Source organism: Verrucomicrobiia bacterium, from assembly GCA_019634625.1.
In the GTDB taxonomy this organism is placed as follows: Bacteria; Verrucomicrobiota; Verrucomicrobiia; order Limisphaerales; family CAIMTB01; genus CAIMTB01.
The window spans coordinates 1-57,166 of sequence record JAHCBA010000042.1; the positions used below are offsets into that span (position 1 = coordinate 1).

At 66.5% G+C, this 57,166-nt stretch carries 46 protein-coding genes, 1 tRNA gene, 1 other RNA gene and 2 pseudogenes; 28 read left to right on the top strand and 22 right to left on the bottom strand.

Features of this window, described 5'->3' with window-relative positions; genetic code table 11:
- The first annotated feature begins 291 nt into the window (after positions 1-291).
- Positions 292-912 carry a hypothetical protein gene (locus KF833_19665; GenBank protein MBX3747534.1) on the top strand — a complete coding sequence of 207 codons (621 nt, stop codon included), beginning with the start codon at positions 292-294 and terminating at the stop codon, positions 910-912.
- 45 nt (positions 913-957) lie between these two features.
- On the opposite strand, the gene KF833_19670 is transcribed toward KF833_19665, so the two are convergent.
- Entirely contained in the window at positions 958-2,610 is a 1,653-nt protein-coding gene (locus KF833_19670) for an aminotransferase class III-fold pyridoxal phosphate-dependent enzyme (protein ID MBX3747535.1), read from the bottom strand.
- A gap of 16 nt (positions 2,611-2,626) precedes the next feature.
- Here KF833_19670 and psd point away from each other — a divergent pair, with 16 nt between their 5' ends.
- Entirely contained in the window at positions 2,627-3,541 is a 915-nt protein-coding gene (gene psd / locus KF833_19675; protein ID MBX3747536.1) for a phosphatidylserine decarboxylase, read from the top strand.
- A 114-nt stretch (positions 3,542-3,655) separates the two neighbouring features.
- On the opposite strand, the gene KF833_19680 is transcribed toward psd, so the two are convergent.
- Entirely contained in the window at positions 3,656-4,300 is a 645-nt protein-coding gene (locus KF833_19680) for a methyltransferase (GenBank protein ID MBX3747537.1), read from the bottom strand.
- 1,408 nt (positions 4,301-5,708) lie between these two features.
- Positions 5,709-6,050 (bottom strand): hypothetical protein, encoded by a 342-nt coding sequence (locus KF833_19685; protein ID MBX3747538.1) that lies wholly within the window; start codon positions 6,048-6,050, stop codon positions 5,709-5,711.
- Positions 6,051-6,364: 314 nt separating this feature from the next.
- Between KF833_19685 and KF833_19690 the strand changes: the two genes are divergently transcribed.
- The 4 genes from KF833_19690 (at position 6,365) to KF833_19705 (ending at position 13,745) form a co-directional block, all read left to right on the top strand.
- The gene (locus KF833_19690; protein ID MBX3747539.1) at positions 6,365-7,987 is read left to right on the top strand and encodes an ABC transporter permease; all 1,623 of its coding nucleotides are present in this window, start codon (positions 6,365-6,367) and stop codon (positions 7,985-7,987) included.
- Positions 7,988-8,119: 132 nt separating this feature from the next.
- Complete coding sequence (locus KF833_19695) at positions 8,120-9,412, top strand: ankyrin repeat domain-containing protein (protein ID MBX3747540.1); 1,293 nt, start codon at positions 8,120-8,122, stop codon at positions 9,410-9,412.
- Entirely contained in the window at positions 9,409-12,081 is a 2,673-nt protein-coding gene (locus KF833_19700) for an ABC transporter permease (protein ID MBX3747541.1), read from the top strand. Before KF833_19695 ends, KF833_19700 begins: the two co-directional genes overlap by 4 nt.
- Positions 12,082-12,098: 17 nt before the next feature.
- Positions 12,099-13,745: an ankyrin repeat domain-containing protein gene (locus tag KF833_19705; GenBank protein ID MBX3747542.1), complete on the top strand. Its 1,647-nt coding sequence runs from the start codon at positions 12,099-12,101 to the stop codon at positions 13,743-13,745.
- Between the two features lie 48 nt (positions 13,746-13,793).
- Here KF833_19705 and KF833_19710 read toward each other — a convergent pair whose 3' ends face one another.
- Positions 13,794-13,982: a hypothetical protein gene (locus KF833_19710; protein ID MBX3747543.1), complete on the bottom strand. Its 189-nt coding sequence runs from the start codon at positions 13,980-13,982 to the stop codon at positions 13,794-13,796.
- A gap of 23 nt (positions 13,983-14,005) precedes the next feature.
- Here KF833_19710 and KF833_19715 point away from each other — a divergent pair, with 23 nt between their 5' ends.
- From KF833_19715 to KF833_19735, 5 genes are read left to right on the top strand one after another with little or no spacing between them, the layout of a single operon-like run.
- The gene (locus KF833_19715; protein ID MBX3747544.1) at positions 14,006-14,542 is read left to right on the top strand and encodes a hypothetical protein; all 537 of its coding nucleotides are present in this window, start codon (positions 14,006-14,008) and stop codon (positions 14,540-14,542) included.
- Positions 14,533-15,195 (top strand): class I SAM-dependent methyltransferase, encoded by a 663-nt coding sequence (locus tag KF833_19720; GenBank protein MBX3747545.1) that lies wholly within the window; start codon positions 14,533-14,535, stop codon positions 15,193-15,195. Before KF833_19715 ends, KF833_19720 begins: the two co-directional genes overlap by 10 nt.
- Positions 15,192-17,720: an ABC transporter permease gene (locus tag KF833_19725; protein ID MBX3747546.1), complete on the top strand. Its 2,529-nt coding sequence runs from the start codon at positions 15,192-15,194 to the stop codon at positions 17,718-17,720. The genes KF833_19720 and KF833_19725 overlap by 4 nt, the downstream gene beginning before the upstream one ends.
- 1 nt (position 17,721) lies before the next feature.
- Entirely contained in the window at positions 17,722-18,054 is a 333-nt protein-coding gene (locus tag KF833_19730; protein ID MBX3747547.1) for a hypothetical protein, read from the top strand.
- Positions 18,055-18,094: 40 nt separating this feature from the next.
- Entirely contained in the window at positions 18,095-22,060 is a 3,966-nt protein-coding gene (locus KF833_19735) for a hypothetical protein (protein MBX3747548.1), read from the top strand.
- 287 nt (positions 22,061-22,347) lie between these two features.
- Here the strand turns inward: KF833_19735 and KF833_19740 are convergent, their stop codons facing one another.
- From KF833_19740 to KF833_19770, 7 genes and pseudogenes are all read right to left on the bottom strand, one after another.
- Positions 22,348-23,634 carry an amino acid permease gene (locus KF833_19740; GenBank protein ID MBX3747549.1) on the bottom strand — a complete coding sequence of 429 codons (1,287 nt, stop codon included), beginning with the start codon at positions 23,632-23,634 and terminating at the stop codon, positions 22,348-22,350.
- A gap of 32 nt (positions 23,635-23,666) precedes the next feature.
- Positions 23,667-23,980: pseudogene (locus KF833_19745) on the bottom strand (DoxX family protein).
- Positions 23,977-24,519 carry a cytochrome c gene (locus tag KF833_19750; GenBank protein MBX3747550.1) on the bottom strand — a complete coding sequence of 181 codons (543 nt, stop codon included), beginning with the start codon at positions 24,517-24,519 and terminating at the stop codon, positions 23,977-23,979. The pseudogene KF833_19745 and the gene KF833_19750 overlap by 4 nt, the downstream one beginning before the upstream one ends.
- Before the next feature lie 532 nt (positions 24,520-25,051).
- The gene (locus KF833_19755) at positions 25,052-25,249 is read right to left on the bottom strand and encodes a hypothetical protein (protein ID MBX3747551.1); all 198 of its coding nucleotides are present in this window, start codon (positions 25,247-25,249) and stop codon (positions 25,052-25,054) included.
- A gap of 24 nt (positions 25,250-25,273) precedes the next feature.
- Positions 25,274-25,687 (bottom strand): hypothetical protein, encoded by a 414-nt coding sequence (locus KF833_19760; GenBank protein ID MBX3747552.1) that lies wholly within the window; start codon positions 25,685-25,687, stop codon positions 25,274-25,276.
- Positions 25,688-25,698: 11 nt separating this feature from the next.
- Entirely contained in the window at positions 25,699-27,573 is a 1,875-nt protein-coding gene (locus tag KF833_19765) for a carbamoyltransferase (protein MBX3747553.1), read from the bottom strand.
- A 15-nt stretch (positions 27,574-27,588) separates the two neighbouring features.
- On the bottom strand, positions 27,589-28,146 hold the full coding sequence (locus tag KF833_19770; GenBank protein MBX3747554.1) for an HAD-IIIA family hydrolase: 558 nt from the start codon (positions 28,144-28,146) through the stop codon (positions 27,589-27,591).
- A gap of 92 nt (positions 28,147-28,238) precedes the next feature.
- On the opposite strand from KF833_19770, the gene KF833_19775 reads away from it, so the two are divergent.
- Positions 28,239-28,853: a phytanoyl-CoA dioxygenase family protein gene (locus KF833_19775; protein ID MBX3747555.1), complete on the top strand. Its 615-nt coding sequence runs from the start codon at positions 28,239-28,241 to the stop codon at positions 28,851-28,853.
- Positions 28,854-28,922: 69 nt separating this feature from the next.
- On the opposite strand, the gene KF833_19780 is transcribed toward KF833_19775, so the two are convergent.
- Entirely contained in the window at positions 28,923-29,849 is a 927-nt protein-coding gene (locus tag KF833_19780) for a polyprenyl synthetase family protein (protein MBX3747556.1), read from the bottom strand.
- 129 nt (positions 29,850-29,978) lie between these two features.
- Here KF833_19780 and KF833_19785 point away from each other — a divergent pair, with 129 nt between their 5' ends.
- From KF833_19785 to KF833_19810, 6 genes are all read left to right on the top strand, one after another.
- Positions 29,979-30,263, top strand: a complete 285-nt coding sequence (locus KF833_19785; protein ID MBX3747557.1) for a DNA-directed RNA polymerase subunit omega — start codon at positions 29,979-29,981, stop codon at positions 30,261-30,263.
- Between the two features lie 125 nt (positions 30,264-30,388).
- Complete coding sequence (smpB, locus tag KF833_19790) at positions 30,389-30,844, top strand: SsrA-binding protein SmpB (GenBank protein ID MBX3747558.1); 456 nt, start codon at positions 30,389-30,391, stop codon at positions 30,842-30,844.
- Between the two features lie 129 nt (positions 30,845-30,973).
- Positions 30,974-31,534, top strand: coding sequence for a DUF4252 domain-containing protein (locus tag KF833_19795; GenBank protein ID MBX3747559.1), 561 nt, complete (start codon positions 30,974-30,976; stop codon positions 31,532-31,534).
- A gap of 70 nt (positions 31,535-31,604) precedes the next feature.
- A complete protein-coding gene (locus KF833_19800; GenBank protein MBX3747560.1) occupies positions 31,605-32,216 on the top strand; it encodes a hypothetical protein in 612 nt (203 codons plus the stop codon).
- A gap of 87 nt (positions 32,217-32,303) precedes the next feature.
- Positions 32,304-33,284, top strand: coding sequence for a sodium-dependent bicarbonate transport family permease (locus KF833_19805; protein ID MBX3747561.1), 981 nt, complete (start codon positions 32,304-32,306; stop codon positions 33,282-33,284).
- A 7-nt stretch (positions 33,285-33,291) separates the two neighbouring features.
- Complete coding sequence (locus tag KF833_19810) at positions 33,292-33,594, top strand: transcriptional regulator (GenBank protein MBX3747562.1); 303 nt, start codon at positions 33,292-33,294, stop codon at positions 33,592-33,594.
- 49 nt (positions 33,595-33,643) lie between these two features.
- Here the strand turns inward: KF833_19810 and ssrA are convergent.
- Positions 33,644-33,997: a transfer-messenger RNA gene (ssrA, locus tag KF833_19815) on the bottom strand.
- A 130-nt stretch (positions 33,998-34,127) separates the two neighbouring features.
- Between ssrA and KF833_19820 the strand changes: the two genes are divergently transcribed.
- From KF833_19820 to KF833_19835, 4 genes are all read left to right on the top strand, one after another.
- Positions 34,128-35,288 (top strand): tetratricopeptide repeat protein, encoded by a 1,161-nt coding sequence (locus KF833_19820; protein MBX3747563.1) that lies wholly within the window; start codon positions 34,128-34,130, stop codon positions 35,286-35,288.
- 73 nt (positions 35,289-35,361) lie between these two features.
- A complete protein-coding gene (locus KF833_19825; GenBank protein MBX3747564.1) occupies positions 35,362-36,642 on the top strand; it encodes a glycosyltransferase family 4 protein in 1,281 nt (426 codons plus the stop codon).
- A 78-nt stretch (positions 36,643-36,720) separates the two neighbouring features.
- Positions 36,721-37,167 carry a DUF5069 domain-containing protein gene (locus KF833_19830; GenBank protein ID MBX3747565.1) on the top strand — a complete coding sequence of 149 codons (447 nt, stop codon included), beginning with the start codon at positions 36,721-36,723 and terminating at the stop codon, positions 37,165-37,167.
- A 625-nt stretch (positions 37,168-37,792) separates the two neighbouring features.
- A complete protein-coding gene (locus tag KF833_19835) occupies positions 37,793-38,644 on the top strand; it encodes an MBL fold metallo-hydrolase (protein ID MBX3747566.1) in 852 nt (283 codons plus the stop codon).
- 364 nt (positions 38,645-39,008) lie between these two features.
- Here KF833_19835 and KF833_19840 read toward each other — a convergent pair whose 3' ends face one another.
- Positions 39,009-39,353 carry a hypothetical protein gene (locus KF833_19840; GenBank protein ID MBX3747567.1) on the bottom strand — a complete coding sequence of 115 codons (345 nt, stop codon included), beginning with the start codon at positions 39,351-39,353 and terminating at the stop codon, positions 39,009-39,011.
- Positions 39,354-39,525: 172 nt separating this feature from the next.
- On the opposite strand from KF833_19840, the gene KF833_19845 reads away from it, so the two are divergent.
- Complete coding sequence (locus tag KF833_19845) at positions 39,526-40,293, top strand: Rieske (2Fe-2S) protein (protein ID MBX3747568.1); 768 nt, start codon at positions 39,526-39,528, stop codon at positions 40,291-40,293.
- Positions 40,294-40,299: 6 nt separating this feature from the next.
- Here KF833_19845 and KF833_19850 read toward each other — a convergent pair whose 3' ends face one another.
- Positions 40,300-41,106, bottom strand: coding sequence for a GTP cyclohydrolase I FolE2 (locus KF833_19850; protein ID MBX3747569.1), 807 nt, complete (start codon positions 41,104-41,106; stop codon positions 40,300-40,302).
- A gap of 314 nt (positions 41,107-41,420) precedes the next feature.
- Between KF833_19850 and KF833_19855 the strand changes: the two genes are divergently transcribed.
- Complete coding sequence (locus tag KF833_19855; GenBank protein ID MBX3747570.1) at positions 41,421-42,344, top strand: endonuclease/exonuclease/phosphatase family protein; 924 nt, start codon at positions 41,421-41,423, stop codon at positions 42,342-42,344.
- Between the two features lie 91 nt (positions 42,345-42,435).
- On the opposite strand, the gene KF833_19860 is transcribed toward KF833_19855, so the two are convergent.
- The gene (locus KF833_19860) at positions 42,436-43,107 is read right to left on the bottom strand and encodes a MazG family protein (protein MBX3747571.1); all 672 of its coding nucleotides are present in this window, start codon (positions 43,105-43,107) and stop codon (positions 42,436-42,438) included.
- Between the two features lie 22 nt (positions 43,108-43,129).
- On the bottom strand, positions 43,130-44,203 hold the full coding sequence (gene proB / locus KF833_19865; GenBank protein MBX3747572.1) for a glutamate 5-kinase: 1,074 nt from the start codon (positions 44,201-44,203) through the stop codon (positions 43,130-43,132).
- Positions 44,204-44,292: 89 nt separating this feature from the next.
- Here proB and carB point away from each other — a divergent pair, with 89 nt between their 5' ends.
- Positions 44,293-45,843, top strand: coding sequence for a carbamoyl-phosphate synthase large subunit (carB, locus tag KF833_19870; protein ID MBX3747573.1), 1,551 nt, complete (start codon positions 44,293-44,295; stop codon positions 45,841-45,843).
- On the top strand, positions 45,831-46,976 hold the full coding sequence (locus KF833_19875) for a glycerate kinase (protein ID MBX3747574.1): 1,146 nt from the start codon (positions 45,831-45,833) through the stop codon (positions 46,974-46,976). Before carB ends, KF833_19875 begins: the two co-directional genes overlap by 13 nt.
- 55 nt (positions 46,977-47,031) lie before the next feature.
- On the opposite strand, the gene KF833_19880 is transcribed toward KF833_19875, so the two are convergent.
- The 5 genes and pseudogenes from KF833_19880 to KF833_19900 form a co-directional block, all read right to left on the bottom strand.
- On the bottom strand, positions 47,032-48,213 hold the full coding sequence (locus KF833_19880) for a hypothetical protein (GenBank protein MBX3747575.1): 1,182 nt from the start codon (positions 48,211-48,213) through the stop codon (positions 47,032-47,034).
- Positions 48,214-48,354: 141 nt separating this feature from the next.
- Positions 48,355-48,431, bottom strand: a tRNA-Pro gene (locus KF833_19885).
- Positions 48,432-48,663: 232 nt separating this feature from the next.
- On the bottom strand, positions 48,664-49,413 hold the full coding sequence (gene rsmI / locus KF833_19890) for a 16S rRNA (cytidine(1402)-2'-O)-methyltransferase (protein ID MBX3747576.1): 750 nt from the start codon (positions 49,411-49,413) through the stop codon (positions 48,664-48,666).
- Positions 49,397-50,741: pseudogene (locus KF833_19895) on the bottom strand (TCR/Tet family MFS transporter). Before KF833_19895 ends, rsmI begins: the two are co-directional and overlap by 17 nt.
- A gap of 433 nt (positions 50,742-51,174) precedes the next feature.
- Positions 51,175-54,501, bottom strand: coding sequence for a sigma-70 family RNA polymerase sigma factor (locus KF833_19900; protein MBX3747577.1), 3,327 nt, complete (start codon positions 54,499-54,501; stop codon positions 51,175-51,177).
- A 323-nt stretch (positions 54,502-54,824) separates the two neighbouring features.
- Here KF833_19900 and KF833_19905 point away from each other — a divergent pair, with 323 nt between their 5' ends.
- Positions 54,825-56,153: a cytochrome ubiquinol oxidase subunit I gene (locus tag KF833_19905; GenBank protein ID MBX3747578.1), complete on the top strand. Its 1,329-nt coding sequence runs from the start codon at positions 54,825-54,827 to the stop codon at positions 56,151-56,153.
- Complete coding sequence (gene cydB / locus KF833_19910; GenBank protein MBX3747579.1) at positions 56,150-57,160, top strand: cytochrome d ubiquinol oxidase subunit II; 1,011 nt, start codon at positions 56,150-56,152, stop codon at positions 57,158-57,160. The genes KF833_19905 and cydB overlap by 4 nt, the downstream gene beginning before the upstream one ends.
- Positions 57,161-57,166 lie beyond the last annotated feature (6 nt).

Below are 57,166 nucleotides of genomic sequence, written 5' to 3' on the forward strand. Positions count from 1 at the left end.
CGCATGTCCGAACCATCTTCTCGGGCCAGCGGGCACGCAGCGAAACGGGGGAGGCGCAGCTGCACGCCGGCTGCCAGCGGCGTCTGCGCCGCTGGCGGTCGCGCGTGCGCGCCGGTTGACCGGAACCGCTCTCTACCCACGAATTTTTCTACAGACCCGATTTTTCTGTATCGATGCAATTCCGTCACACGATTCGCGCAGGGCTTTGCATACGCTGCTGACGCATCCGGGGGAGACGTCGGTTCCCCCGGATTGAGAGCTGTCAATCCGCCACGAAACACCCTGACACCCGTGAAACACTATCTTGAGGCCCTCCGGATCCAGCGTTGGGATGACCATCGGTTTTATCATCATTCGCGGATCAACCAGTCCCTTCACCTGCTTAGCGCGGTGTGCTTTGTGATTGCCTACGTGTTGTTGTTCATCGATCCGGCAACGGCCGCCCTGGTTGCCTGGGGCATATCGATGACGACGCGTCAGGCGGGGCACTTCTTTTTCGAGCCCCACGACTATGACAAGGTCAATCAAGTCACCCACGACCACAAGGAGGAGATCAAGGTGGGTTACAATCTTCGTCGCAAGGTGGTCCTGATGGGCCTGTGGGCGGTGGCGCCGGTGGTCCTGCTTCTGAGCCCGTCCTGTTTTGGAATGATTCAGCCTGGCGAAGGGTGGTCCGGCTACCTGCATTCGCTGGGGCTGGTCTGGCTGGCCATCGGTGTGGGGGGACTCCTGTTTCGTGCGGTGCAGCTGATTTTCCTGAAGGACGTGATGACAAGCGTGGTTTGGGTGGGAAAGATTCTCACCGATCCCTTTCATGACATCATGATGTACTGGCGGTCGCCGCTTGCGCTGATGCGGGGCGAGTGGATGGACCCGATGCTGCACGTGCGCAGGGAGCATGGGTCTTCGTGACCGGGGCGAGGGTGCGGTGGCCTGGCGGGGGGGTGACCGGCGCGGCTAGCGGGCGAAACGGGCCAGGGCTTCGCGGAGGAGGCGACGTCGGATGCGCTGGTTGGTCAAACCTGGGGGTGTCCACCACCATCCATCGGCCTGCATGGCGCGGGCGGCCCGGAGGAATCGCGCCCCGAACTCATGAAAGTCGGCCTCGCTGAAATTGAGAGTGAAGATGAGGCGTCCCGTGCCCACCCAGCTGAGAGCGAGGCCTTCGGCCCTCAGGTAGAATTGGAGCATCCAATTGTAGCGGGAGGGTTTGGTGTACAGCACGGTCCAGACGGAGCTCAGGTTGGCGACCCGCACGGGCAGTTCAGCGCTCTGCAGTTCGGTGTTCAAGGATTGCGCACGGCGATTCCAGAGTGTGTCGAGGTCATGATAGAGGTGCTGGATTTCGGGGGTCTCCAGGCGTTCCAGGAATACCTGCATGGCTGCCATCACGTAGGGATGGGAATTGAAGGTGCCACGGGCAAAGCAGATGTCGCCCGGCCGCTCCTCCCGATAGCGGCGCATCCATTCCCTGCGCCCGCAGACCACTCCCACGGGGTAGCCTCCGCCCAGGGTTTTGCCGTAGGTCACGAGGTCCGCACGCACGTTGAAGTATTCCTGCGCGCCCCCCGGGGCGAGACGGAATCCGAGGAAGACCTCGTCGAGGATCAGGGCGATGCCGCGGGCGCTGCAGACGTCGCGCAAATCCTGCAGCCAGGCCGCGTACGCTTCCCGGTCAAAGCCTGCCCGGCGGCTGCTGTCGACGAGGGTCGAATCCCCCGGGGCACCGGCGTTGGGATGGAGCGCCTGGAGCGGGTTGACCAGCACACAGGCGATGTCCCGCCGGGCACGCAGGAGGCGCAGGGTGGCGGCGTCCATCTCCTTCAGGGTAAAGACTTTTCCCGGTGGCATCGGATTGCCTGGTCCGGGCTGCACATCGTCCCACCAGCCATGATAGGCTCCGCAGAACCGGACAAGGTATGTGCGGCGGGTATGGTAGCGAGCGAGTCGCACGGCCTGCATGACGGCCTCGGTGCCGGACATGTGGAAGGAGACCTCGTCCATGCCGGATCGCTGGCAGAGCCGCTGGGCATTCCAGGCGGCGGAGGGATGAAGGTTTCCCAGCACCGGACCCAGGGAGCTCACACGTTTCTGGGCCTCGTCCATGCATGCCTTGTAGAAGTCGTAGCCAAAGACATTGACGCCGTACGAACCTGTCAGGTCGAGGAACCGAACGCCATCGAGATCCTGGATCCAGGCGCCCTGGCTGGCCTCGACGAAGCCGGCCAGCTTGAGATGTTCCTGGAGATACGGGCTGAAGGGAAAGGGTACGCGGTAGGCTTTGGTGAACTGGAGGTCGGACAGCCGCTCGGCGGCCCGCACCGATTGGTCGATGGATCGGGGATGACGGGAGCGGAACCCATCGGCCAGCCGTCGAAATCCCTCGCGACGCCGTTTGGAAACATCGACGGGCGCCTGGTCGGCAGCGAAGAATTCGTCCTCGGTATAGGAGTACCCGGGCAGGAGCCGGGCGGCCTGTCTTGCCAACCGGGAGTGACCGGCAAGGGACCGATGCTTGGCCAACGACAATTGGAGGCGCCGCCTTCCGAGGTGGAGGAGCAGGGCTGCCGGAACCAACGCCATGGCCGGGTGGGTGAACAGGTCAAACATGAGTGATCGCAAGACAATGGAGACCAACCCGGAATCCCATGGAATCCAACCGACCCGGGGATGGAACCGGGTGCGCGGGTTGCGAGACCGCCTGCTGCTGCAGGAGGACCTGAATTTCCTGGTTACCAACCGTATTCCCCGGCGGTACGCAACGCTCTTCATGGGCTGGTTCAGCCGGATCGAAAGCCCCTGGCTCACCCGGATCAGTCTCGCCCTCTGGCGTGGGTTCACCGACCTGGATCTCTCGGAGGCGAGGGAGACCCGGTTCAACAGTCTTCACGCCTGTTTCACCCGCGAACTCAAGCCTGGAGCGCGTCCCATCGACCCCGACCCGACCATGGGGGTAAGCCCCTGCGATGGGATTGTCGGGGAATGCGGAACGGTGGAAGGGGACGGGGTGTTCCAGGCCAAGGGGTTTCCCTACCGGCTGGCCGAACTTTTCGGAAGCGAAGCGGCCGCCGCCCCCTTTCACGATGGAGGGTATGTCACCCTGCGCCTGACCTCGAGCATGTATCATCGCTTCCACGCTCCGGCGCAGGGCCGCATCACCCGGGTCACCTACCTCAGCGGCGACACCTGGAACGTGAACCCCATCGCGTTGAAACGGGTGGAGCGACTCTTCTGCCGGAATGAACGCGCCGCGCTTCACCTCGAACTGGCCGGCGGCCAGCCGATCGCCATGGTGGCCGTCGCTGCCATCCTTGTGGCCTCGATCCGCCTGCATTTCCTGAATGTCCGCCTTCACCTGCGTTGGAAGGGCCCCCACGACATCCCGTGCGACGCCGAGGTTGAACGCGGGGAGGAACTGGGTTGGTTTGAACACGGCTCGACCATCATTCTGATCGTCCCTCCCGGTTTCGCCCTCCATCCCTCGATCCATCGAGGTGGGCGTGTCCGCATGGGCCAGGCCATGGTGCAACTCCCCGATTGAGCCGGGGCCCGATGCCCCTCCGGGAACCCGGTTCCATTCTGGAGGGCAGCCCGGGAACCACAGGGTTGCGCGTGTTGGGTCGGACATTGGATCGTTGGTTCCGGGCAACTCGCTTCAGGCCGGAGTAGCCGTCCCACCGTCGTCCACCCCGATCCTCATACGGTCGGCGGCGCCTGACCGAAGCCGGGGTCGTTCGGCCACATGCACGTAGGCGGGAGGGAAGTTCCTCCAGACCGGAGATCCGTGGTACACCCTGTCAAAGTGCCTCTCCAGGACACGTCGTGTCGTTTGCACCCAGCCGATCCATCGGCTGGGCAGGTAATGAACGGTCACCAGGCGGGCCTCGGGAGACAGGAAGGGGATCAAGGTCGCCACCACGGCTGCCTGGCGTTGTTCGTCCCACAGCGCCCATGGCAATCCGCTGACCACCCGGTCGATCCGGGTCAAGCCCAGCGATGGCGCCCGGCGAGGCAGGTGTTCCGCGGCGTCAATGACCACCCGGACGGAGGGGAACCGACGTGCCAGGTCCGCCCCGAGTCGGGGGCACAGCTCGAAGGCCAGCAGGGGCAGGTCCGGATGACGTTCCACCAGCTCGCGGGTGAAGGATCCGTTCCCGGCACCCAGTTCCACCACCTGGTGGCCTTCGCCAATGTCGGCCAGATCCACCATCGCGCGCGCCAACGAACGGCTCGACGGCAGCATCGAGCCCATCTGCCAGGGCTTGCGAATGGCGGATTGAAGAAAAAGCCAGTTGGACATCCAGGATCTGTCTGGCAACGGCGGTTCCCGGTGAACCGGCTCCGCCTCCAAGACAGGGCGGCAGCATGCCACGGTCCTTCCATCCACGGTCAAGCGACAGCCTGGTGACGCTCGTATCCCCTGGAGGGCCCGCATTCGGAGGCATGCAGGGCGATGGACAAAGCCCTAAGAGCCTGTCTGAGGTCTTGGACAGCCTCTACGATCCCGCCGGGGACACCGTGCGGCCCCTAGCAGAGCGATTCACACAGTCGGCGTGGATCTACAACCGCGACAGCGGGGGGGCCATCCTGTTGAAGCGGACCCGTACATATCGTCTGGTCTATGGCTTGTCGGACACGGCTGCATGGTCATCAAGGCTGACCCTTGTGAAGCATCCATGGCCCAATGAGACCGATCCGGAAGGCGGCCTGCTGGTTCGCGACGAGCTGCGGTCCGGCACGCTATCTGCGGGAGACATGGACAGCTACTTCTTCGAGGCGACCGAGGGGGATACAGTCGGGCTGAGTCTGACTCGGGCCTCGGGTTCCGTCCGTCCAGCCTTTTATGTGCTCGACCCTCGGGGGCAGGCTTTATCCTCTGTCAGTGGCGACACCCAGGCGTTGATCGAGAATCGTCGGATTTCCGCCACGGGGCTTTACTTAGTCAGTTGCTTTCTCAACCCAGGTCTGTTTGGAGGTCCTACATCCGGCAACTACACGCTGCTTCTGACCGGATCGATCCGGTCCCCGGCGAGCACGCGCCTTTACCTTCGCCGGTTGCAGGAGAGGCACTGGGTCTTCTGGGTTGACCCTGCGGCGGAGGGGATTCTGGAGGCATCTCACGACCTCAATCCGAATGGCTGGTTTCGTGCTGAGGGCCCAACCACAACGGTGGGGGGCATGCGATCGGCCGTGCTCCCAAACGACGCGCCTGCGCGGCTATACCGATTGGCAAGACCCCGACTGTAAGGTCCGGCGACTCTGTTGGCCCTTCCATGAACTACGGCAGCACCAGGTGGCGCTGCGAATCAGAGTCACCGAAGTGTCGGATCGTTTCAGGGATGTGTCGCAACAAGGCGGAGATCGTCGCCGTGCTTCAATTGCCGACTCGCAGGCAAATACACACCGGCTCATGAGGAGGACGGCGACTTTGCCGGTTGCCGTGCCCCTGCCCTGGCGTGCATCCCGGAGTTGTGCGGAGAGATGCGAACCCCGCTGAGCGTCGCCTCGGAGGGCCGGGTTCCACGAGGCCGCAAGGGTGTGGAGCGCCGGATTGAGGACTCGCGGAGCTCGTCCCTCCGATTGGCTCCCTCCTCACCCACCACTCCGGGATGCACTGATTCCGCCTCCGACGAACCTCCTCGTCGTCTCGAAGCCGTGAAGCCAGGCGGAACCCACGGCCTTCAAGACCCGCCCGTCTCCACGAACCGCTAGTTCGCATGGACATCGTAGTCGATCCCGTGCTTCGTCTTCAGGTCCCGCATCAACGCCAGCGTTCCCGGCGTATGCGGACTCGCCACGCCGCCCCGATTCACCGGTTCGAAGGTATGCAGGAGGGTCTCTTCCAGCGTTTCACCACCTCTCGGCCCGCCCTGAGAGAAGAAATTCTCGACGCTGCCCAGCCGGACGGCTCCAAAGTCCGGCGGGTCACCCCAGTCCCAGAGCCGTTCAAACAGCAGCTTCTCCGTGTAATAGGTCATCGCCTCATTGAGCGCACGGACGTGGAGAATCGGAGTCAGCCCTTCGGCCGGGATCGTGGCGGGTTCGCTCATGGCGGGATGGGGCGAGAATGCAGGGAGGTGACGGCTGACGACAGGAATTCCCTGGACGGTCCCAAGCCCGTGGTTGCCGGACGATGGCAAATCCCCACCGCGATACGGCGTCCCGCCTTTGGGACGGCGGAATCCCACTTGCGAGAAGGAGGGGAAACGCGTCGCCGGCGCCCCGCCTCGAAAACCCTTTGATTTGAAGACCGGGAGGACCGGTCCCGGCGTGGCATCGGGCATGCGATGATGTGCAGGCGCCTCCCGTACTGGCGTGCATCCTGGGGCAATCCGAGAGCGTCATCCAAAGTCACTTTCCTTCAATGCCCGACCTGAAGTCCGCCATCCGTCAGTTGCACAGGAACCCCGGCTTCACCGCGGTGGCCGTGCTGATCCTCGGCCTGTGTCTCGGGGGCACTCTGGCCATCTTTGCAGTCGTGGATGCGGTGCTGCTCCGGCCCCTTCCGTTCCCGGAGCCCGACCGCCTGGTCACGCTCTACAACAGCTATCCGAAGGTCGGCCGCGCGCGGGGCCAGTCCTCCTACCTCAACTATCATAGCCGGCGGGGTGCCATCCGCGCGCTCTCACACCTCGCGGCCCTCCAGCACGGCACCAGCATCGTGGGTGAAGCCGGATCCACGGAAGCGACCGAGATCCTACGGGTGTCGCCCGAGTTCTTCCCCACCCTGGGCGTCCAGCCGGTTCTCGGTCGGGCGTTCACGGAGGCTGAGATGTCCTATCAGACCGATTCTGTGGTTGTCCTGACCGACGAATTCTGGCGACGGCACTTCGGGGCCGATCCGACCGTCCTTGGCCGGACGGTGCGGATGGACGGGCTCCCCAGGGTCGTCGTGGGTGTGCTGCCGCCCGGGTTCCGATTTCTATCCTCCCGTGCCCGGTTGTTTCTCCCCTTGAGCGTTGACCCGGACGTGCTGCGGGTTGAACGGCTGCACAACGGGGGCTTCGAGATGATCGGAAGACTCGGGCCCGGAGCGTCCGTTGCCGAGGCCGAGTCGCAGATTGACGCGCACAACGAGGTGATGAACCGGGATTTTCCCCAGGCTCAGGCCGTCGCCGACGGGGGATTCAGAACCGTCGTGACGTCGCTCCATAATGAGCATGTGCAGTCCATCCGGCCCACGCTTTGGCTCCTCCAGGGGGGAGTCCTCTGTCTGCTGCTTCTGGGCGCCGTGAACCTTGTCAACCTGCTGCTGATCCGGTGCGGCGCGCGCGCGCAGGAGTTCGCGATCCGCCAGACGCTCGGTGCCGGCAATGTTCGGGTGATGGGGCAGGCGTTTACGGAAACGCTGGTACTTGTATTCGCCGGGGGCATGGCGGGACTCGGCCTGGCGACGGTTGCCGTGGGCCTTCTGGACCACCTGGGAGTCGAACACCTTCCGCTGGGAAGCCATGTGGCCGTGACGCCGCGACTGGTGGCCGCCGCCGCCCTGGCCTCGATCCTACTCGCCGTTCTCGCCGCGCTGCCGGTCGCCTGGTTGGGCTTGCGCGCCAGACTGGGCGGAACGTTTCAAGGCGGTTCGCGTTCCGGAACGGCCACGCAAGCCGCCCGACGACTGCGCCACGGATTCATCGTCGCCCAGGTGGCCCTGGCCTTTGTGCTGCTCTTCGGGGCCGGTCTGCTTGGCGTGAGCCTGAAGAAGGCCCTGGAGCTGTCACCCGGCTTCCGCGCGGACCATGTGCTGTCCGGGAGCGTGACCTTGCCGTGGACCCACTTCAAGCTCCTCGCGGCCGGCGTCTTTCTGGGAGTGCCCGGTGCCGGGCTGGCCGGCAAGGCAATGGAGGGCGTCCTGTTCGATGTGCCGGTCTTTCACGCCCCGACCTTTGTCGTGACCCTCGTCACCCTGAGCGCCGTGTCGATCGCAGCCGGGTTGCTCCCCGTCCTCCGCGCCGCGCGGGTGGATCCGATGGAGGCGCTGAGGGAGTAGGGGCGTGCGGGCGATGGTGAACGCCAATACCGACAACCGAACCTGCACCGGACTGCTGACCCATTTCTACTCCCTCCCCCGTATGAAGGACCACCGCTTCTCCATACGCCAACGACTGAAGAACCCCGGCTCATGAAGCAGCAAACCCTGGCCCTATTTAAGCGACACCTGGAGGCGGATGACCTTGCCGGTGTCGCCGACCTGCTCTGCCAGACCCCGGATTGGCCGGATTCCGTCGCCACGCATGGCGGCGGTCCCCTGGTCGAGGCGCTGTTGTCCGCACGAAGCACCGGGATGCTGGACGTGTTCCTTCGCCACGGGTTGGACGTGGCCCTGATCAGCCGGTGGTGGGCACCGGGATTCGGGTTGAACCGGGCCCGACCGGAACTGGCCGAACATTTGATCGCCAAGGGGGCCACGCTCTCGCCCCACGCCGCCGCCGCACTGGGATTGGTCCAGCGGCTGGGCGAACTGCTCGAAGGGCAACCGGAACGGGTCCACGCCAAAGGCGGCGATGGCGGGCGTCCGCTCCACTTCGCCCGCAACGTGGAAACCGCCCGGTTGCTGGTGGAGCGCGGCTCGGAACTCGATCCGACGGACGACGACCATGATTCCACCCCGGCCCAGTGGCGCATCGGCGACGCGCCCGAAGTGACGCGCTTCCTGTTGCAGCGCGGTGCCCGGCCCGACGTCTTCATGGCCGCCGGCCTGGGCGATCTGGAACTGGCGAAGACGCTGGTCGGGGAGAACCCCGTCTGCACGACCTACCGCATCGGCCACAACCAGGGGCCCTTTCCCGGCATCGGATTCCAGAAGAGAGGCGGGACGATCTACCAGTGGACGCTGGGTTTCAACCAGTCGCCCCAGGAGATCGCGCACCACCGCGGACACCGGGACGTGTTCGACTTTCTGATGGAGCGCACGCCGCCACGACAGCAACTGCTTGTGGCCTGCCTGTTGGCGGATGAAGCGTTGGCGCAGGACATCGCCACGCGGCATCCGGGCCTGGTCGGGGAACTCGACGGGGAAGACCGGACGCTGCTGGCGAAGTTCTGCTGGGAAACCAACCTCAACTTCGAAGCCGTCCGGCTGATGCTGGACCTCGGTTTCCCCATCGATGTGCCGGAGACCAACCACGGCCATCTGCCGCTGCACAACGCCGCGTGGTGCGGTGCCGCGGATCTGGTGGAACTGCTGCTCCGGCGTGGACACCCGGTGGACCGACGCGATCCCGGCTACCACGCCACGGCGCTGGGCTACGCGCTCCACAGCCACCTCGTCGCCAAGCGCCATCCGGAAGGCGACTTTCCGCGTGTCGTCCGGCTCCTGCTCGAAGCCGGGGTGCCGCTCGACAAACACCAGTATCCCACCGGCGACCCCGACCTCGACGAGGTGATCAAAGCCCATCTGGAGGCGCGCCGATGAACGACCTCAAGTTCGCCCTCCGCCAGTTGCTGAAGAACCCCGGCTTCAACGCCGTGGCCGTGCTCACGCTCGCGCTCGGCATCGGCGCCAACACCGCCATCTTCAGCGTGGTCAACGCCGTCCTGCTCAAGCCGCTGCCTTATCCGCAGCCCGGTCAGTTGGTCACCATCCGCAAGGAGCTGCCGCCTGCGGGGGGCCTGGTGCTCGGTGGCGGAAACCTTGTGGGCGGACACGAGTTTGCTGCGTGGCGCAAGCAAAGCCAGACCCTCTCGCAGATTGCCGCCTACGGCAGCAGTGACCGCAGCCTGACCGGGAACGGACTGGCCGAACGCATCCGTTGTGGCACCGTCACCGCTTCTCTGTTCCCGATGCTCGGCGTCCAACCGCTGCTCGGCCGGCTGTTTGTCCTGGAGGACGAGACGCCGAACGGCCCCCGGATCGCCGTGTTGTCGCATGGACTCTGGCAACGACAGTTTGGCGGTGACAGCGGCGTCCTCAACCGGTCGATCACTCTCGATCGTGAATTGCACACCATCGTGGGTGTGTTGCCGGCGAGCTTTCAGTTCCCCGATCCGAACGAGGTCTGGGTGCCCATGCAAGCCGTGCGCGGACCGGAAGTCGCCGGCGGTGCCATCGCAATCAGCCTGGTCCACGCCATGGCGAGGTTGAAGCCCGACGTCTCGCTCGCCCAGGCCCAGGCCGAACTGCAACTCATCGCCAGCCGCGTCACGTTGCCGATGTTTCAGCCGCCTTCGGACAATGCTACCGCGCCGCTCATTCTGCCGCCTCCTGACGGCGGTCAAATCCCAATCCCGGATGGCCTCGTGCCGCCACCCACCGGCGCTGGACCGGTAACGCTCCCGTTCCCGGGTGAGGGCCGCATGGTGTTGCGCGGACCGCCGGGCGCAGAACTCGGAACGCCCGCGGATCAAGTGCAGCCCGTTCCCTTAGCCGGCGATCCGTTGCAGGTGGCACCCGCGCCACCGGCTGAACTGGGCCGCCTCCCGATCGGTGGCGGACGGATTCAATTGATCGGTCTGCACGAGCATCTCGTGGCCAACGTGCGTCGGTCGGTCCTGGTGATGATGTGGGCGGTGGCTCTTGTCCTCCTGATCGCGTGCGCCAATGTCGCGAATCTGTTGCTCACTCGCGCCATGTCGCGGCGGCGCGAGATCGCCGTCCGTCTCGCGCTGGGGGCGCCGCGCGCGCGCCTCATACGCCAGTTCCTCACGGAAAGCATGCTGCTCGCGTTCGTCGGCGGTGGGCTTGGGCTTCTCTGTTCATGGTGGGGAACGCGGCTCCTGGAGTCGCTCGCACTCACCGGCCGATCGCACTTCCAGCCGGTTGGCATCGATCTCACCGCCCTGGGCTTCACGCTGCTCACAGCCTTGGCCACGGGCATGATCTTCGGCCTGATCCCGGCAGTGCAGGCCGCGGGACTCCCCGTGAACGAAGCGTTGAAGGAGGGCGGACTCACCGCGGGTGAGGGCCACGACAGGCACCGCCTGCGGGGCTTGCTGGTCACCGCCGAAACGGCCCTGGCTCTGGTGCTGCTTGTCGGGGCCGGCCTACTGATCAACAGCTTCATCCGCCTGCGCAGCGTGAATGTCGGCTTTCAACCAGATGGCCTGCTTACCTTCCAATTGAGCCTCGACGCCAGCCTCCAGTCCGAACCCGGGGCGCGTTCGGCGTTCGTGCGAACCCTGCGCGAGGAACTCGCCGCGTTGCCCGGGGTCGAGTCGATCGCGATGACCGATCACCTGCCCTTGACGCATTTCTCGATGATGACCGAGGTGTCCGTCGCTGGTGAACCGCGCGAGCGCTACGCGAACCGCCCGCCGGTGAGCCTGGCGGCCGTCACGGACACCTACTTCGACACGCTGGGCATTGTCTTGAAGGAAGGCCGGGCCTTCACCGCCGCCGATCCATCGCAACGCAACGTCGTGGTCAACGAACGCTTCGCTCGCGAGTACTTCCCCGGCGCCTCGCCAGTCGGCCGGCTCCTCAATGACTTTGCCGGCGTCGCCGGTCCGCACACCATCATCGGGGTGGTGGCCGATGTCCGACAGGACGGTTATGGCGGCCAGGTCACACCGGAGATTTACACGCCGTCCCTCGATCAACACCCCAACCTCGTCAGCACCGCCATGAGGTGCGCCGGCGATCCGCTGGCGCTGGCGCGCGCGGTCCGCGAACGCGTCCAGGCGCTCGACCCGACCCTTGTGGTCGCGGATCTCATGACCATGCGCGAACGCCTCGACGCGACGACCACCTCGCGCCGCGCCCAACTGCTGCTGCTCGGCGGCTTCTCCGCGCTGGCGCTGCTGCTCGCCGCAATCGGTGTCTACGGCGTGATGTCCTTCATAGTCACGCAACGCACCCGCGAGATCGGCGTGCGCCTGACCCTCGGCGCGCCGGCGGCGGACGTCACGGCGATGGTCTTGAGCCAGGGGATGCGCTTCGTGGCGGCGGGCATGATCGTCGGCCTGGTGGTGGCGTTCCTCACGACCCGGGCAATGACCTCGATGCTGTTTGGCATCGCCGCGACCGATCCGTTGACACTGATGGCAGTTTCGCTGGTGCTGGTCGGCGTCGGCGCGCTGGCGTGCTGGCTGCCCGCGCGCCGGGCCGCCCGGGTGGACCCGATGGTGGCGCTGCGCGCGGAGTGAAGGAGAAATCCAAAGCCATGACTCAGCCCGAAGAACTCAAGAGCAACCGGCCCCTGAAATGGTCCGCCGGCACGGGTGCCGATGTCTGGGCGCTGTTCTGTGCATGCATCGCGGGCGACATGGAAGCCGTGAAGCGGCTGCTGGCGAAGGATCCTTCGCTCGTTCGCAGCCACTACAGCTACCGCAAGCCGCTTTACTTCGCGGTGCGGGAGAACCGCATCGAGGTGGCCGCCCTGCTTCTGGAGCACGACCCGGATCCCTTTGGCCTGGCGGTGAACGACAGCCTGATCGAAATCACCCGCGACCGTGGCTACCCGGAGATGGAGCGGCTGCTGGAGGCGAAGTTCGCCGAACGCTTCGGCGCGTCGCCGCGGGGCGAGCCCGTCGCGGCGGCGATCCGTGAGCACGACCTCGCCAGGATGCGCGGTCTGCTGGATGCCGGCCCGGATCTGCTCCACGCCGGCGATGCGCGTTCCAACCAGCCCATTCATTGGGCGGTGATGACCCGGCAGTTGGAGTTCGTGGACGAGCTGTTGAAGCGCGGCGCGGACCTCAACGCGCGGCGGGCTGACGGTGCACGGCCGATTCACCTGACGAACGGCGACTACCATTTCCGTGGCTGGCGCGACGTGCCGTCGGATTGGCCGACCAGCCCTGGGGACGTTTATCGCCATCTGGTGAGTCGGGGCGCGAATGTGGACCTGGGCATGGCCTGCGCCACCGGTGATCTCTCGCGTGTGCGCGAATTGCTGGATCAGGACCCCTCGCTGGTGAACCGGGTTTCGGACTACGCGGGTTTTTATTTAGGTAGCGGTGCACCCCTCAAGAATGCCGCCGCGCGCGGGCATCTCGAAGTCGTCCGGTTTCTGCTCGAACGCGGCGCGGACCCCAACCTGCCCGAGGAAGGCATCGCGCCCGACGGCCACGCCCTGCACTCCGCCGTGGTCAGCGGGCACCTTGAAATCGTCCGGTTGCTGCTGAAGCACGGCGCGCACCCGAACGTGGAGATCGAAAGCTCTGCGGACACCCTGAGCGCCGCGCTGGGATCGGCCGGCTATTCCAACCAACCGAACTCGGAGATGGTGGAGCTGCTCTGCTCGTATGGCGCTTCCCGGGCGGTTCACCTGCTCGCCTACAGCGGCGACATTGTCACCGCTGCGGCGGTCTTCGCGGCCAACCCGGCCCTGGCCAACAATCCCGAGGCGCTCGCCAACGCGGCCAGCGAAGGCAGGGAAGCCTTTGTGCGGCTGATGCTGCGATATCAGCCCGATCTCCCGCGGCGCGTCGATTTTCCAGGCTGGGCGGTGGGGGCGAAGACCCGCGAGTTGAACGAACTGCTCTTCCAACACGGCATGAACGCCAGCGCACGAGACTGGCTGGGCATCACGCCGCTCCACCATTTCGCGCGCAACGGAGACCTGGAAAAGGCCGCGCTGTTCCTGGACCACGGCTCCGACCTGCACGCGCGCGACGAGGACATCTGTTCCACGCCGCTTGGCTGGGCGGCGAAGTTCGGGTGCCAGCCGATGGTGGAGTTTCTCCTGCAACGCGGCGCCAAACCGAATCTCCCCGACGACCCGCCATGGGCGACGCCGCAGGCCTGGGCGACACGGCGAGGACATCCGGTGATCGTCGAGTCGCTGAAACGCCATGGCGCGAAATGAATCCATCCCACTGCGAATCCTATGAGCGAGTCCGCCCCGTCCGAACCCTCAGCGACTCACTTTCACGCCGCCGTCAACGAACCCAAACCCGCGCATCCCGCCATCCTCGAAGCGCTGCTCCAGGCCGGAGCCCAGGTCCGTGCGGCGGACTTTCCGACCGGCAACGGCCGGATAGACGAAATTCTCCGGCGCTTTGGAGCCGTTGAAGAACCGACCTGATGCGCCCTGGCCGCTCATCACTCATCGCCCACAACGTTTCCATGAACGACCTCAAGTTCGCCTTCCGCCAGTTGCTCAAGAACCCCGGCTTCACCGCCGTGGCCGTGCTCACGCTGGCGCTCGGCATCGGGGCAAGGGCGTTGGTTCCCAGCCTGCCGCCACCTGGAGTCCAAACCATGAACGCCTTGATTTCGGAAGCAGTCGCGCAGCCGCGCTTGCAGACGGGTCTGCTGGGGCTTTTCGGCCTGCTCGCGTGCTGGCTGACCGCCCGTCGTGCGGCAAAGGTCGATCCGATCTGCGGGCAGTTGCATCCGCTGCTGCGCGTCGGCGACCTCCCGACCGCCCTTGCCTTCTACACCAGCAAACCTGGGTTCCGCCGGGGCTTCCACTGGGGCGATCCGCCGGAGATGGCGGGGGTGAATCTGGGCGGCGTTTCGGTCCATCTCGAGGAGCAAGAACCGTCTTGGCTCATTCTCCTGTTCCTCATCAGGAACGACCTGCATCCCGCGCTTTGTTGGGTGAGACACGCTCCCTGGCCCGACGCAGACTCTCTTCGACACTCGGATCGATGCCAATGAACGAGGATGGTTCCAATGGATATGAAGGGATCGCGGGCATCTACATCGCCGGACGTGGCACCCGAGCCCGAGTCGGCGATTCGGTCGGCGCCGCCACCGTCCGGGCGTGGGCCCAAGCCTTTCGCCCGGGAGCGACGGTCCTCGACCTCGGCTCAGGCCCTGGTGAACCGAGCACGCGCATCCTGCGGGAGGCCGGCCTTGCGACCTACGCCGTCGATGCATCACCGACGATGGTTGCGGCATTCCGCGAGCGCTTCCCGGGCGTGCCGATCGAACAAGACACGGTCGAAGCATCTGCGTTCTTCGACCGGACCTTCGATGGCGTGCTTGCCTGGGGGCTCCTGTTCCTGCTCCAGCCGGCCGCTCAAGCACTTGTCATCGAGAAGGTGGCGCACGCGCTCAACCCCGGAGGGCGTTTCCTCTTCACGGCCCCCAAGGAGCCCCTCGAATGGTTGGATGGCATGACTGACCGTCGGTCGCAGTCACTCGGGGCGCCAACCTATGAGCGATTGCTGCGCGAAGCCGGTCTGACGTGCGTGACCGAGGCGGAGGACGAGGGCGGGAACTACTACTACTTCGTCGAGCGGCGGCAACCCAGCCGCGCTGCTGACGACCCAACGGGGCGACGTGAACGGAAGACTCGAACACCATGAACGACCTCAAATTCGCCGTTCGCCAACTGCTGAAGAACCCGGGCTTCACGGTGGCGGCCGTGCTCGTCCTTGCGCTCGGCATCGGACTGAACACGGCAATGTTCGGCGCCCTCTACGCGCTCGCCTTCAATCCGCGGCCGTTTCCCGCGCCCGAGCGGGTCGTCCAGCTCTATTCCCAGGACAAAGCGGAGCCGGCCAGGTTCCGGGCGTTCTCCTACGCTGCCTACCGCGAGGTGCGCGAACGTCGCGATATCTTCACCGGTGTCCTCGCACAGGCGCTTGCGTTCGTCGCCGTCGGCGAGGGCACGGAAGCGCGGCGGGGGGTTTCCGCGATCGTCAGCGCCAACTACTTCGAGGCGCTCGGGGTGCCGCTCCTCCGGGGCCGCGCCTTCACCGCCGGGGAAGAAACACCCGGCGCCGATCTGCCCGTCATGATCGTGAGCCACTTCTACTGGCGCAACGCCGGCTCCCATCCCGACCTCATCGGCTCCACCCTGCGCATCAACGGCCGCGTCTTCACCGTCGTCGGCATCGCGCCGGAGGGATTCACCGGCACCAATGCCACCATGGGTCCCGAGTTCTACTTTCCGCTCGGGGTCTTCGATGTGCTCGGGGAAGGCCGTCGCCCGCTTCAAGCTGCGGACAGCTTCGTCCTCAACCTCGTGGCCCGGCTGCAAGCCGGCATCACGATCGACAGCGCCCAGTCAGGCCTGGCCGGCACCGCCGCGGGTTTGGAAGAGCTTTATCCGGTCGAACAGAAGGACCAGGCGTTCATCCTCGGCCCGCTGCCGCGCTTCGTCGTCGGCTCGGAGCCAAAGCAGAATGGCATCATGCCGGCCCTGCTGGGCACCGTGCTCATGGGCCTGACCGGCTCGGTGCTGCTCATCGTCTCGCTCAACCTTGCCGGGCTCCTGCTCGTCCGCGCCCACGCGCGATGCAAGGAGTTCGCCATCCGTCTCGCGGTCGGCGCCACCCGCGGTCGCCTGATTCGCCAGCTCCTCACCGAAGGTCTCCTGCTCGCGCTCGTCGGTGGCGCGCTTGGCGGTCTCTGTGCGGTCCTGGGCACCAGGCTCCTCATCGCCACGGTCTCCGATCGGCTGTCGTTCGCGCTTCTCTTCACGGCTCCGACCCCGGTGGTGCCCGTCGTCTCCACGCTGGTCTTCTGCACCATGGCCACGCTGTTCTTTGCCCTTGGCCCTGCGCTCACCCTCCTGCGCCGCGATCTCATCCCCGACCTTCAGCAAACCGTTGTGGAAGAGACCGGCCGTCCGCGGCGGTGGCTGCCGCGCCACCCGCTCGTCGTCGCGCAGATCGCGCTGTCCCTCACCCTCATCATCGGCGCGGGCCTCTGCGCGCGCTGGGTGGGCCGCCAACTGGGCACCGAAACCGGCATGGACGCGGAACACACACTCGTCGTCGAGTTCGATGCCAGCCTGGGAGGACGTGGTCAGGCCCGGAACCTCGAGATTTTTCGCACCGTCGGCGAGCGCCTCGCCCATGTGCCCGGGGTGAGCGCCGCCAGCATCGCCACTGCGACACTTTATGGCTTCAACTGGAACGAAGGCTTCGTGCGGCGAGCCGGAACGCGTCCGGCTCCCGACGTCCGTCCGTCCACGGCTGCGGAAGGCCTCGCTTTCCTCGCTCCGTTCAACGCCGTCGGCGCGGATTATTTTGCCGCGGCTGGCCAGCCGCTGCTGCGCGGCCGCACGTTCACCCGCCTCGAAACCGATCAGCCCGGCGCACCCCCGGTCGCCATCGTTGACGAAGCGCTCGCCGCCCGGCTCTGGCCCGGGGAGGACGCCCTGGGCCGGAGCCTCGAATGGGCAGGCGGCGAGGCGCCAACGTCCGCGAGTTCGTCCGGCGATGGGACTTTCGAGATCGTCGGCATCGCGCGCAGCCTGCGTCCCGACCCAGCCGAAGCGAGATATCCCGGCGCGATCTACCTTCCCATCGCGCAGGGCTTCAAGGAGAGGGTCCACTTCCTCATCCGATCCGTGAACGCCGGCGAGGCCGCACTGGCCGCGTTGCGCGAACCGGTGCGCCGCGAGCTTCAGGCGGCGGCCCCCGACGTGCCCCTTTTCACGGTGCGCGCCTTCCGCGAACACAAGGACGCTGCGCCCGTTCCCTGGCTGTTCCGGCGCATCGCGACGGTCCTGGCGGCATTTGGCGCGGTGGCCGTGCTCATCGCGATCATCGGGCTTTATGGTGCCAAGGCCTACAGCGTTTCCCGGCGCACCCGTGAGATCGGCATCCGCCTCGCGCTCGGCGCCGAGCCAGCCCGCCTGCGCAACCTGATTCTTCGCGAAGGTGTTGTGTTGAGCCTGGTCGGGATCGCACTCGGCCTGCTGCTCAGCGCGGCGATCATTCGTTTGCTCGGCAGCTTGATCGCCGATTTCGAGGGCTTCGATCCGGTCGTTTTCGGAGTCGCCGCCCTGGCGTTCTTCACCACCGCGCTCGCCGCCTCCTGGCTCCCGGCCCGCCGCGCCATGACAGTCCAGCCGATGGTGGCGCTGCGGAGTGAATGAGATGAGCCTCGAACATTCTGCGGCAAACTTTGAACGCCGGTTGTCGGGCGGGGCCGCTTCCTCGATCCCGGTGGATGACCGGGCCCTGACCTTCACGGCGAACTCGGCCGTGCTGACCGGATGGGTGTTCGGACTCGCACCGGCCTGGCAGGGCTCCCGAAACGAGGTGAATCGAACGCTGAAGGGCGATGATCGTGCGGCCTCGGCGGGCACGGCGACCGGCGGGTTGCGCGGCGCACGCGTCATGGTGAACGCGAACAACACTCTGGCATTGCCATCCGTGAGCCTTCAATCTCGTGGAACGGGCCGGGTTGGAGACGGGCTGAAGTTGTAAGCCTGTTCCCTGGGTTTGATCCGGCTCTTCAAAGTATTCCATGAAAACTGCGGCGTGCGTCGTGGCGGTGTCCCTGGGTTGGAGCGCGTTGGGTCAGGCACCGCCCGAGGCGTTGACTCGCTGGAACCTGCGGAGTCCGAACCCGGTGATCTGGGGCATTGCGGAGGGACCGCCGGGACTGGTGGCGGTTGGAGGCGATGGCGTCGTCATGGTCTCACCCGACGGTCAGGCGTGGTCGGATGTGACCGCCGGCACGACCAATCGGAACTCCCTGTTCGCCGTGACCCATGCCGAGGACGGCTTCCTGGCGGTGGGCGCCCAGGGCGTCGTTCTGTCGTCCATCAACGGACGGGATTGGGTGGGCCGCTTCAGCGGCACCACGAATGAACTCCGGGCGATCTCCTGGATTCCCGGCCGCGGCGTCATCGTCGGCGGCCGCGGAACCATCCTGGTCTCCCCGAACGGTCACAACTGGACCTCGATTCCCGGTGGCGGTTCCGTCGTTTGGTATGGGGTCGCCCAGGGCGGCGGCGTGGCCGTGGCTGTGGGTTCCGGAGGCGCCATCGCGTTTTCAGAGAACTTCTCGGACTGGTTTCTGATCCCCTCGGGAACCACCCGAACCCTGCGGGCAGTCGGTTATTTTGACGGCACTTTCCTGGCAGCCGGCTTCTCCGGAACCATCCTGACCTCGACGGACGGCGTGGTGTGGCGACCGCAGGCACCCGAAAACCCCTCGGATTACTACAGTGTGTCCAGGTTCGAAGACCAGTACCGGGTGGCGGGCGGACCGGGTCAGCGTGTCTCGTCCTACGCCCGGATCGCCAGTTCGCGAACCTTCACGAACTGGGTGGAGTCCGCCGCACCCCTCAATGCGATCGTCGGTCTGCATCCGATGCCGGACCAACTGCTGGCCGTGGGCGCCGGCGGAACCATCGCCCGATCCACCGATGGCCTGGACTGGCAGGGAATCGCATCGAGCCCAACCGAGGGCCTGTGGGGACTGAGCTTCGTGAATGGCGCCCTCCATGTCGGGGGCAGTCCCCAGACTCTTCAGATTTCGCATTCCACCTTCCTCTCCCAGGCACGCATCACCGGCCTGCAGCGCCACCGCGGGAACGGAAATTGGGACGTTGTACCCATCCCCGAAACGCCGGCCTTCGCCAGGGCGATTCCAGGCGGGCCGGGCTATGTCGCGGTCGGGCCGGGAATCGGCCTCCATATCTCCGGGGATGGCGTGACATGGCAACCCGTGGAAGACGCCGCCGGACTGGCGCTCCATGATGTGGCCTTCAGTGGCAGCCGCTGGATGGCCGTGGGCGCGTTGTCCACACAGTCCACGGCGCCGGGCGTGGCGCTGACGTCCACGGACGGCATCGCCTGGGAACGCGTCGATCTCCCCGCCCAACGGGCCCTGGTCCAGGTCGCTTATGGCAATGGCGTCTTCGTGGCCACCGGCGCCGCAGACGTCCTGTCCTCCCCGGATGGCACCGGGTGGAGACGTGGCACCCCGGTGCCAACCGCCGTGTCCGGCGACTTCGGATTGCTTGGCATCGCGTTCGGCAACGGCCGGTTCGTCGGCGTGCGGAATTCCGATTTTGCCGTCAGCGAGGACGGCGTTGCCTGGACGGAGGTGCGGCCGACCGAGCGGTTTCCACTGCATGATGTGGCCTTCGGAGCGGGATGGTTCGTCGGCGTGGGAGCCGGCACCGGGGCAGCCGGGTCCCTCAACCGCGTCGCCGTCTCGATGGACGGCATTGCCTGGAGCACCCACGAGATCCCCACGACGAACTGGCTGCGTCGGGCGGCCTTTCTGGATGGTCGCTTCACCGCGGCGGGCGATCGCGGCACGGTCATGGTATCCGACCCGCTTCCCCCGATGGCGCCTCACTTCCTTGCCCAACCTCGCGGGATCACGGTGGGGTCAGGGATCCGGGTGGACCTCGAGTCCCTGCCCGTCTCGTCCGAACCGCTCACGTTCCAGTGGTGGAAGGACGGACGTTCCCTGGAGGGCGCCGTGGGCGCGCGGCTGGTCCTCGAGCACCCGACGCCGGCGGACAGCGGGATGTACCACGTCGTGGCCAGCAACGCCCTGGGCCGCACGGAGAGCACTGCCGTTCCCGTGACGATTTTGGTATCCGGACCGGCGGATCATTGGGCCGTCGTCCGCTATCCCGGCAGCCGGTTCCTCCTGGATCGTTTTGCCGTGGGGGCAGGCGTCTATGTGGCCACGACCGGGGACGGCGGTTTGGTCGTATCGACCAACGGCATCCATTGGGAGGCCGCGGAACGTCCTGGCGGGGAACGGTTGATCTCCGTCCGGTACCTGGCGGATTCCTTCGTGGTCGTGGGCGAGGGCGGAACGCTCCTCCGATCCAGCGACGGATTCGAATGGGTCCGCGACCCGGTGCCCACCGACAGGGCCCTGCATGACGTCGTCGAGCAGGCCGGGACCTGGCTCGTGGTGGGCGAGTCCGGCACCGTGCTGCGCGGCAATGCTCCTGACAGCCTGCAAGTCCTCCAACGGCCGGTGACCACTGATCTGAACCGCGTGGTGTGGGCCCCACCGGAATTCGTCGCGGTGGGGAATGAGGGCACCATCCTCCGTTCCTTCGACGGGAGCCTTTGGTTCCCGGACCTGGCTCCCACCACCATGAACCTGCGCAGTGTCGCAACGAGCGGCCCCATGCTCGTTGCGGTCGGGGACGGCGGCACGTTCCTCCGATCGACCGACGGGTTCTCGTGGCGTCAATCCCTGGCCACGGGCGATTGGGGGTATCCGGACATTCTCGACGTGGTCTTCCTGGGCGACACCTTCTACGCTGCGGGACGTGGATGGTGGGCGACTTTCAGGGGAACCGCGAACACCACTGCCAGTTCCATGGGTTCCCTGCCAATCCCGTCCGCGTTCAGTTCCCTTCACGTCGCGGCCGCCGAACTGTACGGAGCCGCGGGAACGGCACTGATGCAAACCGTTGCCTCAGGCGGTTGGAGACCCTTTGAGGGCCCCGATAACCGGAGCCTTCTAAGCCTCGCAGACCGGGGGGACCTGATGGTCGCCGTCGGGGCCATGGGAACCATCCTCCGCTCGGAGGACGGGACGGATTGGACCCGGGAGGAATCGCACGTCACCACCCTCCTGCGCGGGGTCGCTGCGGGCGCAGGCGTGTTTGTCGCCGTGGGGAACGAGGGCACAATTCTGCGCTCGCTGGACGGCCGGGTATGGGACCCCATGGTCTCAGGCGTCGTGACGAACCTCCTGTCCATCTGTCACGGCGCCGGGCGCTTTGTCGCTGTGGGCCTCGCCGGCGTGGTCCTGGTCTCGGACGATGGCGTGCAATGGACGCGGCGCGGCGATCTCCCCGTCGGCGTGAGTCGGGTGAAATACATCGACGGACGCTACTGGGCCCTCTCGACGCGGACGGTGTTCACCTCGGCGGACACCGTGGACTGGACCAGCACCCAGTTCACGGGTCAGGCCTTCGTCGCCGACATCGAACGGTTCGACGGCGGATGGATCCTCCTCGAGAACTACGGGATCCGGACCTCCCCTGATGGGGCGGACTGGACCCCGCTCATGTTGGTCGGGATACCGGCCGAGGCGTCACGCCTTGCCAGGCACGCCCATCTTCTCGCTGCGGTGGGTTCGTCCGATGCCATTCACTTCTCGGCCAACGGCCAGGATTGGTACCCGCGCGAGACCGGGGCCAAGTGGGTCCTGCGGGATGTTCAATACCTGCGTGGCGCCTTCTACGCTGTGGGAGACTTCGGCGTCGTTGTCCGGTCCGCGCCCCATGCGAAGCTGGTCGCCCGGCCCGGGAACGAACGCCACATCATCCTCGAGGGCCATCATGGGCGCCCGTACCGCGTGGAATACCGCGAGGCCGCCGGCCCCGCCGGTGTCTGGCAAGTCCTGCCGGATCCCACCGAAGGCCCCGACGGCCCGTTCTGGCGTGATACGGAGCCCGATCCGACCCCGAGGATCTACCGGGCGGTCCTGGACGAATAGGCACGACATCCGCGCAGGTTGGGTGTTCCCGGACGCCGGCTCCCACGCCCCCTTGATCCGAAGGTCAAGGCGCGCATTTCAAGTCTCTGGAACCCGCCCCAAGGGATGTTCTGGAGAACGTGGCGATAAAGGTCGCCGACGAGGTGGAGGTGGACGGAAGCACCCATGCATCGTGAATCACCTACACGGCTTCGATGGGCACGTTGCTGGGCTCTTCATCCAGGATGGTCACCAACGCCCTGCGCGCGCCTGCAAGCGTCACATGCTCCAGCACTTGCACGGCGCCGCTAGGATCGATTACCGCCTCGACCGTTCTGAGCATGGCTCCTGGCTATCTTGTGCCAAATCAGGCCTGCACCAATGAGCACGAGACCAGCGATCCAGATCTTCGGCTCCACCCAAAAAGCGAGGCCAAGGCAGGATATGAGGCCGCAGATGGGTACCCATCCGGGGTACAGCCTGCTCTCATTCGGAAGCCGAAGGGCCGCAAGATTGGTGAGGGCGTAGTAGACGAGCACTGTGAACGCGCTGAACGACCATGTGAGCCTTACGCTTCCTGTCATTGCGAGCGCGGCAATAATGACCGCCACGACGATGACGGCGCGACGCGGAGAGGCGTGTTCGCCGTCCAGCCGGGTCAGCCCCCGCGGCATATCACCTCGCCGGGACATTGCTAAGAGCACCCTCGAAAGCCCAAGCAGCAGATTGAGCAGGACGCCGAGCATCGCCGTCACGGCACCGGCGGCGACGAGCCATGCGACGCCGGGAACTCCGAAGCCGCGGGCGACCACCTCCAGCGGAGCGGCGGCGGCAAGCGTGGCCTCGGCCATTCCAGGGGCGCCGATGGCGGCCACGGCGATGAAGGCCACGGCGGTGTAGATGGCCATAGTGGCCAGCAGTGTGAGGATGATCGCCTTCGGGATGCTGCGCTGGGGCTCGCGGATCTCCTCGCCCAGCGTCGCAATACGGCCGTAGCCCGTGTACGCCACGAACATCAGGGCGGTCGCGTGGAGCAGCCCACGGAGGCCATCGGCTTCGGTGTCGAGAAGGGCGTTGAGATGTTCTGGCGCCCCGTCGACCGCCGACGGAATGCCTGTGAGAACGAAAGCCAGCAAGGCCACCAGGGTCAACGATACGATCACGGCGTTGGTTTGGTTCGACTGGCGCATCCCGCTGGCGACGACCACCGTCAGAAGGCCGATTACCACGAGCGCCAAAACGATCCGAGCCGTCATACCCGACTGACCGAGGGCAATCAGCACGTACCCGGCAAAGCCGAGCGCCGCCGTCGCTGCAGAAGCGGACTTCGCGCTGAGGAACATCCACCCGGCCGTGAAGCCGAGCGTCGGGTTCAGGTAGCGGTAGGCGTATTCGTAGGTGCCGCCGCTAACGGGATGACTCGCGGCGAGCTGCGCGCTAGACAGCCCGTTGAACGTGGCGACCACCGCCGCGACCGCGACCGCGAGGATCACGGACGGTCCGGCGACCCCTGCAGCAATGCCGATGCTTACGAAGATGCCGGTGCCCAGGATCGAGCCGAGCCCCATCAGCACGGCGCCAGGCACGCCGACCATGCGCGCAAGTCGCCCTCGCCCGGTCGTCTGGCTCACGGTCGCTTCCTCCTTTCGATCTGGCCGTCGAGCGACCAAGGTCCTGCTCCGACGATCAGCAAGAAGATGGAACCAAGAAGCATCGCGAAGTCAGAAGCAAGATCCCGCAGACGATTTCAATTCCTCCCACAAGCGGTCCGCTCACCCCGGGCCAAGGAATTCCGATCTTTGCAAAACGCCCCGCACCCCGCGCAGCGGGTTCCAGGAACTTCTGGATTCCCTCGGAGAGAAAGACACAACCGACCATCATTCGGATCAAAAGGGTGGCTGTCGGCGCGTTTGTACGCATGAAATCGTTGGCCAGTTTCATTTCTGTAGCCGTCCCTCCTCTGGATTCGGTGTGGAGGAGAGCCGGATCGGCGATAGACGGAAGTCCGGCGGTGCCACATGCATGAACGGAACCTGCTCGGCCTGATGGCAGGCGTTGCAGGTCGCAGTAAGTGTCCTCACGGCCGCGTCGAGCGCGGACGCATCTCTTGCTTCTATTGCGGTGCGCACCTGGGTGACAGCTCCATCGAGCATCTGAGCGGAGGCCGCACGTTTTGGCCGCCTCTGTACCCCATTCGCAATGGCAGTTTCGATCTTCCCGAGTTGATAGGTGGCATATCCCCAGTTCCGATCCCGGCTCGCCCAATAGAGTTCCCCATACCGGTAGCCGACCTCGACCATCGCCATGTCAAAGCCCCGCAGATGCCTTGCGACCAATTCTAAACGGGTATCGACGTCGCCCCGTAGCCACTCGCTGCCGTCCGAACTTGCACGCGTGTCCCGACTTTCGTCCTGATTTGATTCCGTGCAGCCGACAAAAAGCGTCGTAAACGCTATCAGTATTATCGCTATTTTGCTCATCTTTGTATCTGTTATCTCCTTCGTTCCGCGAAGTCGGCTTTCTTTCTGCGCCCAACGCCTCAATCAGCCGACGCGTCCGCGTTCGGCTGCATTGACTTGTTGGGAGGGAGAAATATGCCCGCCACGCCGACAACCGTCCAGGCAGCCACTCCAGCCAGAGGCATTGCCAAAAACCGGCGCTGCGCAAATTCGCGCCGCTGCTCATCCAAGGTTCTCGGCGTGCTCACTGACTCTCTCTTGGTCATACTGCCTTCGGCCGATAGCCCATCGCAAAGCTGAGCGACTGCCGCCTGAAACGCAAGGTCGAGCGTGAATGGAAGGGAGACTTGGCTTGGACTGGGAGGCGAGCGGCCACGGGCTGCACAGCTGCAGTATGTGGCTTGCAGAGACCAAAAGAATGAAGTGGGACGAAGATTTTCCTCGTGCTTCCAGGAATCATCCGGCGATCAGGGATGCGGGTGCCACGACATGCACGGATTTCGAGATCCAATGCCAGATCTGGAACGCTGCTTCGGTATGGCGGGGAGCGGGGTCAGAAGAGCGTGTAGATGAAGGGGGCGGCGGCGGTGCCGGAAAGCAGGACCAGGGCGCCGAAGAGGAGGAGGACCAGGGCGATGGGGAGGAGCCACCATTTCTTGTTCTCCTTGAGAAAGGCCCAGGTCTCGGCCAGGAACCCGATGGGCCGGTCGTCGGCCGCGGCTGCTTCGAACTCGGAGGGTTTTCTGGCCATGGCGGGAAGCTGGGTCGGCGGGGTTCAGTATTGTCTGAGGTAGCGTCGCGGATCGCGGACACCCGGCCGGGGCTCCCAGTAGGTACGGTCCGGCGGGCGCCTGTTCCGGAGCATGGGATCCCAGCCGCGCAGCCGCAAGACCTGTCCGATGACCAGAAAGACGAGGAAGATGCCGACGAGGAGGATCTGGGAGACGACCAGGCCGATGGGGAAGGCGACGGCCATGGCGAGGGTGTAGGTCCAGCGGGTCCAGCGGGGGAGGAGCCAGGCGCCGAGCAGGAGGAGGAGGGCGGCACCGATCAGGATGGCCCCGAGCCCCGGGCGGGAGCGGGCAAGGATTTGAAAGAGGCCGAGTCCCGAAAGGAGCGCGGCGGCAAGCCCGGCGAATTGCCGGACGATGCGGGGGGTGGGTTCGCGAAGGACGTCGGACCACTGCATGGCGGGGTGGGTCAGTCGGGCCCGAATCCGGCAAGGTGCCGGCGCCGTTCGGATTCGGTCAGGGCGGCGGGCTGTTCGGATTTGAGGAGGAGATGGTTTTCGAGGACGAGGATGTCCATGTCGGTGGCGAGGAAGCAGCGGAGGGCGTCTTCGGGGGTGCAGACAATGGGTTCGCCGCGGACGTTGAAGCTGGTGTTGACAAGGACGGGGCTGCCGGTGAGGGCGTGGAAGGCGCGGAGGAGCCGGTGGAGGCGGGGGTGGCGCGGGGCGTCCACGGTCTGGATGCGGGCGCTGTAATCGACGTGGGTGATGGCGGGGTAGCGGGAGCGGACGACCTGGACGCGCCGGCGGAGGTCGGGGTCGTCGCGAAGGGTGGCGGCGTCGGCGGGGGAGAGGGGGGTGCGGAGGGATTCGCGGACAGGGGCGACGAGGAGCATGTAGGGGCTTTGGCGGCCGGGTTCGAGGTCGAAGATTTCGTGGGCGTGTTCCTGAAGGACGATGGGGGCGAAGGGGCGGAAGCTTTCGCGGAATTTGATCTTGAGGTTGAGGGTGGCCTGGGTGCCGGGGTGGCGGGCGTCGGCAAGGATGCTGCGGGCGCCGAGGGCGCGGGGTCCGAATTCCATGGGGCCATGAAACCAGCCGACGACACGGCCGGCGTCGAGATGGCGGGCGACGACGTCGAGGAGGCCGGGTTCGTCGGGGTGATGATGGAACGGGGTGCCGGTGCAGCGGAGGAGGTCCGCGATGGCGGTGTCGGGGAAGGAGGGACCGAGGAGGCTGCCGCGCTGGGCGTCGGTGTGGGTGTGGGTGTCGGTGCCGGCGGGGGTGCGGGGATTTTCGAGGAGTTGATGGTGGACGAAGAGGGCGGCGCCGAGGGCGCCCCCGGCATCGCCGGCGGCGGGTTGGATCCAGAGGTCGCGGAAGGGTCCCTCGCGGAGGAGGCGTCCGTTGGCGACGCAATTGAGGGCGACGCCGCCGGCGAGAACGAGTTGGTCGAGGCCGGTTTCGCGGTGCACATGGCGTCCGAGGCGGAGGAGGATGTCCTCGGTGACCGCCTGGATGCTGGCGGCGAGGTCCATGTGGCGGGGTTCGATGGGTTGGTCCGGGGAGCGTGGGGGGCCGCCGAAGAGCTGGTGGAAGGAGGGCCCGGTCATGGTGAGACCGTGGCAGTAGCGGAAGTGGTCCTGGTTGAGCCAGAAGCTGCCGTCGTCGCGAAGGTCGACGAGGTGTTCGCGGATGAGGGATTCGAAGCGGGGGCGTCCGTAGGAGGCGAGGCCCATGAGTTTGTATTCGCCGCTGTTGACCTTGAAGCCGCAGTAGTAGGTGAAGGCGGAGTAGAGGAGGCCGAGGGAATGGGGGAAGCGGATTTCGTGACGCAGTTCGAGGCGATGCTCATGGCCGGCGCCCCAGGCGGTGGTGGTCCATTCGCCGACGCCGTCGAGGGTGAGGATGGCGGCGTGGGGGAAGGGGCTGGGGAAGAAGGCGCTGGCGGCGTGGCTTTCGTGGTGGTCGGGGAAGACGAGGCGGGTGCGTGAGGGGAGGCTGAGTTCGCGGAGGAGGGTGCGTTTGATGTGGGCCTTTTCGCGGAGCCAGGTGGGGATGGCGAGGCGGAAGCTCGGGAAGCCGCGGGGCGCGAAGGCGAGGTAGGTTTCGATGAGGCGCTCGAACTTGACGAGGGGCTTTTCGTAGAAGGCGACGTAGTCGAGATCGCGGGCGGTGAGGGCGCCGGCTTCGAGGCAGAAGCGGACGGCGTGGGAGGGGAAGCGGGCGTCGTGTTTCCGCCGGGTGAAGCGTTCCTCCTGGGCGGCGGCGACGATGCGTCCGTCCACCACGAGAGCGGCGGCGCTGTCGTGGTAGAAGGCGGAGATGCCGAGGATCTTCGCCATCAGGGGACGGGGGGGTCAGGAGGACGGGGGGCGGGCGAGGAGGCGGAGGGAGCCGACCTGGTCGGCGATCTCGAGGATCTTGTCCACGGCGGCGGCGAGGTCGGCGACGATGAAGTCGTGGTGTCCATGGCCATTGCGATTGGAATGGAGGAGGACGGAGGTGGCCCCGGCGGCCTCGGCCATTTCGGCGTCCACCCAGCGGTCGCTGACGACGAAGCTGTGATCGAGGTCGATGCCGTGGCGGCGGGCGGCTTCGCGGAGGAGGCCGGGCCGGGGTTTGTGGCAGGGACAGGCGTCGTCGTGGGCGTGGGGACAGACGAGGACATCGATGAGGTCGAGGCGTTGGGTCAGGAGGGCGTGCATGCGGTCGAGGTCATCGCGGGACGGGGTACCGGAGGTGACGCCGGGCTGGTTGGTGGTGGCGAAGAGGTAGAAGCCGGCATCGCGAAGCCGGGTCAAGGGTTCCCGGGCCTGGTCGAGGACATGAAATTCATCGAGGGTCACGGGGGTGCCGTTGCCGGAGCCCGGTTGGACCAGGATCCCATCCCGTTCGAAGAATACGGCGGCTCTCATGGCGGTGAAATCCTGTCGCGGTGTCGCGGGAGGCCACAACAGAAAAGACGTTCGTGCTTCTGCGGGTTGGGGTGGGCGGATAGGGTCCGGCGATGCCGATCGACGCATGTTTTCCGACGAGCATCTATCGTGCGGGGTTGACGGGGGAGGTGGGGGAATTGAACGCGGCGTTGCTGGACGAGTGCCGGCGGTGGCGGGCACTGGACCGGGCGGGGCGGGAATGGTCGGCGGCGAACTACCCGGGGGGATACACCTCGTACGGGTCGCTGTGCCGGCTGCACCGGATGTCCCCGGTGTTTGCGGATCTCGAGGGGCGGTTGGACCGGCATGTGCGGCGGTTTGCGAAGCATCTGGAGTTCGATCTGACCGACCGGTCGCTGACGATGACCGACTGCTGGATCAACATGATGCCGCGGGGGACGGCGCACGGTCTGCATCTGCATCCGTTGTCCACGGTGAGCGGGACGTACTATGTGAAGACGCCGAAGGGCTGTTCGCGGCTGAAGTTCGAGGATCCGCGGCTGAGCCGGTTCATGGCGGCGCCGCCGCGGGTGGCGGAGCCGCGGCCGGAGAACCGGACCTTCGTGTCGTATCCGGCGGAGGCGGGGGGGGTGATCCTGTTCGAGAGCTGGTTGCGACACGAGGTGGCGGCGAACCGTTCGGCCGGGGAGCGGGTGAGCATCAGTTTCAACTACGGCTGGTTCTGAGAGCCTGTCTGAAAACTGGAAGGGCCCCTTCCAGTTTTCAGACAGGCTCTGAGGCCCGGGTCCGGCGGGTCAACGATCGCGGCGGAGGAGGAAATCGGCGAGGGCTTCGAGGGCGGTGGCGGCGCCGCGGAACGGCTTGAGGGCGGCGAAGGCGCGGGCGGTCAGGCGTTCGGCGACCTTGCGGGACGGTTCGAGCCCGAGGATGGAGGGGTAGGTGGCCTTTTCGGCGCGGACATCCTTGCCGGCGGTTTTGCCGAGGGTTTCGGTGGACTGGGTGACGTCGAGGATGTCGTCGATGACCTGAAAGGCGAGGCCGACGTGGTAACCGAAGTCGGCGAGGGCCTTGAGGCGGGCGGGGGTGGCATTGGCGCTCATACCGCCGAGGCAGGCGGAGGCGCGAAGGAGGGCGGAGGTTTTGCGTTCGTGGATGTAGCGGAGCTGGGGGACGGTGAGGCGGCGGCCCTCGCCTTCGAGGTCGGCGACCTGGCCGGCGATGAGTTCGCGGGAGCCGGCGGCGCTGGCGAGTTCGCGGATCTGGAGGGCCACGGGATACCGGGGACGGGCGGGGGCCTGGGCGAGGATCTCGAAGGCAGCGGTGAGGAGGGCATCACCGGCGAGGATGGCGACCCCTTCGCCGAAGACCTTGTGATTGGTCGGCTTGCCGCGCCGGAAGTCGTCGTTGTCCATGGCCGGCAGGTCATCATGGATGAGCGAGTAGGTATGGATGCACTCGACGGCGCAGGCGGCGGGGAGGGCGTCGTCGGGGTTGCCGCCGCAGGCTTCGGCGGCGGCGAGGACGAGGGCGGGCCGGATCCGTTTGCCGCCGGCGAAGAGGCTGTAGTGCATGGCCCGATGGAGGGTGGCAGGGCGCGTGGCGGGAGGGGGGAGCCAGCGGCGCAGGGCTGCATTCACCGCGTCGGTGCGGGAGGCCAGGTAGGATGGGAGGTCGAACTGGACGGTCGGCGGCGCGGCGCGCCGGGAAGCCAAAGGCGCCATGGGTAAGGTGGTTGTAGGGAGGGCCGGGGCTGAGCGGCAAGCGTTTCCGGCAAGTTTGGCATTGCCCGGTGCCTTGGGACCCGCATTATCGCCGTCCGCTGCAAGAGGCGGCAACCGTTTGATTTGACCGTGAATATTGAATTGATGCGACAGGCCACGGAGAAGGTCGGGAGTCCCCATGTGCTGGTGAATCTGGTTTCCCGCCGGGTCCGGCAGCTCAATGGCGGCGGCGGTGGCATGGGGCGGCCGCTGGTCTCCAAGACCGGGGGGTTGGGAGTGGCCGACGTGGCGTTGGTGGAGATTCTCGAGGACAAGATCACCTGGGAACCGGCCCTGGACGAGATCGAGGCCGAGACCACCCGCAAGCGGCGGCGTCGGAGTTCGGGATCGTCAGCGTCTTCCGGAGCGGCCTGACGGTTGGCCTGGCGCGGGTGGCGCGAGTCTTGCCGCAGATCTCTGTGCAGGGGCCCCGGGGTATCCGGGGCTTTTCGTTTGGGGCGACTTACCCTCAACCTACCCTCAACCTACCTGCTCACCGAATGGCCGACATTGTCACCAACGCGAAGGCGCGGCGCGACTACCACATTCTCGACACCTTCGAGGCGGGGATTGTGCTGCGCGGCACGGAGGTGAAGGCGCTCCGGGCGGGGTTGGGGCAGATCGCCGACGCCTTTGCCCGGGTGGAGAACGGGGAGGTGTGGCTGCATAACGCGCACATCGACGAATACAGCTTCGGCAACCGCCAGAACCACGCTCCCAAGGCGCCCCGGAAGCTGCTCCTTCGGAAGCCCGAGATCCGCAAGCTCCTCGAGTTGGGCGCGATCAAGGGCCAGGCTCTGATCCCGCTTTCCTTCTATTGGAAAAACGGTCGGGTCAAGGTGGCGCTCGGCGTCGGGCGGGGAAAACGGGAGTTCGACAAGCGGGAGGATCTGAAGCGGCGGGATTCCGAGCGCGAATTGAGGCGGACCCTCAGTCACCGGCTGCCGGGAGGGTAGGGCGCCTTGCGACAATTCGCGGATGCGCCCGGGCGGAGGGGAGACTTCTGCAACCTGGGGTGGCGACCCCGGGTGCTGGGTGCGCCGGGGCCGCTGGCCCCGGAACTTCATTCCAAACCGAATCCTACCATGAACAAGTTCATTCCTTCCGCCCTGACTGTCGCCGCGCTGTTGCTGGCCACCCCGCTGGCCTTGCGGGCCGCCGAACCCCTGCCGGGATTTGTGGATTTCGGATCCTTCGTGCCGGACGGATCCGGAGGTCCGTTTGTCGAGGTCAACATTGGTCCGTCGCTGATCGGCCTGGTGGCCCGCCTGGCGGAGAAGACGGAGCCTGACGTGACCGAACTCCTGCGCGGGTTGAAGGCCGTGCGGGTGAACGTGATCGGTGTCAGCGACGCCAACCGGGCGGAGGTGGACGCCCGATTGACGAAGATCCGGGCGGACCTGGCGGTGGGCGGATGGGAGCGGGTGGTGAGTGTCCAGGAGGGGAAGCAGGATGTTGGAGTGTATCTCAAGCAACGCGGCGAGGAGGCGATCGAAGGGGTGGTGGTTACGGTCATTGGCGCGGGCAGGGAGGCGGTCTTCGTGAACATCGTCGGGGACATCCGTCCCGAGCGGATCGCGGAGGTGGCTGAGAAGCTGAACATCGCGCCGTTGAAGAAGGTGATGGGATCCTTGGGCAAGTCGTGACTCGATCCCTGGTGGACCGGGTGGCGCCCCAATGACGATCGGACCTTCCATTCCAACCGGGACTTCGAAGATGTCCTCGCGATCCTGCCGTTTCCCGTGGCGTCCCCTGATGGTGGGGGGCGCGGTCCTTCTGGCGGCGGTGTTGGGGACGCTGGTGCTTTCCTTCCGGATGGGCGGGGAGGCGAGGGTGGTGAGGGAGGCGGTCGTCAGGGCGGATGCGTCGGGATGGGAGCGGCGCATCGAATTGGGGCTGGGCCGGGTTCCGGTGGCGCTCGTGCGGGGGGTGGCGGGATGGTTTCCGTTGCCGCCGGAGGCCCGGGCTGGATTGGAAGCCATCCAGTGGGGGGATGTGGGTGTGTACCGCCGGCGGTCCGGGGAGGGAAGGGCGGATGGAGCGGGCCTGATCCGCGGGGCGACGCGAGCCATGGCGCAGCGGGGATGGGAGGCGGCGGTGACGGTCCATGAACCCGGGCGGACGGTGCTGGTATTCGTTCCGGGGAAGGCGGAACGGGGATGGGGATTGCGGGCCTGCGTGGTGGTTTTGTGCGGGGAGGATCTGGTGGTGGCATCGGGGCGGGTGGACGGGGCTCCGCTGATGCCGTTGCTGGAGTTGCCGTGGGAGCCGGGGGTGGGTTGGAAGCTGGACGGCGCCGGGGGGCTTGGCAGGATGGCGGGACTGTGACGCGGAAGACGACATGGAGCGGGACGGGCCGGGGAGGGGTGGTTCATGGGGCGCGGCGTGCGTTGCGGGAGGGGTAAGGGGTGCGGCATGGATTTCCTGACGGCGCTGTTTTCGAATCTGTGCACGCCCGCGGTGCTGTTTTTCGCCCTGGGCGTGGCAGCGGCGGTCTTGCGGAGCGATCTGAAGTTTCCCGAGCCGTTCTACGTGGCGTTGACGGTGTATTTGCTGGTGGCCATCGGCTTCAAGGGCGGGGTGTCGCTGGCGGAGGCTGGGCTGGGGCGGGTGCTGCTGCCGGGTCTGGCGGCGTTGGGGCTGGGGGCGGCCATCCCATTGTGGACCTATCCGATCCTGCGGGTGGCGGGGAGGATGTCGGCGGTGGATGCGGCAGCGGTGGCCGCCCACTACGGATCGGTGAGCGCGGTGACGTTCATCGCGGCGACCAACTATCTGAAGTCGATCGGGGTGGCGTACGAGAACCATGCGACCGCGTTGCTGGCGGTGATGGAATCGCCGGCCATTCTCACCGGCGTGCTGCTGGCGCGGTTGGCAGGGAGATCGGGCGGGGCGACTACGGGGGCGCCGGTGATGGAGGCGGTGCGGGAGGCCATGCTGGGGCGGAGCGTCATTCTTCTGGTGGGAGGGCTGGTGGTGGGGGCGTTGAGCGGTGAGGAGGGGATGGCGAAGGTCGAGGCGTTCTTCGTGGCGCCGTTCCAGGGGGTGCTGGCGTTGTTTCTTCTCGAGATGGGGACGGTGGCGGGGCGCCGGTTGGGGGATTTGCGCAAGGTTGGGGCGTTCCTGGTGGGATTTGGGCTGGTGATGCCGGTGGTGCACGGGATGGTGGGGGTGATCGTGGGGCATTGGGCCGGCCTTGAGCTGGGCGGGGCCACGCTGTTTGGCGTGCTGGCGGCGAGCGCGTCGTACATCGCCGCGCCGGCGGCCATCCGGATGTCGCTGCCGGAGGCGAACCCGACGTACTACCTGACGGCGTCGCTGGCGATCACCTTTCCGTTCAACATCGCGCTGGGGATTCCGCTGTATTACTCGATGGCGCGGTGGTGGTATTCGTGAGACAGCGATGACACTGCACCCCATGAAGCTGGTGACGGTGGTAGCGGAGGCGTACGCGCGGGAGCCGGTCCTGAAGATCCTGAAAGAGACGGGAGCGCACGGGTGGACGCTGTTCACCGTGGAGGGGGACGGGGCGCGAGGGCAGCGGCCGGGGGACATCCGTGAGTTTGCGAACATCCAGATTGAGGCGGTGGTGACGCCAGAGGTATCGGAGCGGTTGCTGGAGCGGCTCGAGCGGGACTTGTTCCCGCGATACGGCATGATTGCGTTCGAATCGGATGTGCGGGTGCTGCGGCGGGAGAAGTTCTGAGGGCGGGTAGGGAAGGGGAAATGGGGAAGGGGAAGTGGGAAAGGGGAAGTGGTGGAGGCGGCGGGAGTTGAACCCGCGTCCCATGGCCGGTCTGCCGGTCACGACTACATGCTTAGTCGGTGGAGAGAATCCGCCACGCGATAGGGCACCGACGCCAATCGCGCCGCGTAGTCCGCATGCAATAGCTTCGGCAGGAGACGCGCGGTCTCCGTTTCCCGCCTAACCTGCTGCAGCGCCTGACCCGGTAAGCAGGTGTCCCCGGGAGACGTCACGGCCTAATTAGGCCGCGAGAGCCATTTCTTCGTTGGCAGTCGATTTTTGACCCGATGATTAACGAGGCCAACGGATCGTCCTCGGCATGCCGCATCCGACAGGTCGTCCAGGTCGAAACCGGTACGCCCCCACGTCAAAGAACGCCCCGAGTTTCCTCTCGCGCTGGCCGGGGTCAAGGGTGTAATCAAGCTCCAGGACCCCACCTTCCTTTCCGACGTTCGGTGCGTCGTCGGACCGGGCGGGGGGACAACGCGTTGGCCATGATGGCCTGGACTGTGCATCCGGGAGCTGTGTTGAGCGGGCTGGCACTTGCCTGCCTGATCGGCTGGGGCGTGTGGCGGTGGAGTCGTCGGAGCGAGGATCCGCCGGGGGTGCTGATCGTCAAGCTGGTGCTGACGGTTGTCCTCGGGGGGACGGGGATCTGGTGCGGAGTGAACCTGTTTCCGCTGATCGGGATTCCGTTGGCGGCGGTTTGCGGGATTGTGGTGGGGTTGATCTGGGGTCAGAACATCGGGGCGGCAATCGCCAGGCCGCTGGCGAGCTTGTACGATGGGGGCGACGAACCGCCGGAGCCGAAGCCCTTCTATGCGATAGCCAGGGCGCACTGGAAGCAACGGCGGTACGGGGAGGCCATTCAGACCATCGAGGCCCAACTGGAGCGGTTTCCGGACGATCCCGAAGGGTTGCTCATGCTGGCGGAGATCCGGGCGCGAAGTCTTGAGGACTGGCCCGGCGCGGAGGAGGCGATCGATCGCCTGGTGGTGCGTGAGGATCTGCCGGTGCCGGTGCGCGCGCGGGCCCTCGAGGCACTGGGAGATTGGCGGCTGGATCACGGCCACGACGCCGAGGCCGCGCGGCGGACTTTCCAGCGGACCCTCGATCTTTTTCCGGGTACTCCGGAAGCCGCGGAGGCGGCGCAGCGGCTGGCTCATGTGGGGACCGACGCATGGCGCCGGTCGCAAGGGCGGGGGCGGGTGATCGCGATGGTGAAGGGCGACGAGCGACTGGGTCTGCGGCCGGAAGGGACGTCTCCGGGGGCGGTGCAGGAGCCCGATCCGGAGCTGGAGACGGAATCGTTGCGGCAGCAGTTGGTCGAACACCCGATGGACGGCGAGGCGCGGGAGCGACTGGCGCTTCTGTATGCCGACCGACTGGGCAGGATGGACTGGGCGGTGGCGGAGATGGAAACGCTGCTGTCCCTGCCGAACCAGACGGCGAAGGCGACGGCACGGCGCCTGCATGGGCTGGCGGATCTGCATGTGCGCCATGATGGAAACGAGGAGGCGGCCCGGGCGGTGTTGGGGCGGATTGTGACGGGGATGCCGGGCACGGCACTGGCCATGGCCGCGCAGAGCCGGCTGGATCATCTCCGACTGGAAATCAGGGGTCGGCAGTCCGCCCGGACGCTGGGGCAGGCGTGATGCCGGGCTGGTTTGGGGATCGCGGCCGCTTCCAATTTCCCGACGGATACCTAGCCTTGCGGGTGTGGACACGATGACGATCTACCGCCGGGCGCCGAAGCGAATCGGTTTTGTTTCGACACGCTTTCACGGCACGGACGGGGTCACGTTGGAGGCTCGGAAGTGGGCGCACATCCTGCGGTTGCAGGGGCATTCCTGTTACTGGCTGGCGGGGATGCTGGACACGCCGGCGGAGGAGAGCCGGCATGCGCCGCTGGCCTTTTTCAATCATCCCGAGGTGATGGCCTTGCAGCGGGAGTTGTTTGGGGTGACGCAGCGGGCCCGGCGGGTTACGGACCAGATTCAGTACCTCAAGGAGCGGCTGAAGGACGAATTGTACGGGTTCATCGAGGCGTTCGGGATCGAGGTGCTGGTGCCGCAGAACATCCTGGCCATTCCGATGCATGTTCCGTTTGGGCTGGCGATGACGGAAGTGATTGCGGAGACGGGCTTGCCGACGATTGCGCACCATCACGATTTCGCGTGGGAACGGGAGCGGTTCACGGTGACGGCGATCAACGATTACCTTCAGGCGGCATTTCCGCCGGCGCTGCATGGGATCGAGCATGTGGTGATCAACTCGATGGCCCAGAAGGAAATGGCCCGGCGGTTCGGGCTGGGGTCCACGGTGATTCCCAACATCCTCGATTTCGAGACGCCACCGCCGGGCATCGACGACTACAACGCGGATCTGCGGCGGGAGATCGGGCTGGCGGACGACGATTTGTTGATCCTGCAGCCGACCCGGGTGGTGGCGCGGAAGGGGATCGAGCATGCGATCGAGCTGGTGCGGCGCCTGGAGGATCCGCGTGCCAAGCTGGTGATTTCGCACCCGGCGGGGGACGAGGGGTCGGCCTACATGCAATTGCTGCGGGAACGGATCGAGGACGCCCGGGTGGATGTGCGGTTCATTGCCGAGCGGGTGGGGGAGGAGCGGGGCCGGACGGAGGACGGGCGCAAGGTGTACACGCTGTTCGATGTGTATCCGCATGCGGACCTGGTGACGTACCCGAGCTTGTACGAAGGATTCGGCAATGCGTTCCTCGAGGCGATCTATTTTCGGAAGCCGGTGGTGGTGAACACCTATGCGGTGTACGCGCGCGACATCGATCCGCTTGGGTTCAAGACCATCGAGATGACGCAGGTGGTGAGCCGCGACGTGGTCGAGGAGACGCGCAAGGTGCTGGCAGATCCGGTACTGCGGGCGGACTGGGCGGAGACGAATTTCCAGCTTGGCCTGAAGTACTTCAGCTACGCGACCGGCCGCCGGAAGCTGGCGGCGCGTCTGGCCAACCTGTTTGGCGAACAGCTTTGACCAAAACCATTGACCGTTGGGTTCCGGCCACTAGGCTCGCGCGGTCCCAAGAACAACGAAGGGCATTTTTTCGATCTCATGAGCACAAAACTGGTACCTCTGATCAGCTCCGGCGTGGCCGGCCCACTCGGTCTCCTCCACCTCCCACGTCTCTGGCAGAAGGGTCTGCTGGGCGGGCTGGGGAAGCTGGCCGACGGCTACACCGACATCGGGCCCGGGTATGACCACATGGTCCTCGGGGCGATCGGCGTGGACGCCGCCCAGGCCAAGGCATTCCTTCGCGACAAGAAGCCGACCTACGCCCAGTTCGAGGCCTGGGTGAAGGCGTATCCCGGTGTGAAACTGGACAAGGCGACGATCTACAAGAGCAACGCCGCAGTCCTCGGCTACATCCACGATGATGCCACCCGCGCCGGCATCCTGGGTGCCGCCGGATTGCCCGATGACGGCTCGGTGAATCCCGGGGCGGTGGACCTGAACAACCTCGACGACTGGAGCGAGTTCCATAAGTCGGTGGTGTCCTGACCGCGTCGGAAGTTCGATCGTTCGATGGTACGGCCGGTGCCCGGTTTGGCGGGCACCGGCCTCTTTATTTTGGGAGCAGGGGTAGGGGAGCGGCTGCGACGCAATCGAGCTGGGTGGGGTGGAACCTAAACCCTCGTGGGAACGGGCGTATTTCCATGGTGTCGGGGATGCGATCGGTCGAGGGAAACGACGAGGGGACCGTCGGGGTCGGGGTCGATATCGGAATCGAACCGGAACGATCATCGGGGATGGGCGAGGTGTTTTGGCTCCTGTCGATACCGATTCCGATAGCGACCCCGACCCCGATCCCCGTGCGCCTTCCGACAACTCGCAGATACGCCCCATGGGAACCGCCTGCTGACCCTATTGTTAGTCAACAAAAAGAACCTGCCAACATATAGCGGTCAACAATAGATAGTGAACCTGACGATATATCTGTGGCGCCAGACGATATATCTGTGGCGCCACCAGCAGATCTTGTTGCCGGTCAAAACAGTCAACAAAGCTGAACCTGACGATATATACGTGGGAACGGCCGGATCTCCGTTGCGGAGTCAACAACAGCGAACCTGACGATATATCAGGGGCGTGACGGTGTGGCGGGTTCGGGCGTAGGGTTTGGCGCATGAGGTTGGAAGACCACGTCGGGGACATCGTGCGGAAGGCGCGGCGGATGGGGGGTATTGAGGTTGGCGACGCGGCGGCGGCGGGCGGCATCGGGGTGTCGGAGTTGGAGGGGTTCGAGGAGGGCGGGGTGGCGCCGGCGGGACTCGATTGGGAGGGGCTGGCCCGGTGTCTTGGGCTGCACGCCGGCAAGCTGCGGCGCATTGCCGGGGGTTGGGAGCCGGCCCCGGTGGATGGAGCGGCCTACCCGGGATTGCTGGCGATCACCACCCACGGGCGGGGGATGGCGGTCCATTGCTACCTGGTATGGGATCCCGGGACGCGGGAGGCGGCGTTGTTCGACACCGGCTTCGATGCGGAACCGGTCTTCGAGGCCATTGCGCGGCACCAGTTGAAGCTGACGCTGCTCTGCATCACCCACACACACGGGGACCATGTGGCGGCGCTCGATCCGATCCGGGCCCGCTTCCCTGAATTGCGACTGCGGGCGAGCGGGACCTCGATTCCGGCGGCGCATCGAAACCGGCCGGGCGAGGTGCTGGCGGTGGGTGGGCGAACGGTGGAAGCTCGTGCCACTCCGGGACACGCCGACGACGGCACGACCTATTGGATTGCGGATCGGGCGGGCGGCGTGCCGGTCCTGGCGGTGGTGGGCGACGCCCTCTTTGCAGGGTCTCTTGGGGGCGCGCCGGACAAGGGAGATCTGGCGAGGGGCAAGGTGCGGGATGAAGTCCTGTCATTGCCCGGGACGGTGCTGCTGTGTCCTGGACATGGTCCGATGACGACGGTGGGGGAGCAGCGTGCGGTCAATCCGTTCTTCGATTTCGGGGACGAGGACCGCACTTCGGTTTAAGAGCCTGTCTGAAAACTGGAAGGGGCCCTGTTGTCGCGGAAAAGGCCGGATGGCGAGGCGCGAGGAGGGAGCCTACCCGCCAGCGGTCTGTGACCGAGGAGCCACGAAGCCAGCCGGCCTTTTCCGCGACAACCCTTTGGGCGACGGTCCTTTCGGCCTGGGCCTGCGTTGGCTCGACCGTTACAGCCCGCTGCGGGGATGCGCCGGCCTCGCCGTCCCGCGGCTGCGGGACCAAAACCCCTCGTCGCAGGGCCCCTTCCAGTTTTCAGACAGGCTCTAAGAAGAAGGGCGGAACCGGGAAGGGTTCCGCCCATCGTGGAAGGATTGGGGATTGGGCCCGGGAGCCGGGTTGGGTCCTGCTCGATCAGCTCTTCTTGTCGTCGAGTTCGATCTTGGAGACGACCATCAGGTGCTTGTCGCCCTCCTTCTTGATCTTGCCCTTGGCGACGACCTTCTTGATGCCGGTGCAGATGTTGCGGTGGAAGGCGTTGCTGACGTCGTTCTTCTCGAGGATGTAGATGATCTCCTTGCCGTCCTTCTCCTTCACGCGGATGGCGTTCTGGCAGGAGTCGGCCTTCTTGAGTTCGCACTTCAGGCACATGCCTTCGCCCTTGATCTCCTTTTCGTCCTTCGGGGCCTCGTCGGCGCGGACGGTCAGGGACAGGGCAAGGGCGGCGACGCACGCAAACAGTGTGGCAAACGGTTTCATGGGATGACGGGAATAGGGTTGAAGTTTGACGGACGTGGGAGGTTAGCGGCCGGGCCGAGGAATTCAATCCGCTTCTGTCTCGAATTCCGACGGCGACTGGGACCCCTTTCGCTGCGGGTCTCTCGGGATCGGCTGGCCAGATGCCGGGGAGGCGGGTCAGGGTGCCTGGGACATGACGACAGGGCGCGACGAACAGGACGGATGGGACCGACGGCGATTTGTCCGCACGGTCGTACTGGGAAGTGTGGCGTCGGCGGTGGCGGGGAGCGGTTGGGGCGGGACGGCGGTGGCGTCGGTGAGGCAGTCGGGGACGGGGGAGCCGGCCCGTTTGCGGTTACGATTGGCGGACTTTGCGCCGTTGAATGCGGACTTCGGTTCGGTGCGGATCGGGTTCACGCCGCAGGTGCAGGTGCAACGTCCGAGCGGGCCGATCCCGCCCATTCTGGTGAGCCACGATGCGGGGACGTACCGGGCGGTGAGTGCGGTGTGCACCCACGAGGGGTGCATCCTTCCGGCGTTTTCGGTGGCGAAGGTCTCGATTTGTCCGTGTCATCAGTCGCGGTTCGCCCCGGATGGGCGGAGGCTGGCGGGGGTGGCGTCGTTTCCACTGGAGACGTACGAGGTGACGACGGACGGGGCGGGGGGCCTGGAGATCGCGTTGCCGGATTTCCCGCCTGTCGAGGTGACGGTAAACCGGGTGTTGCCGACAAGCGGGGGTCGGGTGGAGATCGAGTTTCTGGCGTTGCGAGGGATCGAGTATGAGGTGGCGGGTCGGGAGACGCCCGAGGGTCCATGGGAAGCGAGGGCGTTTGCCGTCACCGAGGACGGTGCGGCGGACCGGATGACAGTGATGGGGAACGGCGTGCGGCTGCGGGTGTACGTGGAGCGGGATCGTCCGCACCTGTTCCTGGCGGCGGCGGCGCGGGCGCGGACCGTTTGAGGGGCGTCAGCCGGCCTCGATGCAGGCGTAGGCGTTGTGATTGTGGATGCTCTCCTGGTTTTCCGCCTCGACGCGGTACCAGGTGACCTGGGGATGGGCGCGGAGTTTGAGGGCGACGTTGCGGACGAGGTCCTCGACGAAGACCGGGTTGTCGTAGGCGCGTTCGGTGACGGCTTTTTCGTCGGGCCGTTTCAGGAGGGAATAGAGTTCGCTGCTGCCGCAGCTTTCGATGAGGGCGATGAGGTCCTCGATCCAGACGACGCCATTGGAGCGGATGCTGACGGTGACTTCGCCGCGCTGGTTGTGGGCGCCGTGGCGGCTGATGGCCTTGGAGCAGGGGCAGAGGGTGGTGAGGGCGACGATCACGGTGAGGACGAAGTCGATTTCCGGGCCGTCGGCGGTGGCTTCGAAGCGGGCGGTGTAGTCCATGACGCCGGCCTGGCGTGAGACCGGGGCGTTTTTGGTGAGGAAGAAGGGGAACTCCATGTCGAGGTGCGCGGAGCGGGCATGGAGGCGGGTCTGCATGGCGCGGAGGATGTCGGGGATGTTCTCGACGTGCATGACGCGGCCATGGGCATTGAGGACCTCGATGAAGCGGCTCATGTGGGTGCCCTTGAAGTGCTCCGGCAGGTCGACGTACAGGCCGAGGGTGGCGACGGTGTTCTGGACCTCGTGGGCTTTGTCGCGGACCTGGATGGGGAACCGGAGTCGGCGGACACCGACTTTGTCGATGGGAAGATTGCGAAAGTCCTGCTCGGACTGTTTGTCGTGCAGGGGGGTGGGGGTGCGGGCGGGATCGGGACGGCTGGACATGAGTCAGGGGATGGGCTGGCAACGAGGAAGCCCGCGGGTCATCCAAATCGATCGGGGACGGGAGGGCAAATCTCTTCCCGGCCCGTTTCGCGGTGCATCCCGGCGTTGTGGTGAGAGGTGTGAAGTCCGCCAAGCGGCATTTCGGAGGGCCGAGTTCCACGAGGCCGCAGTGGGGGGGGGTGCAATGGATTGAGGGCTCGCGGAGCTCGTCCCTCCGATTGGCTGCCTCCTCACCCACAATTCCGGGATGCACCGGATCGGGGTGGAGGGCGGGCTGGCCAAGTGCGGGAGGGGGTGGGTAGGTTGAAGGGGCCATGAGGTTGCGCGGGTTGGGATTGCTTCTGTGGGCTGTGCTGTGCCTTGGGGTCCGGGGAGCGGACGAGGTGCGGCTGGCCACGTACAACGTGGAAAACTATCTGCTCTCGGCCGCCGGGAACCGGGTGGCCAAGCCGGAAGCGGCGAAGGCGCGGGTGGCGGAGATTCTGGCGGGTTTGCGGGCGGACATTGTGGGGTTGCAGGAGATGGGCGGACTGGAGGGATTGGAGGAACTGCGGGAGCGGACGGCGCGGCTGGGTTGGGAGTACGGGCATTGGGAGCATGTGCGGGGCTGGGACACGAACATCCAGGTGGCGTTGTTGAGCCGGCACCCGATTGTGGCGCGGCGGTCGCATACGGGGGATGCGTATCTGGTGTCCGGGCGCCGATACCGGGTCAGCCGGGGGATCCTCGAGGTGGATGTTCGGGTGGGGGCTCGGGAGGTGTGGACGGTGTTCGTCGTGCACCTGAAGTCGCGTCGTCCGGTGTCGCACGCCGACCAGGCGGAGATGCGGCGGGAGGAGGCACGCATCCTGAGGGAAAAGATTGATCACCGGTTGCGGGCGGAACCGTCGGCCCGTGTCGTGGTGATGGGGGATTTGAACGACACGCGGGACAGCGAGGCGGTGCGGATGGTGATGGGCCGGGGGCGTGGCCGGCTGGTGGACACGCGGCCGGCGGAGCGGCGGGGAGGGGGCGGGGCTGTCGAGGATGCGGGAGGTCGCAACGACGCGCGATCGGTGACGTGGACGTATTTCTACGGGGTCAAGGACACCTACGACCGGATCGATTACATCCTGCTGGGGCCGGGGTTGGAGCGGGCCTGGGTGCGGGGGGCGTCGTACGTTCCGGTCCTGGAGGGGTGGGGGGTGGCTTCCGATCACCGGCCGGTGGTGGTGACGGTGCGGACGGGGGGACGATGAGGGGGTGGGGGGCGGCGTGTGGCGTGTGGCGTGTGGCGTGTGGCGTGTGGCGTGTGGCCGGGACCGGGTCAGAGCCGTGGGACCCGCGGGGTCAGCGGGGTTGGGGGGATTCGAGGCGGCGCCAGCGGCGTTCGCGGCGGTCGATTTCGGCGCGGAGGAGGGCTTCGGCGGACCAGCCTTTGGCCTGGGCGGCGGCGGCGAGGTCGAAGAGGGCGCGGGCGATTGCGTGGCGGGAGGGGGGAGGGGCGGGTGGGTTGGTTTCTGGCAGTCCGGCCTTGCGGGCTTTCTTGGAGAGTTTCTCGGCTTTGAGGAGGGCGGGAAGGTGACGGGGAATGCCGTCCAGGGCGGAGGGACGGGCGCGGGGGGTGTCCTTCTTCTCGGCGCGCTTGATGCGGTCCCAGTTGGCCCAGACCTCGTCCACGCCGCGGACGCGGGTGTCGCCGAAGACGTGGGGATGGCGGCGGACAAGTTTGTCCACGAGGAGTTGGGCGACGCGGTCGAGATTGAAGGCGTTGCGTTCGGCGGCGAGCTGGCAGTGAAAGACCACCTGGAGGAGGAGATCGCCGAGTTCCTCGGCCATTTCGTGGTCGTCGCCGGCGTCGATGGCATCGACGAGTTCGTACACCTCCTCGACGGCGTGGAAGCGGAGGGAGCGGTGATCCTGTTCGCGGTCCCAGGGGCAGCCCTCGGGGGAGCGGAGAGTGGCCATCAGTTGGACCAGTTGGCGGAGAGGGGAGAGGCGGCGGGAAGGGGGGCGGGGCATGGGGAACCAGGGGATCGGAGGATCAAAGCAGGACCAGGTCGTCGCGGTGGACCACTTCGTCGGAGCCGGATTCGGCGAGGATCTGATCGGCGCTCCAGCGGGTGAGGCCGCGGGCGAACTCGTGTCCGTCGGGGCCGGTGATGGTCACGACGGCGCCGGCGGGGAAGCGTCCCTGGATGTCCCGGATGCCGGGTCGGAGGAGGCTGCGACCGGAGCGGGTGAGGGCGAGATGGGCGCCGGGATCGACGGAGAGGGAACCGGCGGGGCGGTGGAAGAAGGCGATCCAGCGTTTCCGGCTGGAGAGGCGGCCGGGGCGGGGGACGAAGAGGGTGCCTTCGTCCTCGTGGTCGAGGATGCGGCGGAGGACATCGAACTTGCGGCCGGAGGCGATGACCATGGGGATGCCGGAGCGGGCGGCGATGCGGGCGGCCTGGAGTTTGGTGATCATGCCACCGACGGCGGTGGCGCTGCGGGTACCGGAGGCGAGGGATTCGATGGAGGCATCAAGGGTATCGACCACGGGGACGCGGTGGCAGTCGGGTCGGTCGAAATGGCGGAGGAGGCCGTCGGCGGTGGTGAGGATGACGAGGAGATCGGCGGGGAGGAGGGCGGCGACGAGGGCGGAGAGGCGGTCGTTGTCGCCGAACTTGAGTTCGGTGACGGAGACGGCGTCGTTTTCGTTGATGACGGGGATGAGGCCGCGGCGGAGGAGGGTGAGGAGGGTGTTGCGGGCGTTGAGGTGGCGGGTGTGGTCGGCGAGGTCCTCGTGGGTGAGGAGGACCTGGGCGACGCCGAGGTCGTAGTGGCGGAAGAGGGCCTCGTACATGGCCATGAGGCGGCATTGTCCGACGGCCGCACAGGCCTGGAGCTGGGCGAGATCGCGGGGGCGGGTATCGAAGCCGAGGGCGCCCATGCCGGCGCCGACGGCGCCGGAGGAGACGAGGATGGGTTCGAGGCCGGCGGTGCGGAGGGCGGCGAGCTGGGCGACGAGCTGGGCGAGCTGGACCTGGTCGGGGCGTTTGCGGGCGTCGGTGAGGATGCCGGTCCCGAATTTGACGACGATGCGTCTGGCCTGGCGGAGGAGCGCGGCGCGCACGGCGGTTGTGCTAGCAGGGGGGTGGAGGGGGTCGCGAGTTCAATTTCGCCATTCTCAATCGGGGCAAGTCCCGGCTGAATGGGGGGGCGATGCCCAAACGCACCGACATTCATTCCGTATTGATCATCGGGGCCGGACCGATCGTGATCGGGCAGGCCTGTGAGTTCGACTATTCAGGGACGCAGGCCTGCAAGGCGTTGCGGGAGGAGGGGTACCGGGTGGTGCTGGTGAACTCGAATCCGGCGACGATCATGACGGACCCGGAGTTTGCGGACCGGACCTACATCGAGCCGATCACGCCGGAGTGCGTGGAGAAGATTTTGGTGCGGGAGAAGGCGGAGATGGAACGGATGGGGGCGGAGGGGAAGCTGGTGCTGCTGCCGACGCTGGGGGGGCAGACCGCGTTGAACACGGCGATGCGGTTGCACCGGAGCGGGGCGCTGGAGCGGCACGGTGTGGAGATGATCGGGGCGAAGGCGGACGCGATCGAGCGGGGGGAGGACCGGCAGATCTTCAAGGATCTGATGATCACCATTGGGCTGGACGTGCCGGTGAGCGGGACGGCGCACACGCTGGAGGAGGCGCGGGAGATTGCCGAGCGGATCGGGCGGCTGCCGTTGATCATCCGACCGGCGTTCACGCTGGGGGGGACGGGGGGTGGGATTGCGTACAACCGGGACGAGTTCGAGGAGATCGCCAAGCGCGGGATGGACCTGTCGCCGGTGAACGAGATCCTGATCGAGGAGTCGCTGCTGGGCTGGAAGGAGTACGAAATGGAGGTCATGCGGGACCGGGCGGACAACTGCGTGATTGTCTGTTCGATCGAGAATTTCGACCCGATGGGGGTGCACACGGGGGACTCGATCACGGTGGCGCCGATCCAGACGTTGACCGACAAGGAGTATCAGATCATGCGGAACGCGAGTTTCGCGGTGATCCGGGCGGTGGGGGTGGAGACGGGGGGATCGAACATCCAGTTTGCGGTGGATCCAGACACGGGCCGGATGGTGGTGATCGAGATGAACCCCCGGGTGTCGCGGAGTTCGGCGCTGGCGTCGAAGGCCACCGGGTTCCCGATCGCCAAGATCGCGGCGAAGCTGGCCGTGGGATACCTGCTGGACGAGATCCGCAACGACATCACGCGGGAGACGCCGGCCAGCTTCGAGCCGACGATCGACTATGTGGTCACCAAGATCCCGCGGTTTGCGTTTGAGAAGTTTCCGCAGGCGGACCCGACGCTGACCACGCAGATGAAGAGCGTGGGGGAGGCGATGGCGATCGGGCGGACGTTCAAGGAGAGCCTGCAGAAGTGTCTTCGGTCGCTGGAGATCGGGCGCAGCGGATTGGGGGGGGACGGGAAGCCCTGGCGCATCGGCAATGAGGTGTACGGCGACCGGGACATCCTGCCGCGGGACGTCATCCGGGCGAAGTTGAGCGTACCGAACGCGGAGCGGGTGTTCTTCCTGAGGCACGCCCTGCGCGCGGGGTTCACCGTGGACGAGGTGTTCGCGCTGACGAAGATCGACCGGTGGTTCCTGACGCAGATCCGCGAGATTGTGGACTTCGAGGAACGCCTGGCGCAGGAGCACCCGGATGCCCGGTCTGCCGCCCAACCCGCCCAGATCGCATGCGCGTCCTGATCGTCCCGGACAAGTTCAAGGGGACCCTGGCCGCGGGAAAGGTGGCCGAGGCGATGGCGGCGGGCTGGCGTCGGGCACGACCGGGCGACGAGGTGGAGGAGCTGCCGATGAGCGACGGCGGGGATGGGTTCGGCGCGGTGATCGGCGGGTTGCTGGGGGCGCGGACGCGGTGGGTGCAGACCGTGGATGCGGCGAACCGTCCCATCCGGGCGCGCTGGTGGTGGGCGGGCGGGAAGGGGGGGGATGGGGAGTCCCGGGGGCAGGCGGTCATCGAGGCGGCGCAGTCGAACGGGTTGGCCCTGCTGCCGACAGGGCGGTTCCACCCGGTGGATCTCGATACCACGGGAGTCGGACGCCTGCTGACGGCGGCGGTGGGGGCGGGGGCGGAGCGATGTCTGATCGGGGTGGGGGGAAGCGCGACCAACGACGGCGGCTTCGGTGTGGGGCGCTGGCTGGGGTGGCGGTTTCTCGACAAGGAGGGGCACGAGATCCGGAAGTGGACTGACCTGGATCAACTGATGGCGATCGAAGCGCCGGCGCAGGGACTGCCCCGTGGGGAGTTCGTGGTGGCGACCGACGTGGGGAATCCGTTGCTGGGGCCGGAGGGGGCGTCCCGGGTGTACGGGCCCCAGAAGGGACTGAACCGCGACGACATTGTGAGGGCGGAGCGGTGCCTGCGGCAGTTGGCACGGGTGGTGGAGGACACGCTGGGTTTCAGCAGCGAACGGCCCGGGTGCGGCGCGGCCGGTGGGCTGGGATTCGGACTTCAGGTCTTCCTCAAGGCGGGCCGGGAGCTGGGCTTCGACGTATTTGCCCGGTTGTCCGAACTCGCACGGCGGGTGGCCGGTGCGGATCTGGTGCTGACCGGGGAGGGGTCGGTGGACGAGTCGAGCCTGATGGGCAAGGGGGTTGGGCAGTTGATCGAGTGTTGCGCCCGGTTGGGCAGGCCGGTGGTGCTGGTCGGGGGGCGCGTGGATCTGGGGCGCCAGCGGCCGGGCGGAATCCTTGGGGTGGGCAGCCTGGTCGAGCGTGTCGGGGAAGGGCAGGCCATGCGGCGCACGGCAGCCGCGCTGAGGACGGTCACTGCGGGACTGGCGAAGGAACTGGCGAAGGAACTGGGGACGTTGGCATGAACCCGGCGGACCGGAGGCGCCCGGTCGTGTGACGGCGGGAAGGAGGGGAGACGGGTCACTGGCCGGGTTCGGTGCGTTGGACCCGATGGAGGATGAAGCCGTGAGGGGCGCGGGAGATCGGGTGTTCGAACCGGAAGGTGCGGTATCGGTGGAAGGGTGAGAGTGGCGGCAGAGTGTCGGCGAGGGCCGGGACCACTTCCACCAGCCGGGCGCCTTGGGAGGCGGGCGCTGCGAGGTGCGGGATGGGAACCAGGGCGTCCACGGCATGACCGGTGCCGGCTGCCACGGAACCGTCCGCCCGATGAAGGTACTCGAGACGGACCGGGGCGGCGAAGGTCCACGCCAAGTGGTGTGCGCCATCCAGTTCGATGAGGTGGGCCCGACTGCGGGCCGGATCCTTCGAGGAGAGGGGATCGGTATCGCGCAGGTACTCGATCAGGGCGCTGCGTCCATCGCCGTCGAGATCCGCCGTCTCGTCGAAGGTGTCGAGCCCGCGAGTCAGGGCCCACTGGAGGAATTCACCGGGCGGCACGCCGCTGGGAGGGCGCCCGGTTCCCTGGGCGAAGACAAGGTCGTACAGGTGCCAGTTGAGGTTCTGGATGGGGCCCCCGAACGGGTTGGGGAGGTATCCGAAGGCGCCCCCCGCCGGGTAGAAATCGTGAAGCCGGCCGCCCACCCAGGTGGGATGTCCATCCAACCATTCGATCCGGCAGAAGATCCGGGTGCCGGGCGTGACGGGCACCGAATCGGGGAAGGAGAAGATCAGCCATGCGGTGGTATCGACCGGAATGGCCACTGTGTCGCTCTCGGCGAGGAGATCCGACAGGACGCTGGTGCGCGTGTCGAGGGAGGCGTACAGGCGGACGCGGAGCCTGCCTGGTGCGGGCAGGTTGCCGGGCTGCGTGCGGTTTTGGAACACGAAGGCGATCCAGTCGATGAACGGCTGCTTCGGGGTGAAGGACTGGCCCATGATGGTCTGCGGGGTATTGAAGACCTGGCGGATGCCCATCGGGGTGGTGTGCTGGTCGAGGACGAGGTAGGGAGGCAGCGGGGGCCGGGGCAGCAGGCCTTCGAAACCGATGCCGGGATCGAACGGACGTGGGATGTAATCGTCATCCGCCCAGGCTGGTGCCTGGGCGAAAGCGATGCCGAGGAGGAGGGGTATCAGCCACGGGTTCCGGCATCGCTGGCGGCCGCAATTGCCGGCAGGAATGAAACGAGGCAGGGCCAAACTCACGGGCCGAGTCTGACACGACCATTGCTCCACGTCGAAGGCGTTGCGTGTCGATCAAGCGGTGATGGGTGGGTTTCGCCCCCGATCGAGTCGCTTAAATGGCTGCTGAAAGGGTCCAGTCGCTGGGAAGGCAAGGAAGAAAAATGGTCGGGACGGTGAGATTTGAACTCACGACCTCTTCCACCCCAAGGAAGCGCGCTACCAAGCTACGCTACGTCCCGACCACAGGATGCCGTGCGCTGACGGCGGGGGCAGTCTAGGTGGCGGGCAGATGAGTTCAATGAGGAAAGTTGCCTGGTGTGCACGCTCGGTGCATGCCGGAGTTGTGGGTGAGGATGCAGCGAATCGGAGGGACGAGCTCCGCGAGTCCTCCATCCATGGCACCACTCCGCTGCGGCCTCGTGGAACTCGCCCTCCGAGACGACGCTTCGCGAGTCCGGGTGGGGGAAGACGCTAATGCGTGGATTCCGAGCGGATGGGCTGGGGGAGGGCGGGTCCGATGAGGACGGTGCATTCGCCTTTCCAGGTGCGGCCGCGGGTGGTGGCAAGGAGGTCGGAGGGGGTTCCGCGCAAGAATTCCTCGAAGCGTTTGGTGAGTTCGCGGGCGATGACGACGGGGCGTGCGGGGAGGACTTCGGCGAGATCGGTGAGGAGCTTTTCGATGCGATAGGGGGATTCGTAGAGGGCGACGGTTCCTTCGAGGGGAGCGAGGGCTTCGATCTGGCGGCGGCGTTGACCGGACTTGTGAGGCAGGAATCCGATGAAGTGAAGGGTGTCGGTGGGCAATCCGCTGGCGGAGAGGGCGGCGATGAAGGCGCAGGGTCCGGGCACGGCTTCGACACGGCATCCGGCGTCGAGGACGGCACGAACGACGCGCTGGCCGGGGTCGCTGATGCCGGGGGTGCCGGCGTCGGTGACGAGGGCGAGGCATTCGCCATGACGGAGGCGTTCGAGGAGTTCAGCGCTGCGCCGGGCTTCGTTGAAGCGGTGGGTGCTGAGGAGGGGCTTTCGGATGCCGAAGTGCTGGAGGAGGCGTCCGGTGTGGCGGGTGTCCTCGGCGGCAATGGCATGGCAGTCGCGGAGGGTCCGGAGCGCGCGGAGGGTGATGTCTTCGAGGTTTCCGATGGGGGTGGCGACGAGGTAGAGGGTGCCAGGTTGGAGCGGGGGTGGATGGGGGGCGGCCGGGGGTGCTGGGGCGGGCATGGGATTGGGCGGGGTGGGGGCCGTTTGAGCGGGGTGGGTCATGGTGTGGAGCGGGTATCCGCCGGGGAGTTGGGGTGTGGGGGAGGTGTCGAGGGCGAGGCGGGCGGGGCGGGGTGAGGGGTTGGGTGCCGGTGAAAGGAGCGGCGGGCGAGGGCGAGGGCGGCGAGGGTGAGAAGGCCTCCGAAGAAGAAGGCGGCGCCGGGGAGATGGACGGGGGAGCTGGTACCGATGAAGAACCCGAACAGGCTGGTGGCAACGGGGGGGCCGATGATGCCGGTGAGGCTGGCGAGGCTGGCGAGGGCGCCCTGGACGGCGCCTTGTTCGGAGTCGAGGACGCTGCGGGAGATGAGACCATGGACGGCGGGGCCGGCGAGACCGGCGAGGGAACCGATCACGATGAGGCCGTAGAGCATCCAGCCCTGGGTGGCGAGGCCGTAGGCGACGAAGGTGAGGGCGCCCATGGTGAGTCCGAGGGACATGGCGCGACGTTCACCGAGGCGGGGGATGACAAGGCGGGTCAGGCCGCCCTGCACGATCGCGGCCATGAGGCCGACCAGGGCGAGGGAGAGTCCGGTCTGGCCGACCGTCCAGCCGAAGCGGTACCCGGTGTAAAGGACCCAGTTGGAGGGGTACACCTGGTGGGCGATCTGGATGAGGAAGAAGGCTCCGGTGAGGCCGAAGACGAGGGGGTAACGCCGCAGGGCGAGGAGGGCGCCGACCGGATTGGCGCGGGTCCAGCGAAAGGGGCTCCGGTTTTCGGGGGCAAGGGATTCCGGGAGGATGAAGACGCCATAGAGCCAGTTCAGGAGGGTGAGACCGGCGGCGACGAGGAAGGGGATGCGGAGACCGACGTCCCCGAGCAGTCCGCCAAGGGCGGGGCCGGCAATGAAACCGAGGCCAAAGGCGGCGCCCACGAGGCCGAAGTTCTGGGCGCGCCGCTCGGGGGGGCTGATATCGGCGATGTAGGCACTGGCGGCGGTGATGTTGGCTCCGGCGATACCGGCAATGATGCGACCGACGAAGAACCAGGGGAGGGTCGGGGCGAAGGCGAGGAAAAGGTAGTCGAGTCCGGAGCCGAGCAACGAGCAGAGGATCACCGGGCGGCGTCCGAAGCGGTCGGACAGGCTGCCGAGCAGCGGGGCGAAAAGGAACTGCATCAGGGAGTAGAGTGCCGCGAGCCAGCCGAAGGTGAACGAGGCGGCGGTGACGCTGCCGCCCTGAAAGCTTTCGATCAGGCGCGGGAGGATGGGGATGATCAGGCCGATCCCAAAGATGTCGAGGAAGAGGGTGAAAAGGATGAAGGGCAGGGCTGGCTTCCGGGACGACATCAAGGGGCCCATGACAAGGGCATTCCGTGGGCGGGGGCAAGGCGGGTGTTGCTTCCCAATTCGTTTTGAGGGTGGCGCGAGGCGGGGAGGGGGGTGAACCTCGGGGTGGAGGGGGGGGTGCAAATGAACGAAAACGGGCTGCATGTGCACGGAGTTTCCGTCCATTTGGGGAGTGGAAGTGCGGTGTGGAGTGGGGGGTTGGCGGGTGGCAGGGAGGGGGGCGAATCCCGGGTGGAGGAGTGGTGCAAATGAACGGAAACTGGGTGCATGTGCACGTAGTTTCCGTCCATTTTGGGAGTGGGGGTGCGGTGTGGAGCGGGGGTTGGGGAGCGGCAGGGAGGGGGGCGAATCCCGGGTGGAGGAGTGGTGCAAATGAACGGAAACTGGGTGCATGTGCACGTAGTTTCCGTTCATTATGTAGAGTGGAGGAGGGTCAGTCGAGGGGTTGGAGGAGGATTTCGCCGAGGTCGATCAGGGAGGGGTCGGAGTGTTCGGGGACGATAATGGGGGCAATGAGCATGGTGGGGATCGTGCCGGGACCGGGTTGGACCCCGGCGGGCAACAGGCCGGCCTGAACGTGGTAGCTGCCGGGCGGGACTTCGCCGGATTCCCAGCGCCGGTCGGAGGTGGGCGCGAGGGGGATATGGACGGCTCCCGCGAGAGCGGCGCGGATGTCCGGTTGCCGGGCCCAGCGCTGGAGGGCGTCCGGGTCCTGGCGGATGGCGGCTGGAGGAATGGGGGTCGCGGTGGCAAGGACGGCGAAGTGGAGGATGCCGTCCATGCCGGGAGGCAGGCGGAGGCCGAGGCGGACCAGGCGGTCGTTGAGGCCGAGTTCCACGCGGTGGGTTTCGCCGGGTTTCAAGTCGAGACGGCCGCGGGGCTTGTGGCCCCAGGAGGTGCGGCCCGGCGCATGAGAAGTTTCCAGCAATTGGATGAGCTGGAGGGGAACAGGGGGCGCGAGGGGGAAGGTGAAGCGGCCTTCGGCATCGCTCGACGGGCGGAAGCCTTCGAAGTCGAAGTCGGCCGCCTGGAGGGGCAGGTCCGGGAACGAAAGGGTGAACAGCGCGTTGGAAGCGGGCTGCCCGCCCTGCCAGACGAGGCCCTCGATGCGGGCCCAGGGTTGAAGCCGGACTGTGGGGTCCCTGGAGAGGTCGGCGGGCTGGACCATGGCAAAGCCGACGGGATGCACGACCAGGACCCGGAGCACTTCGGGGTCCGGGGACCAGCGGAACTGTCCCTGGGCATCGGTGGCGAGGTGGGTGGTGAACCGGCGGTCGAGACGGCCGGGGAGCAGCTTCAGTTGGGCGCCTTCGGTGACCTGTCCGACGTCGGCGTCCGGCACGGGACGCTGGTCCGGTCCGAGTACGGTCACCTGGACAGTGGCGGCGGGTTCGAGGCGGATTTCGAGGGAGACGTCGCCTTCGTCGTGGGCGACGTGGCGGCTGACGAACGGGGCGTAGTCGTCGGCCTCGAACTTGAAGAGGTAACCTGGATTGGCCATGCCTCCGATGGCGGCCTCTTCCATGGCGTGGCGAAAGGTCCCGCCCTCGAAGTCCAGGAGGAACCGGTCAAGGGTGCTCCAGCGGGGCGAGCCGGAGGTATCCGGCCAGCCGACGGTCATGCGGAAGCCGGGGACGGGCTGGCCGGACGTGGCGTCGGTGACCGTGCCGGAGACGACGAGGGCGGGTGGAAGGACGACGACGTGTTCCTCTTCGGCCGGGCGCAGGGGAACGCTGCTGACGCGCATGTGGCCGCGCTTGTGGAAGTCGAACTGCATTTCGCGGTCCGGGGCGTCCCACCACACGACGCCGCCGAGGGCGTCGGTCAGGGGATTGAACTGAACCTGGATGGGAGGCGGAGGGGGGGTCTGACCTGGAGCTGTGTGCCGGGCGCCATGGTTGAAGATATCGAGCCAGACGTTGGCGCCTGGAACGGGATTGCCGGCCTGATCCACGACGCGAATGCGAAGGGGGCGTCCCCGATCAAGGACGAGGCGGACGGGTGGCGCGTCGGGGGCGAGTTCGGTTTCGAGGGTGGTGGGGGCGAAACCTTCTGCGGTGGCGGTGACGAAGTTGCCGCCGGGCCTGCAGCCGGGGATGGCGAAGGCTCCGTCGCGATCGGCGGTGGTTTCGCGGCTGCCGGATTCGCTGACACGTCCGACCCGGACCGAGGCGCCCGGGACCGGGCGATCGTCGCGATCCACCACGATGCCGGTGACGGTCACGGCGCGGCCGAGTTGGAAGACCCAGGAACTGTCGCGCAGGCGGGTTTCGGCATCGGCGATGCGGTTGACGAAGATCATGGGGGACCCGACGTGGTCGGGATGACTGGCGCTGCCGTAGAGGTGGCGGAGCATGGAACCGGCGATGCGTTGGATGCGCCAGCGACCGGCGGCATCGGTTTCGACTTCGATCCAGGAGAACTCGTGGTTTTCCGGACCGGGGCGGCGGGTGAGGTCGGATTCGTGATAGAATCCGACCTTGGCTCCGGCGACGGGGAGGCCATCGGCGTCGATGACGGTGCCGCCGATGGGCACGGCCCGTTCCAGGCGAAGGGTCCAGGCGGAGGGGATGGCGATGCCGCGGTCCGGGCGCCATTCGAGGCGGGTGTCGGCGAAGCCCTCGATGCGGGTGGTGAGCTGGAGCCAGGTGGTGCCTGGATCGACTTCGACAAGGCACTCGCCGTGTTCGTCGCCGGTCAGGGAACGTCCCTGGAAGCGGGATTCACGCCAGCCGCGGTACTCGACCGGGGCGTTGGGGATGGGAAGGCCGGTGTCGGCGGCGAGGAGGGTGAGGCGAAGGTGGGAGTCCGATGCGGGCGCGGTCGGGGAGGAGGCGGCCGAGGTTGCGAAGGCCTCTGTGTCGGGCGTGACCCGGGCCTGTGGGGGCTGGGCCGTGTCGGGGGCGGTTCCCGGACGGCCGAGGATGGCATTCGGGGCGGGGGTTGAGGAGGGAACGTCGGAATCGGACGTCCGGAACCAGGTGAGGGTGGCGACGGTGGCCACGGTGACGACACCGGCGGCGAGGAACCCCTTGAAGGGGAGGCTGGCGAGCCAGGAGAGAAGTCCGGTGGTGGCGGGGACGAGGGCTTGAGGCTGGGTTCGGGCGAGGTGACTGGCCGCGGGGGCGAGGGCGGTTCCCCAATCGGGCGGGGCGGCAACGATCGCGCGTTCGGCCAGGAGCCCGGCGAGCAGCGGGACGGAGAGGGTGACGCCGCGGGTGACGAGGAGGGAACGCAGGCGTTCGAGGGCGCGACTGACCCGCTTTTGGGCGGTGTCGTCGCTGATGCCGAGGGCGGCCCCGACGGCGCGGAAATCGAGGCGTTCGTAAAAGCGGAGGAGGATGGCATGGCGATCGGCGGGGCCGAGTTCCTGGATGGCTTCATCGAGGACGGGGGCGAGCTGAGGCCAGGCGGCGTCGGGGGAGGGTTCGGGGGCATCCATGGTGGTGGCGAGGCGCTCGCGGGTTTGGCGGCGTTGTTCGGCCCGACGGACGTTGGAGGCGACGAAGCAGGTGTGGCGATGGAGCCAGGCGGCGAGGTGTCCCTCGTCGGCGACGTTTGGGGCGCGGCGCGCGACGGCCTGACGGGCGAGGTCGGCGAACACGGTCTGGGCGATGTCCCTGGCGAGATGCAGGTCGCCATGGACGCGGCGAAGGGCGACGGAATGGACAAGGTCGAGGTAGCGGCCGACGAGGTCGGCGAAGGCGGCCTCGGAGCCGAGTTCGGCGTAATCGTGCAGCAGTTGGTCGGCGGTCTTCATGCGATATCACTTCTATAAAGCCGGCGGGGGGCGAAATCCGACAGCGGTGGGTGCGCCCATTTCTGGAGCCGACGGGTATTGGTGCATCCCGGAGTTGTGGGTGAGGAGGCAGCGAATCGGAGGGACGAGCTCCGCGAGTCCTCAACCCAACGCGCCACACCGTTGCGGCCTCGTGGAACTCGGCCCTCCGAAGCAAGGCCTGGCGAAGTTTGCACCTCTCCCCACAACTCAGGAAGCATGGGACGGGTATTGAGCGGCCGGCGGGGGCCGGGGTACACTCGGGCATGACGACGAGGGTGGTCTTTGCGGAGGCGCGTTGAGCGATGGACGCCTTCGTGCTTTCCCGGATCCAGTTCGCGGCGAACATCACGTTCCACATTCTTTTTCCGAGCATCACCATCGCGCTGGGGTGGGTGTTGCTGTTCTTCAAGTGGCGGTACTGGAGGACGGGGGAGGATCATTGGATGGCGTTGTACTTCTTCTTCACCAAGGTCTTCGCCTTGAGCTTCAGTCTGGGCGTGGTGAGCGGGGTCACCATGTCGTTTCAGTTCGGCACCAACTGGCCGGGGTACATGAACACCGTCGGGAACATCGCCGGGCCGCTGCTGGCGTACGAGGTGCTGACGGCCTTTTTCCTCGAGGCGACCTTTCTTGGCGTGATGCTCTTCGGGTTTCGCCGGGTGCCCGCGTGGGTGCACACGGGAGCGACGGCGCTGGTCGCGGTGGGAACGACGTTGTCGGCCTTCTGGATCCTCGCGCTCAACAGCTGGATGCACACGCCGACCGGGCATGCGATGGTCGATGGGGTGGCCCACGCCCGGGACTGGTGGGCGGTGGTTTTCAATCCGTCGATGCCGTACCGCCTGGTCCATTCGCTGCTGGCCTCCGGGCTGACGGTGGCCTTTCTCGGGGCGGGCCTGATGGCCTATCGGCAGCTTCGGGGCGATTTCAGCGCGGCGGCCCGTTCCGGCCTGCGGTTCTTTCTGATCCTGGCTGCGGTGCTGGCACCCTTGCAGATGGTTTCCGGGGATCTGCACGGGGTGAACACGCGGGACCATCAGCCCCAGAAGCTGGCGGCCATGGAGGGCCTTTGGGAAGGCGGGACCGGGGTGCCGCTGGTGCTTTTCGCCCTGCCCGACGGACAGGCCCGGACGAACCGGTGGGAGGTGGCCCTCCCCAAGCTGGGCAGCCTCATCGTCACGCGGGATCTGAACGGGCATGTCGAGGGACTGAATGCGTTCGAGGGCGAGCATCCCCCGGTCATGCCCGTATTCTGGAGTTTCCGTGTCATGGTGGGCGTCGGGCTCCTGATGCTGGGCGTGGCGGCGTGGGCGGTGTGGAGGCTGGTGCGTCGCCGGGCGTTTCCGGCCGGGTTCCTGAAGCTTCTGGTGGGGATGACCTTTGCCGGGTGGGTGGCGACGGTGGCGGGCTGGTATGTCACGGAGATCGGGCGGCAACCCTGGCTGGTGCAGGGGATCCTCCGGGCTGCGGACGCGGTGGGGGATGTGCCGCCGTCCCATGTGGGGCTGACGCTGACGGCGTACCTGGTGACGTATGTCTTCCTGCTGCTGGCGTATCTCGGGGCGCTGTTCCATCTGGCCCGCCAGGCGATTCCAAAGCCGGCCGGACCCCAACCTTCCGCTGCGTCATGAACGCCGACCCGGACCATGGCACCTGGTTGCCGTATGCCTTCGCCCTGCTGATCGGGCTGTCGATGCTCCTGTACGCGATTCTCGACGGGTACGATCTCGGGGTGGGGATGTTGTCGCGGCGGGTTGGCCGGAGTGAACGGGACCGGATGATCGGGGCGATCGGGCCGTTCTGGGACGCCAACGAAACGTGGCTGGTGCTGGGGGTTGGCCTGTTGCTGGTGGCGTTCCCGGCCGCGCACGGGATTGTTCTGAGCGAGTTGTATCTGCCGGTGGCGGTGATGATCGTCGGGCTGATCTTCCGTGGCGTTTCCTTCGACTTCCGGAAGAAGGTGCCCGCCTGGCGCCAGGAACGGTGGGACCGGGCGTTCTTCATCGGTTCGCTGGTGGTGGCGTTGAGCCAGGGCTACATGGTGGGCCGGTTCATGACGGGGATGCAGCCGGGACTCGCGAGCCACTGTTTTGCGGCCTTCTTCGGGGTGCTGGTGGTTGCCGGCTACGGCCTGATGGGGGCCACCTGGCTGATATTGAAGTGCGACGGCGCCCTTCAGCGCCGGGCGATCGGATGGGCGCGCCGGGCGATCTGGGCGATGGTGGCAGGAGCGCTTCTGAGCAGCCTGATCGCCCCGATCCTCGACACCCGGATCTACGACCGGATGTTCGCTTTTCCCGAAGTCACCCTGCTCGTTGCCATGCCCCTGATCTCGATTGCCCTGACGACGATCATGCATTTCCTGCTGGGCATCCTGCCATTGCCGGAGGATCGCCTGGCGTGGATGCCGTTCGGGATCGCCGTGCTGATCTTCGTGCTCGGGTTCCTCGGGCTGGTGTACAGCTTCTACCCGTACATCATCCCCGGCCGGCTGCGGATCGCGGACGCCGCCGCCGCGCCCGAATCACTGCGGATCATCTTCATCGGCACCATCATCGTGCTGCCGTTCCTCATGGGCTACACTGCGCTCGCCTATCGGATCTTTCGGGGGAAGGCCACGGATCTCTCGTACGATTGATGGAGG

Bases quoted from the DNA above. Each gene is read 5' to 3' on its own strand.
- KF833_19715 (MBX3747544.1), top strand. From the start codon at position 14,006: ATGAACGACCTCAAGTTCGCCTTCCGCCAGTTGCTCAAGAACCCCGGC.
- KF833_19720 (MBX3747545.1), top strand. From the start codon at position 14,533: ATGCCAATGAACGAGGATGGTTCCAATGGATATGAAGGGATCGCGGGC.
- KF833_19800 (MBX3747560.1), top strand. From the start codon at position 31,605: ATGTCCTCGCGATCCTGCCGTTTCCCGTGGCGTCCCCTGATGGTGGGG.
- cydB (MBX3747579.1), top strand. From the start codon at position 56,150: ATGAACGCCGACCCGGACCATGGCACCTGGTTGCCGTATGCCTTCGCC.
- KF833_19710 (MBX3747543.1), bottom strand. From the start codon at position 13,982: ATGAGCGGCCAGGGCGCATCAGGTCGGTTCTTCAACGGCTCCAAAGCG.
- KF833_19750 (MBX3747550.1), bottom strand. From the start codon at position 24,519: ATGAGCAAAATAGCGATAATACTGATAGCGTTTACGACGCTTTTTGTC.
- KF833_19775 (MBX3747555.1), top strand. From the start codon at position 28,239: ATGCCGATCGACGCATGTTTTCCGACGAGCATCTATCGTGCGGGGTTG.
- KF833_19690 (MBX3747539.1), top strand. From the start codon at position 6,365: ATGCCCGACCTGAAGTCCGCCATCCGTCAGTTGCACAGGAACCCCGGC.
- KF833_19795 (MBX3747559.1), top strand. From the start codon at position 30,974: ATGAACAAGTTCATTCCTTCCGCCCTGACTGTCGCCGCGCTGTTGCTG.
- KF833_19825 (MBX3747564.1), top strand. From the start codon at position 35,362: ATGACGATCTACCGCCGGGCGCCGAAGCGAATCGGTTTTGTTTCGACA.
- KF833_19685 (MBX3747538.1), bottom strand. From the start codon at position 6,050: ATGAGCGAACCCGCCACGATCCCGGCCGAAGGGCTGACTCCGATTCTC.
- KF833_19705 (MBX3747542.1), top strand. From the start codon at position 12,099: ATGACTCAGCCCGAAGAACTCAAGAGCAACCGGCCCCTGAAATGGTCC.
- KF833_19810 (MBX3747562.1), top strand. From the start codon at position 33,292: ATGACACTGCACCCCATGAAGCTGGTGACGGTGGTAGCGGAGGCGTAC.
- KF833_19725 (MBX3747546.1), top strand. From the start codon at position 15,192: ATGAACGACCTCAAATTCGCCGTTCGCCAACTGCTGAAGAACCCGGGC.
- KF833_19695 (MBX3747540.1), top strand. From the start codon at position 8,120: ATGAAGCAGCAAACCCTGGCCCTATTTAAGCGACACCTGGAGGCGGAT.
- KF833_19730 (MBX3747547.1), top strand. From the start codon at position 17,722: ATGAGCCTCGAACATTCTGCGGCAAACTTTGAACGCCGGTTGTCGGGC.
- KF833_19830 (MBX3747565.1), top strand. From the start codon at position 36,721: ATGAGCACAAAACTGGTACCTCTGATCAGCTCCGGCGTGGCCGGCCCA.
- KF833_19820 (MBX3747563.1), top strand. From the start codon at position 34,128: ATGATGGCCTGGACTGTGCATCCGGGAGCTGTGTTGAGCGGGCTGGCA.
- psd (MBX3747536.1), top strand. From the start codon at position 2,627: ATGGAGACCAACCCGGAATCCCATGGAATCCAACCGACCCGGGGATGG.
- KF833_19905 (MBX3747578.1), top strand. From the start codon at position 54,825: ATGGACGCCTTCGTGCTTTCCCGGATCCAGTTCGCGGCGAACATCACG.
- carB (MBX3747573.1), top strand. From the start codon at position 44,293: ATGCCCAAACGCACCGACATTCATTCCGTATTGATCATCGGGGCCGGA.
- smpB (MBX3747558.1), top strand. From the start codon at position 30,389: ATGGCCGACATTGTCACCAACGCGAAGGCGCGGCGCGACTACCACATT.
- KF833_19855 (MBX3747570.1), top strand. From the start codon at position 41,421: ATGAGGTTGCGCGGGTTGGGATTGCTTCTGTGGGCTGTGCTGTGCCTT.
- KF833_19840 (MBX3747567.1), bottom strand. From the start codon at position 39,353: ATGAAACCGTTTGCCACACTGTTTGCGTGCGTCGCCGCCCTTGCCCTG.
- KF833_19860 (MBX3747571.1), bottom strand. From the start codon at position 43,107: ATGCCCCGCCCCCCTTCCCGCCGCCTCTCCCCTCTCCGCCAACTGGTC.
- KF833_19755 (MBX3747551.1), bottom strand. From the start codon at position 25,249: ATGGCCAGAAAACCCTCCGAGTTCGAAGCAGCCGCGGCCGACGACCGG.
- KF833_19805 (MBX3747561.1), top strand. From the start codon at position 32,304: ATGGATTTCCTGACGGCGCTGTTTTCGAATCTGTGCACGCCCGCGGTG.
- KF833_19680 (MBX3747537.1), bottom strand. From the start codon at position 4,300: ATGTCCAACTGGCTTTTTCTTCAATCCGCCATTCGCAAGCCCTGGCAG.
- KF833_19770 (MBX3747554.1), bottom strand. From the start codon at position 28,146: ATGAGAGCCGCCGTATTCTTCGAACGGGATGGGATCCTGGTCCAACCG.
- KF833_19875 (MBX3747574.1), top strand. From the start codon at position 45,831: ATGCGCGTCCTGATCGTCCCGGACAAGTTCAAGGGGACCCTGGCCGCG.
- KF833_19735 (MBX3747548.1), top strand. From the start codon at position 18,095: ATGAAAACTGCGGCGTGCGTCGTGGCGGTGTCCCTGGGTTGGAGCGCG.
- KF833_19700 (MBX3747541.1), top strand. From the start codon at position 9,409: ATGAACGACCTCAAGTTCGCCCTCCGCCAGTTGCTGAAGAACCCCGGC.
- KF833_19835 (MBX3747566.1), top strand. From the start codon at position 37,793: ATGAGGTTGGAAGACCACGTCGGGGACATCGTGCGGAAGGCGCGGCGG.
- KF833_19765 (MBX3747553.1), bottom strand. From the start codon at position 27,573: ATGGCGAAGATCCTCGGCATCTCCGCCTTCTACCACGACAGCGCCGCC.
- KF833_19845 (MBX3747568.1), top strand. From the start codon at position 39,526: ATGACGACAGGGCGCGACGAACAGGACGGATGGGACCGACGGCGATTT.
- KF833_19900 (MBX3747577.1), bottom strand. From the start codon at position 54,501: ATGAAGACCGCCGACCAACTGCTGCACGATTACGCCGAACTCGGCTCC.
- rsmI (MBX3747576.1), bottom strand. From the start codon at position 49,413: ATGCCCGCCCCAGCACCCCCGGCCGCCCCCCATCCACCCCCGCTCCAA.
- KF833_19850 (MBX3747569.1), bottom strand. From the start codon at position 41,106: ATGTCCAGCCGTCCCGATCCCGCCCGCACCCCCACCCCCCTGCACGAC.
- KF833_19740 (MBX3747549.1), bottom strand. From the start codon at position 23,634: ATGGTCGGCGTGCCTGGCGCCGTGCTGATGGGGCTCGGCTCGATCCTG.
- KF833_19760 (MBX3747552.1), bottom strand. From the start codon at position 25,687: ATGCAGTGGTCCGACGTCCTTCGCGAACCCACCCCCCGCATCGTCCGG.
- KF833_19780 (MBX3747556.1), bottom strand. From the start codon at position 29,849: ATGGCGCCTTTGGCTTCCCGGCGCGCCGCGCCGCCGACCGTCCAGTTC.
- KF833_19670 (MBX3747535.1), bottom strand. From the start codon at position 2,610: ATGTTTGACCTGTTCACCCACCCGGCCATGGCGTTGGTTCCGGCAGCC.